Origin of the sequence: Amycolatopsis sp. WAC 01375, assembly GCF_003947325.1 — a bacterium.
Taxonomy (GTDB): Bacteria; Actinomycetota; Actinomycetes; order Mycobacteriales; family Pseudonocardiaceae; genus Amycolatopsis.
Window position 1 is genome coordinate 1 of sequence record NZ_QHHW01000046.1, and the last position, 56664, is coordinate 56664.

Annotated in this window: 54 protein-coding genes and 2 pseudogenes (1 of these 56 only partly in view); 18 read left to right on the plus strand and 38 right to left on the minus strand. The window is 68.8% G+C overall.

The features are described 5' to 3' along the window. Window positions 1–126, plus strand: a pseudogene (locus tag DL991_RS31305) (IS481 family transposase); the annotation flags it as partial. Between the two features lie 120 nt (window positions 127–246). On the opposite strand, the gene DL991_RS31310 reads toward DL991_RS31305, so the two are convergent. The 3 genes from DL991_RS31310 to DL991_RS31320 are packed head-to-tail and all read right to left on the minus strand — an operon-like array spanning window position 247 to window position 1750. Further along, window positions 247–876 (minus strand): anti-sigma factor, encoded by a 630-nt coding sequence (locus DL991_RS31310; RefSeq protein WP_125787968.1) that lies wholly within the window; start codon window positions 874–876, stop codon window positions 247–249. Beyond that, the gene (locus tag DL991_RS31315; RefSeq protein ID WP_016333085.1) at window positions 873–1385 is read right to left on the minus strand and encodes a sigma-70 family RNA polymerase sigma factor; all 513 of its coding nucleotides are present in this window, start codon (window positions 1383–1385) and stop codon (window positions 873–875) included. Before DL991_RS31315 ends, DL991_RS31310 begins: the two co-directional genes overlap by 4 nt. Then, window positions 1382–1750: a hypothetical protein gene (locus DL991_RS31320; protein ID WP_125787969.1), complete on the minus strand. Its 369-nt coding sequence runs from the start codon at window positions 1748–1750 to the stop codon at window positions 1382–1384. The genes DL991_RS31315 and DL991_RS31320 overlap by 4 nt, the downstream gene beginning before the upstream one ends. 131 nt (window positions 1751–1881) lie before the next feature. On the opposite strand from DL991_RS31320, the gene DL991_RS31325 reads away from it, so the two are divergent. Next, a complete protein-coding gene (locus tag DL991_RS31325; RefSeq protein WP_125787970.1) occupies window positions 1882–2322 on the plus strand; it encodes a ubiquinol-cytochrome c reductase iron-sulfur subunit in 441 nt (146 codons plus the stop codon). 65 nt (window positions 2323–2387) lie between these two features. Here DL991_RS31325 and DL991_RS31330 read toward each other — a convergent pair whose 3' ends face one another. Together DL991_RS31330 and DL991_RS31335 are read right to left on the minus strand one after the other, a co-directional pair. Next, a complete protein-coding gene (locus DL991_RS31330; protein WP_016333082.1) occupies window positions 2388–2843 on the minus strand; it encodes a PTS glucose transporter subunit IIA in 456 nt (151 codons plus the stop codon). Beyond that, window positions 2840–3085, minus strand: a pseudogene (locus DL991_RS31335) (glucose PTS transporter subunit EIIB); the annotation flags it as partial. The gene DL991_RS31330 and the pseudogene DL991_RS31335, both read right to left, overlap by 4 nt. Before the next feature lie 224 nt (window positions 3086–3309). On the opposite strand from DL991_RS31335, the gene DL991_RS31340 reads away from it, so the two are divergent. The 4 genes from DL991_RS31340 to DL991_RS31355 all read left to right on the plus strand — a co-directional run bounded on the left by DL991_RS31340 (window position 3310) and on the right by DL991_RS31355 (window position 6541). Next, window positions 3310–4098, plus strand: coding sequence for a GntR family transcriptional regulator (locus tag DL991_RS31340; RefSeq protein ID WP_034318372.1), 789 nt, complete (start codon window positions 3310–3312; stop codon window positions 4096–4098). Continuing rightward, window positions 4095–5354 carry a PTS transporter subunit EIIC gene (locus tag DL991_RS31345; protein WP_125787972.1) on the plus strand — a complete coding sequence of 420 codons (1260 nt, stop codon included), beginning with the start codon at window positions 4095–4097 and terminating at the stop codon, window positions 5352–5354. The genes DL991_RS31340 and DL991_RS31345 overlap by 4 nt, the downstream gene beginning before the upstream one ends. Before the next feature lie 40 nt (window positions 5355–5394). Then, on the plus strand, window positions 5395–5661 hold the full coding sequence (locus DL991_RS31350; RefSeq protein WP_125787973.1) for an HPr family phosphocarrier protein: 267 nt from the start codon (window positions 5395–5397) through the stop codon (window positions 5659–5661). Between the two features lie 61 nt (window positions 5662–5722). Then, window positions 5723–6541 carry a serine hydrolase gene (locus DL991_RS31355; protein ID WP_125787974.1) on the plus strand — a complete coding sequence of 273 codons (819 nt, stop codon included), beginning with the start codon at window positions 5723–5725 and terminating at the stop codon, window positions 6539–6541. Window positions 6542–6746: 205 nt separating this feature from the next. Here the strand turns inward: DL991_RS31355 and DL991_RS31360 are convergent, their stop codons facing one another. Beyond that, entirely contained in the window at window positions 6747–7688 is a 942-nt protein-coding gene (locus DL991_RS31360; RefSeq protein WP_125787975.1) for a D-2-hydroxyacid dehydrogenase family protein, read from the minus strand. Between the two features lie 92 nt (window positions 7689–7780). Here DL991_RS31360 and DL991_RS31365 point away from each other — a divergent pair, with 92 nt between their 5' ends. Further along, window positions 7781–8410, plus strand: coding sequence for a maleylpyruvate isomerase family mycothiol-dependent enzyme (locus DL991_RS31365; protein ID WP_125787976.1), 630 nt, complete (start codon window positions 7781–7783; stop codon window positions 8408–8410). A 3-nt stretch (window positions 8411–8413) separates the two neighbouring features. Here DL991_RS31365 and DL991_RS31370 read toward each other — a convergent pair whose 3' ends face one another. Further along, entirely contained in the window at window positions 8414–9613 is a 1200-nt protein-coding gene (locus DL991_RS31370) for an endonuclease/exonuclease/phosphatase family protein (RefSeq protein ID WP_125787977.1), read from the minus strand. A gap of 152 nt (window positions 9614–9765) precedes the next feature. Between DL991_RS31370 and DL991_RS31375 the strand changes: the two genes are divergently transcribed. Together DL991_RS31375 and DL991_RS31380 are read left to right on the plus strand one after the other, a co-directional pair. After that, window positions 9766–10185 (plus strand): hypothetical protein, encoded by a 420-nt coding sequence (locus tag DL991_RS31375; RefSeq protein WP_125787978.1) that lies wholly within the window; start codon window positions 9766–9768, stop codon window positions 10183–10185. Window positions 10186–10202: 17 nt separating this feature from the next. Beyond that, the gene (locus DL991_RS31380) at window positions 10203–10883 is read left to right on the plus strand and encodes a TetR/AcrR family transcriptional regulator (RefSeq protein WP_125787979.1); all 681 of its coding nucleotides are present in this window, start codon (window positions 10203–10205) and stop codon (window positions 10881–10883) included. 135 nt (window positions 10884–11018) lie between these two features. Here the strand turns inward: DL991_RS31380 and DL991_RS31385 are convergent, their stop codons facing one another. The 8 genes from DL991_RS31385 to DL991_RS43895 all read right to left on the minus strand — a co-directional run bounded on the left by DL991_RS31385 (window position 11019) and on the right by DL991_RS43895 (window position 19634). Continuing rightward, a complete protein-coding gene (locus tag DL991_RS31385; RefSeq protein WP_125787980.1) occupies window positions 11019–12311 on the minus strand; it encodes a GrpB family protein in 1293 nt (430 codons plus the stop codon). 58 nt (window positions 12312–12369) lie between these two features. Next, the gene (locus DL991_RS31390) at window positions 12370–13224 is read right to left on the minus strand and encodes a shikimate dehydrogenase (RefSeq protein ID WP_125787981.1); all 855 of its coding nucleotides are present in this window, start codon (window positions 13222–13224) and stop codon (window positions 12370–12372) included. Then, window positions 13214–14659, minus strand: a complete 1446-nt coding sequence (gene mltG / locus DL991_RS31395; RefSeq protein ID WP_125787982.1) for an endolytic transglycosylase MltG — start codon at window positions 14657–14659, stop codon at window positions 13214–13216. The genes DL991_RS31390 and mltG overlap by 11 nt, the downstream gene beginning before the upstream one ends. A 356-nt stretch (window positions 14660–15015) precedes the next feature. After that, on the minus strand, window positions 15016–15519 hold the full coding sequence (gene ruvX / locus DL991_RS31400; RefSeq protein WP_125787983.1) for a Holliday junction resolvase RuvX: 504 nt from the start codon (window positions 15517–15519) through the stop codon (window positions 15016–15018). Next, on the minus strand, window positions 15512–18175 hold the full coding sequence (gene alaS, locus DL991_RS31405; RefSeq protein ID WP_125787984.1) for an alanine--tRNA ligase: 2664 nt from the start codon (window positions 18173–18175) through the stop codon (window positions 15512–15514). Before alaS ends, ruvX begins: the two co-directional genes overlap by 8 nt. A gap of 100 nt (window positions 18176–18275) precedes the next feature. Continuing rightward, the gene (locus tag DL991_RS31410) at window positions 18276–18587 is read right to left on the minus strand and encodes a hypothetical protein (RefSeq protein ID WP_037305987.1); all 312 of its coding nucleotides are present in this window, start codon (window positions 18585–18587) and stop codon (window positions 18276–18278) included. Then, complete coding sequence (locus DL991_RS31415; protein ID WP_005157207.1) at window positions 18584–18982, minus strand: DUF948 domain-containing protein; 399 nt, start codon at window positions 18980–18982, stop codon at window positions 18584–18586. Before DL991_RS31415 ends, DL991_RS31410 begins: the two co-directional genes overlap by 4 nt. A gap of 130 nt (window positions 18983–19112) precedes the next feature. After that, the gene (locus tag DL991_RS43895; RefSeq protein WP_125787985.1) at window positions 19113–19634 is read right to left on the minus strand and encodes a hypothetical protein; all 522 of its coding nucleotides are present in this window, start codon (window positions 19632–19634) and stop codon (window positions 19113–19115) included. 94 nt (window positions 19635–19728) lie between these two features. Here DL991_RS43895 and DL991_RS31425 point away from each other — a divergent pair, with 94 nt between their 5' ends. Continuing rightward, window positions 19729–21807, plus strand: coding sequence for a phosphocholine-specific phospholipase C (locus tag DL991_RS31425; protein ID WP_125787986.1), 2079 nt, complete (start codon window positions 19729–19731; stop codon window positions 21805–21807). 336 nt (window positions 21808–22143) lie between these two features. Here the strand turns inward: DL991_RS31425 and DL991_RS31430 are convergent, their stop codons facing one another. Continuing rightward, complete coding sequence (locus DL991_RS31430; RefSeq protein WP_125787987.1) at window positions 22144–22737, minus strand: hypothetical protein; 594 nt, start codon at window positions 22735–22737, stop codon at window positions 22144–22146. A 153-nt stretch (window positions 22738–22890) separates the two neighbouring features. Here DL991_RS31430 and DL991_RS31435 point away from each other — a divergent pair, with 153 nt between their 5' ends. Then, window positions 22891–23586, plus strand: a complete 696-nt coding sequence (locus DL991_RS31435; protein ID WP_125787988.1) for a VOC family protein — start codon at window positions 22891–22893, stop codon at window positions 23584–23586. 178 nt (window positions 23587–23764) lie between these two features. Continuing rightward, complete coding sequence (locus tag DL991_RS31440; protein WP_125787989.1) at window positions 23765–26146, plus strand: glycosyl hydrolase family 18 protein; 2382 nt, start codon at window positions 23765–23767, stop codon at window positions 26144–26146. A 114-nt stretch (window positions 26147–26260) separates the two neighbouring features. On the opposite strand, the gene DL991_RS31445 is transcribed toward DL991_RS31440, so the two are convergent. The 12 genes from DL991_RS31445 to DL991_RS31495 form a co-directional block, all read right to left on the minus strand. Then, complete coding sequence (locus DL991_RS31445; protein WP_125787990.1) at window positions 26261–26839, minus strand: acireductone dioxygenase; 579 nt, start codon at window positions 26837–26839, stop codon at window positions 26261–26263. Further along, window positions 26836–27468, minus strand: coding sequence for a methylthioribulose 1-phosphate dehydratase (mtnB, locus tag DL991_RS31450; RefSeq protein ID WP_125787991.1), 633 nt, complete (start codon window positions 27466–27468; stop codon window positions 26836–26838). Before mtnB ends, DL991_RS31445 begins: the two co-directional genes overlap by 4 nt. Further along, window positions 27465–28181, minus strand: a complete 717-nt coding sequence (mtnC, locus tag DL991_RS31455) for an acireductone synthase (RefSeq protein WP_125787992.1) — start codon at window positions 28179–28181, stop codon at window positions 27465–27467. Before mtnC ends, mtnB begins: the two co-directional genes overlap by 4 nt. Next, complete coding sequence (locus tag DL991_RS31460) at window positions 28178–29188, minus strand: methylthioribose-1-phosphate isomerase (RefSeq protein ID WP_125788015.1); 1011 nt, start codon at window positions 29186–29188, stop codon at window positions 28178–28180. Before DL991_RS31460 ends, mtnC begins: the two co-directional genes overlap by 4 nt. After that, window positions 29188–30318 carry an acyl-CoA dehydrogenase family protein gene (locus tag DL991_RS31465; RefSeq protein ID WP_125787993.1) on the minus strand — a complete coding sequence of 377 codons (1131 nt, stop codon included), beginning with the start codon at window positions 30316–30318 and terminating at the stop codon, window positions 29188–29190. The genes DL991_RS31460 and DL991_RS31465 overlap by 1 nt, the downstream gene beginning before the upstream one ends. Beyond that, window positions 30315–31043, minus strand: coding sequence for a nucleoside phosphorylase (locus DL991_RS31470; protein WP_125787994.1), 729 nt, complete (start codon window positions 31041–31043; stop codon window positions 30315–30317). Before DL991_RS31470 ends, DL991_RS31465 begins: the two co-directional genes overlap by 4 nt. Next, window positions 31040–31897, minus strand: a complete 858-nt coding sequence (locus DL991_RS31475) for an ABC transporter permease (RefSeq protein WP_125787995.1) — start codon at window positions 31895–31897, stop codon at window positions 31040–31042. The genes DL991_RS31470 and DL991_RS31475 overlap by 4 nt, the downstream gene beginning before the upstream one ends. Further along, on the minus strand, window positions 31894–32898 hold the full coding sequence (locus DL991_RS31480) for an ABC transporter permease (RefSeq protein ID WP_125787996.1): 1005 nt from the start codon (window positions 32896–32898) through the stop codon (window positions 31894–31896). The genes DL991_RS31475 and DL991_RS31480 overlap by 4 nt, the downstream gene beginning before the upstream one ends. Beyond that, complete coding sequence (locus DL991_RS31485) at window positions 32895–34412, minus strand: ABC transporter ATP-binding protein (protein ID WP_233599083.1); 1518 nt, start codon at window positions 34410–34412, stop codon at window positions 32895–32897. Before DL991_RS31485 ends, DL991_RS31480 begins: the two co-directional genes overlap by 4 nt. Beyond that, the gene (locus DL991_RS31490; protein ID WP_233599085.1) at window positions 34393–35430 is read right to left on the minus strand and encodes a BMP family ABC transporter substrate-binding protein; all 1038 of its coding nucleotides are present in this window, start codon (window positions 35428–35430) and stop codon (window positions 34393–34395) included. The genes DL991_RS31485 and DL991_RS31490 overlap by 20 nt, the downstream gene beginning before the upstream one ends. A gap of 68 nt (window positions 35431–35498) precedes the next feature. Continuing rightward, window positions 35499–36041: a hypothetical protein gene (locus DL991_RS43520; RefSeq protein WP_233599086.1), complete on the minus strand. Its 543-nt coding sequence runs from the start codon at window positions 36039–36041 to the stop codon at window positions 35499–35501. Beyond that, the gene (locus tag DL991_RS31495; RefSeq protein WP_233599087.1) at window positions 35977–37077 is read right to left on the minus strand and encodes a metallophosphoesterase family protein; all 1101 of its coding nucleotides are present in this window, start codon (window positions 37075–37077) and stop codon (window positions 35977–35979) included. The genes DL991_RS43520 and DL991_RS31495 overlap by 65 nt, the downstream gene beginning before the upstream one ends. A 269-nt stretch (window positions 37078–37346) precedes the next feature. Between DL991_RS31495 and DL991_RS31500 the strand changes: the two genes are divergently transcribed. Next, window positions 37347–38600: an HNH endonuclease signature motif containing protein gene (locus tag DL991_RS31500; protein ID WP_125787997.1), complete on the plus strand. Its 1254-nt coding sequence runs from the start codon at window positions 37347–37349 to the stop codon at window positions 38598–38600. A 508-nt stretch (window positions 38601–39108) separates the two neighbouring features. Here DL991_RS31500 and DL991_RS31505 read toward each other — a convergent pair. From DL991_RS31505 to pip, 9 genes are all read right to left on the minus strand, one after another. Continuing rightward, window positions 39109–40476 (minus strand): replication-associated recombination protein A, encoded by a 1368-nt coding sequence (locus DL991_RS31505; protein WP_125787998.1) that lies wholly within the window; start codon window positions 40474–40476, stop codon window positions 39109–39111. 43 nt (window positions 40477–40519) lie between these two features. After that, the gene (locus DL991_RS31510) at window positions 40520–41368 is read right to left on the minus strand and encodes an SGNH/GDSL hydrolase family protein (protein ID WP_125787999.1); all 849 of its coding nucleotides are present in this window, start codon (window positions 41366–41368) and stop codon (window positions 40520–40522) included. A gap of 75 nt (window positions 41369–41443) precedes the next feature. Then, on the minus strand, window positions 41444–42631 hold the full coding sequence (locus DL991_RS31515) for a phosphotransferase (protein WP_125788000.1): 1188 nt from the start codon (window positions 42629–42631) through the stop codon (window positions 41444–41446). Window positions 42632–42710: 79 nt separating this feature from the next. Then, the gene (locus DL991_RS31520) at window positions 42711–43652 is read right to left on the minus strand and encodes a DUF389 domain-containing protein (RefSeq protein WP_125788001.1); all 942 of its coding nucleotides are present in this window, start codon (window positions 43650–43652) and stop codon (window positions 42711–42713) included. Next, window positions 43652–45424, minus strand: a complete 1773-nt coding sequence (gene aspS / locus DL991_RS31525) for an aspartate--tRNA ligase (protein ID WP_125788002.1) — start codon at window positions 45422–45424, stop codon at window positions 43652–43654. Before aspS ends, DL991_RS31520 begins: the two co-directional genes overlap by 1 nt. Window positions 45425–45711: 287 nt before the next feature. Then, the gene (gene merB / locus DL991_RS31530; protein WP_125788003.1) at window positions 45712–46287 is read right to left on the minus strand and encodes an organomercurial lyase; all 576 of its coding nucleotides are present in this window, start codon (window positions 46285–46287) and stop codon (window positions 45712–45714) included. A 454-nt stretch (window positions 46288–46741) separates the two neighbouring features. Next, window positions 46742–48127: a dihydrolipoyl dehydrogenase gene (gene lpdA / locus DL991_RS31535; RefSeq protein WP_125788004.1), complete on the minus strand. Its 1386-nt coding sequence runs from the start codon at window positions 48125–48127 to the stop codon at window positions 46742–46744. A gap of 47 nt (window positions 48128–48174) precedes the next feature. Further along, window positions 48175–48945, minus strand: a complete 771-nt coding sequence (locus DL991_RS31540) for a 1-acyl-sn-glycerol-3-phosphate acyltransferase (RefSeq protein WP_125788005.1) — start codon at window positions 48943–48945, stop codon at window positions 48175–48177. A 63-nt stretch (window positions 48946–49008) separates the two neighbouring features. Then, entirely contained in the window at window positions 49009–50421 is a 1413-nt protein-coding gene (pip, locus tag DL991_RS31545; RefSeq protein WP_125788006.1) for a prolyl aminopeptidase, read from the minus strand. Between the two features lie 38 nt (window positions 50422–50459). On the opposite strand from pip, the gene DL991_RS31550 reads away from it, so the two are divergent. The 5 genes from DL991_RS31550 (at window position 50460) to DL991_RS31570 (ending at window position 55855) form a co-directional block, all read left to right on the plus strand. Continuing rightward, entirely contained in the window at window positions 50460–51500 is a 1041-nt protein-coding gene (locus DL991_RS31550; RefSeq protein WP_125788007.1) for a LacI family DNA-binding transcriptional regulator, read from the plus strand. Window positions 51501–51577: 77 nt separating this feature from the next. Then, window positions 51578–52729 carry a dihydrodipicolinate synthase family protein gene (locus tag DL991_RS31555; RefSeq protein WP_199754145.1) on the plus strand — a complete coding sequence of 384 codons (1152 nt, stop codon included), beginning with the start codon at window positions 51578–51580 and terminating at the stop codon, window positions 52727–52729. Next, window positions 52729–53535, plus strand: coding sequence for a sugar phosphate isomerase/epimerase (locus tag DL991_RS31560; RefSeq protein WP_125788008.1), 807 nt, complete (start codon window positions 52729–52731; stop codon window positions 53533–53535). The genes DL991_RS31555 and DL991_RS31560 overlap by 1 nt, the downstream gene beginning before the upstream one ends. A gap of 69 nt (window positions 53536–53604) precedes the next feature. Next, complete coding sequence (locus DL991_RS31565) at window positions 53605–55077, plus strand: nitrilase-related carbon-nitrogen hydrolase (protein ID WP_125788009.1); 1473 nt, start codon at window positions 53605–53607, stop codon at window positions 55075–55077. A gap of 76 nt (window positions 55078–55153) precedes the next feature. Beyond that, complete coding sequence (locus DL991_RS31570) at window positions 55154–55855, plus strand: response regulator transcription factor (RefSeq protein ID WP_125788010.1); 702 nt, start codon at window positions 55154–55156, stop codon at window positions 55853–55855. A 160-nt stretch (window positions 55856–56015) separates the two neighbouring features. Here DL991_RS31570 and DL991_RS31575 read toward each other — a convergent pair whose 3' ends face one another. Continuing rightward, a protein-coding gene (locus tag DL991_RS31575) for an ABC transporter permease (RefSeq protein WP_233599091.1) crosses the window boundary here: on the minus strand, window positions 56016–56664 show its 3' portion. It continues 455 nt past the right edge of the window; only the last 649 of its 1104 coding nucleotides appear in the window; its start codon lies beyond the right edge, outside the window; the stop codon is at window positions 56016–56018.

Sequence of the window (56664 nt, forward strand, 5' to 3'; positions counted from 1 at the left end):
GAACGCGAACGACGAGACGCCTACCCACACTGGCTCCACACCTACAATCACCACCGCGGCCACACCGCACTCGCCGGCAAACCACCCACCAGCCGCGTCCCCAACCTCCCAGGTCACTACACCTAGGCGCAATGAAGGGGGCCTTCACGTACTTGGGGACAGAGGTGCCGACAGGTCCCGAAAGTTTTCGGAGCGAAGCGCAATCCGCATCGCCTCCGGCACCGAAGGCCTGTCATGACACCGGGATCAGGGGTTCATCCGCAGCAGCGGGAGACCCGAGGGCGTGCGGATCTCCAGTGCCTTGATGTCGCCGGTGCGCATCGCGGTGCCGACCACGATGTGCGCGGTGTCCTTGGGCATCGCGCGCCAGGACGCGAGTTCGCTGGTGCCGCCGTCGGCGCCGACGGCGACCAGGATGTAGTCGCCGGTGCGGTTGCCGCCGTAGCTGCACGTCATGTCGACCTTCGTGCCGGTGTCCGTGGCGGACATGGCGACCTCGGCGGTCACCGGGTAGTCGCCGAGCGGGGTCATCGGGTTCCCCGCCGTCGCGACCGGCCCGGTCAGGACGACCACGAGCGCGGCACTGGCGGCGACGGCCAGCCCGGCCGCGGTGGTGGTGACGGCCCGTTGGATCCGCCTTCCCCGGCGGACCCGTTTGAGCACGGTCGGCAGCAGTTCCGGCGAGGGTGCCGGTTCGTCTTCCAGCAGCGCGGGGGCGCCCGCCTGGGCGAGCAGGCCGGGGATTCCGGCCAGGTCGCGTACGGACGCGGCGCACCGGTCACAGACGCGAAGATGCTTCTCGTAGGCGAACCGGTCTTCCGGGGACAACGCCCCGAGCACGTAGGCCGCGTCGTAGGTGGCGAAGGGGTCGGTCATTGAGTCACCCCTCTTTCCTCCAATATCAGCCGCAGCGCCCGCAGCGCGTAATGCGTCCGCGACTTGATGGTCCCTTCGGCCACACCCAGCCGCTTCGCAGCGTCGGCGACGGAGTAGCCCTGGAAATAACACAGGACGAGGACGTCCCGGTGTCTCGGCGAGAGCTCGCCGAGGGCTTCGGCGACCAGCCAGCCCTGGACGGCCCGTTCGGTGCCGTCCGTGACCGCCGTTTCGGGCGGTTGACCGGTCACCACCTCCGGATGCGCCTCGGAAGCGCGCCAGTCGTCGATGGCGATCCGCCTCGCGACGGTGAACAGCCAGCCGCGCGCCGATCCCTCCGTCTGGTCGAGCACCTTGGCGTTGCGCCAGGCCCGCAGCAACGTCTCCTGGACGACGTCCTCCGCGCGGACCCGGTCGCCGCTGGTGAGGTGCAGTGCGTAGGACCAGAGCGCCGCCGCGTGCTCGTCGTGCAGAGCCCGCATGAGCCGGTCCTCCGCGAATTCCTTCACCGATCCGTGCTCTCGCGGTTGAGGAGCAGCGGGAGGGCGAAGACCACGCACACCACTTCGGTGATCAGGCCCCAGAGCTCGGCCTGGGTGGTGAAGCGCTCCGAGACGCCGAAGAACCCCGTGGTCAGGGAGAGTACGTACGCACCCAGCGTGGCCAGGCCGAAGCCGATCGCCGCGAGCGCCGGCAACCAGTGGTGCCACACCAGGACGGCGACCGCGATGACCACGCCCGCCACGACGTTCACCAGGAAGAGCGGGCCGACCACGTCCGTTTCCGACGCCCAGTCCTGCCATACGACGTAATGCACCCATGCCGAGCCGAGCAGGCCCGCCGCCACGACCGCCCGCAACAACCACCGGATCATGTCCGTATCCCTTTTCCGCGTGTTCGGTTCCCTATGCCTGTGAACACGGAAAATCGGGCCTCCCGGTTCAATTCCGCACCCGATGGGCGCCGAAATTGAACCGGATGGCCGCTTGGACCGTGTGTAGGGGCATGACTGCCGAACTCCACTCCCGCCGCACCGTCCTGACCACCGGGGCCGCCGTCGCAGGCGCGGCCGTCGGTGCCGTGGCCCTCACGGCCTGCGGAAGCGAAACCCCGCCGTCCGGTTCGGCCGCCGCACCGCCCGCCGCGGCACCGGGCGAGACCCTGACCGCGCTCTCCGACATCGAGGTCGGCAAGGCGAAGGCCGCCAAGACCGCCGACGGCAAGGAGGTCATCGTCACCAGGACCGCCGAAGGCACGGCGGCCGCGTTCAGCGCGATCTGCACGCATCAGGGCTGCGCGGTCGTCCCCGAGGGCGCCGACCTGAAATGTCCCTGCCACAACTCGATCTTCGACGCCGCGACCGGCGCGGTCAAAAAGGGACCGGCGGACCAGCCGCTGCCCTCGATCGCGGTCAAGGTCATGAACGGCCAGGTCGTCACGGCCTGACGAACACGAAAAGGGTCCCTTTAGGACGGAAATTCCGTCCTAAAGGGACCCTTTGATCCGATGCTTCAGCTGTCCCAGGTGAAAATCGGGTCGCCCGCCTCGACGTCGCCGCCGGTGAGCAGTCCGGAAAGGACTTCGGCCTTCGCGTCCAGCGCCACCACCGGCACGATCGGCGAGTAGCCCGCGGCCTTGACCGCGTCGGGGTCCCACCCGACCACCGGCTGCCCGGCGCGGACGGCCTCACCCTTGACGACGTGGAGGGTGAACCCCTCGCCCTTCTGCTTCACCGTGTCGATCCCCAGGTGGACCAGCACGCCGCGGCCGTCTTCGGTGGCCACCACGAACGCGTGCGGGTGCAGGGTCACGACCGTGCCGTCCACCGGGGCGACCGCATCCTGGCGTCCGCCCGAGGGCAGGACCGCGATGCCGGGGCCGACCATCGCCTGCGCGAAGACCGGATCGGGCACTTCGGTCATGGCGGTCGTCTTACCGCTCACCGGGCTGAGGATTTCGAGACTCACAGCAGATCCTCGATGTCGCTGGCGATGTTGTCGGCCTCGGGGCCCACGATCACCTGGACACCGGCCCCCATGCGCACGACGCCCATCGCACCAGCGGCCTTCAGCGCCGCTTCGTCGAGCAGACTCATGTCTTCGAGCTCACAGCGGAGCCGGGTGATGCACCCCTCGACCTCGATGATGTTCTCGGCACCGCCGAGCCCCGCGAGGATCTTTTCCGCCCTGTCATCCGCCATCGCGGTCTCCCTGTTCCCTGTCGGTTTCCCACATGCGAACCAGCTGTACTACGCCGTTCGCCGACTCGCACGTGATCCCTGGCCACGAACGCGTAACGGTGGTTGACACCCGCTCGTGCGACGGAGCATCCTGCCCCATCGGATCATTGGTCTAGACCGGAACGTACCAATCTTCCGGACCAGATGCGAGTACAGGTTCCCCGACCGACCGGCCCGAAAGGACGGTGACCGTCATGAGCGCTTCGGCGCAGCTGCCGCCGTCCGACCGTGTGATCAACGGACCGACGCCCAAGCACGCCCAGCTGCGGGAGATTCTGCGCCGCACGGTGGAGCGTGAGCTACCCCCCGGCTCACCGATCCCCTCGGAACGTGACCTCGCCGAGACCTACCAGGTGTCGAGGCTCACGGTCCGCTCGGCGATCGGCAAGCTGGTCGAAGAAGGGCTCTTGTCGCGGGTGCGCGGCAAGGGGACGTTCACCGCCGCGAGGCGGATGGAACTGCAGCTCTACCTGATGTCCTTCACCGAGGACATGCGCCGTCGCGGGATGACCCCGACCACGGAGGTCGTCAAGACCTCCACCGAGGTCCCGCCCGCCCCCTCGGCGCACGCGCTCGGCCTGGCCGCCGGAACTCCGGCACACCGCATCGTCCGGCTCCGCCGTGCCGACGGGGTGCCACTGGCGGTCGAACGCGGCTGGTATCACGCGGGCCGGATGCCCGGTCTGCTCGACCTCGATCTCACCCGATCGTTGTACGTCCAACTCGCCCAGTCGTACGACCTGCGCCCGGACCACGCGTGGCAGACGGTCTGGGCCGAATCCGCGGACCGCGAAACGGCACGCCTGCTCGGCATGCGCGCCGGCAGTCCGCTTCTTGTCTTCCGCCGGGTCTCCAGTGTCAACGGGGAACCGATCGAAGACATGACTTCCTGGTACCGGGGCGATCATTACCAGGTCACCATGCAGCTGGACCGGAACACCCCGGATTCCGGTCATCATCCTCACTACGGAGGTACCCGATGAGCTCCACCACCGCGGAGGGGGCGAAGGGCAAGGGCAAGGGACTGGCCGGGCTTCAACGCTTCGGCCGCAGCCTCATGCTCCCCATCGCCGCTCTGCCCGCCGCCGGTCTGCTCCTGCGGCTCGGCCAGGACGACCTGCTCGGCAAGGACGGTCTCGGTTGGGACAAGGTCGCGGCCGTACTCGGCGCGGCGGGCGGTTCCCTGTTCAACTGGTTGCCGCTGCTGTTCGCGGTGGGTATCGCCGTCGGCTTCGCTCGCAAGAGCGACGGCGCGACCGGGCTGGCCGCCGTGGTCGGCTTCTTCGTGTTCACAAGCGTCCTCCAGGTCTTCGCCCCTTTCAAGGAGCTTCCCGGTTGGGATCCCGAGGCGCCTGCAGGCTTGATGCTCAACCCGCTCAAGTGGCCCTACAGCGTGCTCGCCGGCGTGATCGTCGGTCTGGTCACCGCGCTGCTGTGGCAAAAGTTCTATCGTGTGAAGCTGCCGCCGTACCTGGCCTTCTTCGGCGGCCGCCGGTTCGTACCGATCATCACCGCCGTCGTGCTGATGATCCTGGCGGTGCCGCTGGGCCTGGTCTTCCACTGGGTCAACGATGCCATCCAGGCGGCAGGTGAGGCGGTCACCGCGGCACCCGTGGTCGGTGGCGGGATCTACGGTGTGCTCAACCGTCTTCTGATCCCGGTCGGTCTGCACCAGTTGCTGAACGTGCCGGTGTGGTTCATCTTCGACGGTGGCGACATCCCCAACTTCTTCAAGGTCCAGGACCCCAACGCGGGCGCCTTCATGACCGGGTTCTTCCCGATCTTCATGTTCGCCATCCCCGCCGCGGCGCTGGCGATCTGGCAGACCGCGAAGCCCAGCCAGAAGAAGATCGTCGGCGGTGTGATGATCGCCGGTGCGCTGACCTCATTCCTGACCGGTGTCACCGAGCCGATCGAGTTCTCGTTCATGTTCGTCGCATGGCCGCTGTACCTGATCCACGCGGTCCTGACCGGTACGTCGCTGGCATTGGTGAACGCGCTCGACATCCACCTCGGGTTCTCGTTCTCCGCTGGGGCGATCGACTTCGCGCTCAACAGCACGGCACCGGCGGCGAGCAGCAACGTCTGGCTGCTCATCCCGATCGGTCTCGCCTACGCGGTCATCTACTACGTGATCTTCCGCTTCGTGATCAAGAAGTGGAACCTGCGGACCCCGGGCCGCGAGGACGACTCGATCGAGGCCGACCTCGAGGCCACCGCGGCGAAGCCCGCAAAGTAGTTTCAGCTCAGTAGGACCAAAGGCACGAAAGGGAAAGAACATGCCGGAGAAACGCGTCACCGTGGCCAGCAAGGTGGGCCTGCACGCCAGGCCCGCGGCGACGGTCGCCAAGGCGGCCGCGGCGCAGCCCGTCGCGGTGTCCATCGCCAAGGCGGGTGGCGACCCGGTCGCGGCCGGCAGCGTGCTGAACCTGATGACGCTCGCCGCCGGTTTCGGCGACGAGGTCATCATCAGTGCCGAGGGTGAGGGGGCCGAGGCGGCCGTCGACGCCATCGCCGAGCTGGTGGCGACCGACCTCGACGCCTGATCCCGATCCTCTGCGAAGCCCGGGCCGCCCCGACCGGCCCGGGCTTCGTAGGGTGTTGGGCATGGACAGCGTGCGCGAGATCGAACAGTGGCCGGTGGACAACGCCGCCACGGCCGTGGTGACCGCCGCCGGTGACGTGCTGGGCACGCACGGCGATACGACGAAGGTGTACAAGCTGGCGTCGGTGACCAAGCCGCTCACCGCCTATGCCGCGCTGATCGCCATCGAAGAGGGCGTCGTCGAACTCGACACCCCCGCCGGACCGGAGGGCTCCACGATCCGGCATCTGCTCGCGCACACCTCGGGGCTGGCCTTCAACGAGCACAAGCAGATGGCCGCGCCGGGCAACCGGCGCCTGTACTCCAACGCCGGGTTCGAACAGCTCGCCGACGCGCTCACCGAGCACTCGGGCATCCCCTTCGCCGACTATCAGGCGGAGGCGCTTTTCCAGCCGCTGGGCATGAAGGCGACCAAGCTGAGCGGCTCCCCCGCTTCGGGCGCCGAGTCCACTGTGGACGATCTGATCGCGTTCGCCGCCGAACTGCAGGCACCGAAGCTCATCGCCGCCGAAACGGTGCGCGAGGCGACTTCCGTGGTCTTCCCGGGGCTTTCCGGTGTCCTGCCCGGCTTCGGCCACCAGAAGCCGAACGACTGGGGCCTCGGCTTCGAGATCCGCGACCACAAGAGTCCACATTGGACCGGGTCGTCGAGCTCGCCGCGGACCTTCGGCCACTTCGGGCAGTCCGGCACGTTCCTCTGGGTCGATCCCGACGCCGGCGCCGCCTGCGTCGCGCTCACCGACCGCGCCTTCGGCCCGTGGGCGGCCGAGGTGTGGCCGCCCTACACCGACGCTGTGCTGGCCGAGCTGGGTCGTGAGTGATTTGGGTCGTTCTGGCAAGGGTGCTTTAGATACCTGCCGGGGGTGAGCCGGGTAGCGGCCGGCTCTTCACACCTTCCCCAGTACATGAAGGCCCCCTTGCTTGCGCCAGGCGCAAGCAAGGGGGCCATCATGTACCTCACGGCCACGCGCGGGGTATCCAAGGGAGGGTTCGTTCCGACGACCCGAAACACTCACGCCCGCGACCTCACTCCATGACGCGAATCGGCGAACCCGCCTGGAAGGCCGCGATGTCCTCGACCGCGTCGCGGTAGAAGATCTCGTAGGCCTCCCGGGTGACGTAGCCGATGTGAGGGGTGAGCACGACGTTGTCCAGCGTCCGCAGCGGATGCTCCACCGGCAACGGCTCGACGTCGTAGACATCCAGCGCGGCGACCGCGATCTCCTTGCGGCGCAACGCGTCCACCAGCGCGACCTCGTCCACGATCGGGCCGCGCGAGGTGTTGACCAGCATCGCCGTCGGCTTCATCGCGGCGAGCTCGGACGCGCCGACCAGCCCGCGGCTGCGGTCGCTGAGCACCAGATGGACCGACAGGACGTCCGCACGGGCGAACAGTTCTTCCTTCGACACCGCCGTCACGCCGTGGAGATCGGCCTTCTCCTTGGTCAGGTTCTGGCTCCAGGCGATGGTCTCCATGCCGAACGCCTGGCCGATCTTGGCCGCCCCGGCGCCGAGCCTGCCGAGCCCGAGCAGCCCGAGGGTCTTGCCGGACAGGATCGTGCCGACGGTGGTCTGCCAGCCGCCCTCGCGCATGTTCGCGGACTCCGCCGGCACGTTCCGGGCGGCGGCGAGGATCAGCGCCCAGGTGTGCTCGGCCGCCGGAGCCGCGATGTACCCGGTGGAGGAGACGACCACGCCGTTGCGCCGGGCGGCGGCCACGTCGATCGCGGCGTTGCGGTGGCCGGTGCTCACCAGCAGCTTGAGCGCGGGCAGCCGGTCGAGGACCTCGGCGGGGAAGCGGGTGCGCTCGCGCATCGCGACCACGACGTCGAAGTCCCGGAGGCGGCCCACCACCTCGGCGGGGTCCGCGAACGGCTTCGTGAACACCTCGATCTCGGCGCCGAGGGAGCCCCAGTCGCCGAAGCCGAGCGCCACTTCCTGGTAGTCGTCGAGAATCGCGATCTTCATACCCTCAGGCTAGTTCAGCTCTTTCGAAGAACCCGAACGGCGAGGCCTGTGGTTCCATGGCGGCGAGGTGTATCTCCGAGCAGAGGAGCGGGATGGACGACGGCGAAGTCTTAGCCTGGACCGAGACCGAACGGCTGAGCTTCGCGGATCTGCTGGAGGGCCTCGCCGAGCAGGACTGGTCGGCGAAAACGCTGTGTACGGAGTGGACGGTTCACGCGATGGCGGGCCATCTCGCGCAGACCACCAGGAACCGGTTCAAGGACACCCTGGTCGGCCTCGTGAAGGCCAAGGGGAACTGGGACCGGATGAACGTCGACCAGGCCGTCGCCTATGCCACGCGGTTCACCCCGGCCGAACTCGTCGCCCAGATCCGCGAGGACGCCGGATCGGCGCGCCGCCCGCCCGGCGCCAAACCAGTCGACGAACTCGCCGACGTCCTCATCCACGGCCAGGACGTCGCCCGCCCGCTCGGCATCGACCGGCCCATGCCGGAGAAGCCGGCGATCGCGGCCCTGGAGCACCTGCTGGTCAGCCCGTTCTGGGGTGCCAAGAAGCGCTGCAAGGACCTCAACCTAATCGCCACCGACGCCGAATGGTCCGGCGGAGCGGGCACCGAAGAGGTCCGGGGCCCGCTCGTCGACCTGCTCCTGGCCGTGAGCGGCCGAAGCACCGGCCTCACCACGCTCACCGGCCCGGGCACCGACCGGCTCGGCGCCGGCTGAACGTCACCAGCGAGGGACGAACACGTCGACCCGGACCAGGTGGTGGTCCGAAGCGTCGTTGAGCCGGGCCAGGGGCGAGTCGGGCAGCGGCCAGAAGACCTCGGCACGCCAGGGGATCAGGCCCTTCGACGGCAGGACGTAGTCGATCCGCAGGTTCCCCGGCGCGTTGTCGTTGAAGTCGCCGGTGTCGAAGAAGGGGTCGCCCTTCTGACCGATATTGGCGCCTGCTTGATCTTGGGCGGCGCGCACGCCGCCTTCGCTGCCCGGCCGGGTCTCGATGACGCGCGGCGCGTTCAGCAGGCGCAAGATCGCGCCTGGGACGCTGTCGCCGTCGAGCGGGTCGGAGTTGTGATCACCGGCGATCACGAACTTCTCGTGCGCGGCGAGCCCGCCGCGGCGACCGTTGTCGTCGTGGATGTAGCGGCCCTTGCCCGGGGTCACGTAGTCCGCCCAGAAGCGGATCTCGTCGTTGTTGCGGGTGCCGTTGCGGTCTTCGGGGCCGTCGAAGGTGGGCGGCGTCGGGTGCGCGGTCAGGAAGTGGACGGTCGAGCGGCCGACGCGGACCGGAACGTCCCAGTGGGACTTCGACGACAGGCGCAGCACGTCGAGCGCCTGCGGCGAGTACCAATCGCCCGGCGCCGGGGTGGCCGGATCGTCCGGGAGCAGCGCACCCGGCATGTCCTTCCAGAGGAACTTCTGGAAGGTCCGCACGCTCTGGATGTCGATCGGGTACTTGGACAACACGAGCATGCCGTACTGGCCCTCGAAGAGGCCGAAGCCGTGCGCGTCGTTGCCGCCGCCGACCTGGCCGTTGCGGTCGAGGTCGAAGCCGGTCGAGACGCCGGTGTTCGACGGCGCGGTGAAGGCGTACGGGTAGTCGATCGGCGCGGCCCCGTTCTGACCGCGCTCGAGGTAGTTCTCGCGGAACAGATCGGCGGCGCGGTTACCGGGCACGTAGTCGAACTCGTTGATCAGCAGCACGTCGGGCCGGTTGCGCTGGATCACCTCGGCGACCTCGCCCGCCTGGGCGTTGCCCGGCTGCGACAGGTCGGTCACCAGCTGACCGGCGGCGCCACGATTGAGCGAAGCGTTGTACGTCGCGAAGCGGACGTTGTGCCCGGCGGTGGCTTCCGCCGGTGTGGCGGCCAGCAGCGTCCCGGCCAGCAAGGCGCCCGAGGTGAGCACGGCGGCGATGCGTTTCACGGTCTTGAACTCCCCGTTTTGAGGGCGACAGTCGGTGCGACCTTACGCACTCGACGCGGCCGCACGGGTGAGCTTCAGGTGAACAGCGCCTCTTGAACGCGTTCAAAATCTGGGCTACGGTACTTCTTGAACACGTTCAAAAGGAGGTCCCCATGCAACCCGTAGTCGTGGCCTACGCCCTCTACCTGGCCATCACCGTCCCGCTGACCGTCCTGGTCGCCCGCACGCTGAGCAGGCACGGCAAGACGTTCCTGGAAGACGTCTTCCAGGACAAACAAGCGCTGGCCCACTCGGTCAACCAACTGCTCGTCGTCGGGTTCTACCTGGTCAGCCTCGGTTTCGTGACCCTGTTCCTGACCAGCGACGACACCGTCCTCGACGCGCGCGACGTCTTCGAGATGCTGTCGGTCAAGGTCGGCACCGTGGCGCTCGTGCTCGGCGTGATGCACGTCGGGAACGTGCTGGTGTTCAACGGCATCCGGCGCAAGCACCTCAACCACACGGCCGCACGGCCCGTGCCGCCGCCGCCCTACCCCGGCTACCCGGCGCCCGCTCCGCACCCCGCGCCCTGACCGGATAACGTGCAGTCGTGGCGAAGAGTGAGGAAACCAGGTCACTGATCGTGGCGACCGCGTTACGGTTGTTCGCCGAGAACGGCTACGACCGCACGACCATGCGGGCCATCGCCGCCGAAGCGGGTGTGTCGGTCGGGAACGCCTACTACTACTTCGCCTCGAAAGACCAGCTGATCCAAGGCTTCTACGACGAGATCGCCAGGGTGCACCTGACGACGGCGCGGGAGGCGATCGAAGGTGAGCGGGACTTCAGCGCGCGACTCAAGACCGTCCTGCTCACCTGGCTCGACGTCGCCGAGCCGTACCACCGCTTCGGCACCCAGTTCTTCGTCAACGCGGCCGACCCGGACTCGCCGCTGAGCCCGTTCAGTGAGGAGTCTTCACCCGCGCGGGACGCCTCGATCGGCCTGATGCGCGACGTCATCGCCGACTCCGACGTGAAACTCGACCCGGACCTGCGCGACGACCTGCCGGACCTGCTATGGCTGTACCAGATGGGTGTGGTGCTGTTCTGGGTCCACGACCGCTCCCCCGGCCAGAAACGCAGCCGGGTGCTGGTGGAACGGACGGTCCCGTTGATCGCACGGCTGGTGGGGCTTTCGCGGCTGCGGGTGCTGCGGCCGGTCAGCCGCGAGATCGTTTCGCTGATCCGGGACCTTTCGAAGCGGGACGATCCCGCTCCCCCACGCGACTAGTCACCTACTTGCGGGGTTCGCCGGCCGGCACGATTCCGTGAAGGACTCCTTGAGGGACCCTGGGTCCCTCAAGGAGTCCTTCACAGACTTCTGGGAAGCCCACTGGCCGCAAGTAGGTGACTAATTGCGGGCGGGTCAGGACTCCCGGACGGTCCGGAAGTAGAGGAACCGCGGCTGGGTCCGCAGCTTCGCATACCACCGCGGGTCCGATTCGGCGATCGCCTCGTCCGGCATCGGCTCGACCAGCCGGTCGACCGCGAACCCGGCGTCCCGCACGGCACCGAAAGTCCAGCTCAGCGGCCTCCGGTAGAACCGGACCTTCTGGCCGGCCGGGAACTCGTCCTCCAGCAGTTCGAGCTGAAAGTAGTTCTGCTTCTCGAACCAGCGCCAGTCCTCGCCGGGATGGTGCACAGAGAACACCAGGAGCCCACCCGGTTTGAGCACCCGCCGGAACTCCGCCAGCGCCGGTGCCCACTCCTTCAGGTAGTGCAGCACCAAGGACGCCGTGATGACGTCGATCGAGCCGTCGTCCAGAAAGGACATCGGCCGCGAGACGTCGGCCGTCTCGAACTTCGCGACGTCCCCGAACTTCTCCCTGGCGACGGCGACCATGCCGGCGCTGGCGTCGACGCCGAGGACGTCCGCGCCCTTCGCGGCGAGCAGCGCGCTGAGGTGTCCCGCCGCGCTGCCGACGTCCAGCACCCGTTTGCCCGCCACGTCCCCGGCCAGCTCGACGATGGCGGGACGGTCGTAATGGGCGTTGGTGCTGCTGGTTTCGGCGTGCGCAGCGTAGAGCCGGGCGAACCCGTCGTACTGAGTCCTCGTGCTCTCGGCGGAAGAAGGTGCCTCGAGCCGGGCGGCGCGCGCCCGCTCGATGATCTCGTCGATCACCTCGGTCTTGGCGTCGGCGTAGTGCTGGATGTACTTCCAGGTGCGCGACGCCAGTTCGCGTTTCTTGACCTCGTAGAGCTTCCGCTCGTCCTCGTGTGCGATCAGGCGCTCGCGGAAGAGCCGGTACCGCTCGGTCTGGCCGTTGTCCGGCGAGTAGACGTGCAGGTTGATGTTGGTGTCCGGACCTTTGAAACTGCGGTGCTTCTCCCACTCGGGCTCGCGGATGACGAGCTTGTAGCCCGCCGCTTCCAACTGCGGCACGTAGGCGTCCTCGTCGTCCGAATCGGCGACGATCAGCATGATGTCGATGATCGGTTTCGCGCAGAGTCCCGGCACCGACGTGGAGCCGACGTGCTCCAGTACCAGCGCGCGTTCCCCCAGGATCCCCCTGATGCGCTGGGCTTCCCGGTCGAACAAGGCGGGCCACCCCGGGTCGTATTCGGCCAGCGTGACGGTGGAATTCAGTACCGGAGCCTGCTCGACCCAGGCGTTGTTGATGTCTTCTTCGGTGTAATCGTCTCGATCGGGTTTAGGCATCGACCCCTTGTTCCTCTCTCAAGGCAGTCGGCCAGATTATCGAACCTCGGCGAACTTGTCAGGAGACCGGCAACGAAAAGATCCCGCCGGTCGCTTCCCGAAGAGCGTCCCGCATCGCCGCACGCGGCGCCGGCTGCCCGGTGAAGTACTCGGACTGTCCGAAAGCCTGGTGCAGCAACATGTCCAGTCCGGTCGCGAGCCGCCCGCCCTGGTCGGCGACGGCTTCGGCGAGCGCGGTCGGCCAAGGGTGGTAGATGACGTCGAGGACGCAGCCGATCCGGGCCAGCTCCGCCAGATGCGGGCGGAGCGCGTCCGGGGGCACGGTGTTCACCAGTACCGCCGAGTCGGCCGCGAGCTTCCCGAAGTCGGCGTCGGCCCAGCGGAGCACTTCGGCGTCGAGCCCCGCCCGCCGCGCCGCCTCGACCGTTTCCGTGGCCCGTGCGGGATCCCGCACGACGAGCCGCACCGTCCGCACGCCGAGCGACGCGAGCCCGACGACCGCCGCCGCGGCGGTGCCGCCCGCGCCGAGGACGACGGCCGCGTCGTCCTCGCCAGGCGAGTACTCCCCCGCGATCCGCAGCGCCTCGGTGACCCCGTCGACATCGGTGCAGTCTGCCAGCCAGCCGGTTTCCCGGCGCACCAGCGTGTTCGCCGCGCCGACCGCCGCCGCCCGCGGCGTGACCTCGTCGGCGAACTCCAGTGCGGCCCGTTTCCCCGGCATGGTCACCGAAAACCCGGTCCACTCCGGGCCGAGACCGTCGACGAACGCGGGTAGCCCGGGCCCGTCCATCTCGACCCGCTCGTAGGTCCAGCCGTCCAGGCCCAGCGCGCGGAAGGCGGCGCCATGCAGCACGGGCGAAAGCGAGTGTTCGACCGGCTTTCCCAGGATCGCGGCCTTGCGACTAGATGACACCTCGCCTCACCGCGTCATCTCGGTTCTTCCTGTGGTCCTCGAACGTCACCGCGAAGCAGGAGAGCCCGTTCTTCTCGCACTTGACGAAGAAGATCCAGTCTCCCGCGACCGGCTTGAGCGCGGCCTGGATCGCTTCCGCGCTGGGCACCGCGATCGGTGTCGGGGTCAGGCCGACGGACTTGTAGGTGTTGTACGCGCCCGCTTTTTCCCGTTCCTCGGGTTTCGTGAGCAGAGTCGGCCGGTCCAGGACGTAGTTGACCGTCGAGTCCATTTCGAGCCGCATCTTCTCGTCGAGCCGGTTGTAGATGACCCGCGAGATCTTCCCGAAGTCGGCCTTCACCGCCTCGCGTTCGATGATCGACGCGATGATGAGCGTCTCGTACGGCGTCTTGCCCTCGCCCTTGGACTGATCGCTCAGTCCTGCGTCGAGGATGCGCTTCGCCGAGGTCTTCACGACGTCGGTGAGCAGTTCCTCGGCCGTCCAGCCGGGTTTGACGTTGAAGATGCCCGGGGCGATCAGCCCTTCGAGCCGCCGGTCCTTGTGCTCCGCCTTCGCGGCGGAGTCGATGGCCCAGGACGGGACACCCAGCTTCGCCAGATCCGCGGTCTCGATCGTCTTCCGCAGTTCCTCGACCGGGATGCAGGTGCTCTTGCCGTTCAGGTCGGCGCAGGAAGCCTTGGACAGCAACGAATACACACCCGGGGTCACCTTGCCGTCCGGCTGGGTGATGTCGTGGAACTGGGTGTACGGCCGGATTTCGACCTGGCCGACCTTCGACGCGGGGGCGATCATCTTCTCGACCGCGCTGGCACCGGACATCTTCGTCTTCATGACGTAGTAGCCCTGCTGGAGCCGCGAGACGGCGGTGTTGTCCTCGCCCGCCTTCACGAACGCCTTGCCGCTGGCGACCACCCCTGCCGCCTGCAACCGGTTGCCGATCGCAGAGGTCGAGTCGCCCTTCTCCACCTGGACGAGGACGTCGGTCTCGCCGGTGCCTTCGTAGTCGTCGTAACCGAAGATCTGCGTGAAGCCGTAGTAGGCGCCACCGGCGAGCAGGACGAGCACGGTCAGCGCGGCGATCCAGCCCACCGCGCGTTTCTTCTTCCGCTTCTTGGGCGGCGGTCCCTGACGTTCCGGGCGCTCGTCCTCGATGCGTTCCGGCTCGGCACGGTCGTCGTCTTCGAAGTCTTCGTAATCCTCGTAGTCGTCGTACTCGTCATAGTCGTCGTACGCGTCGTCGCCGAAGATCTCGTTGTATTCCTCTTCGCTGCCTTGAGGCGGCGAAGAGGGTGCAGCGCCGGGGCGCCGGGCAAGGGGCGCGTCCTGGATCGCGGGGAGGATGTCGGTCGGCCGCTCGTCCGGGAGCGGGCCGTCGTCCTCGCGGCGCCTGCGGCGGCCGGGGCGGGGCGGCTCGTCCTGGGCGTAGGCGGGCATGCCAAGACTCCGGTCACCCGGCTGGGGGGACCGCCGCGACGGTGCGGGAGGCGGCGGAGCCGCGGGTTCCGGGGCCCGCCTCGGCGGGGCCGGCCGTTGCGCCGAGGGCGGCGGTTCCTCGGCCGCACGCCGGACACGCTGCGGTGGCTCTTCGGGAGACCGGCGGGCACGCGGCGGTTCCTCCACCGGACGCCGCACGGGCGGCGCCTCGGGAGGTTCCTGCCGGATGTGCCGTCGTCCCGTCGGCTGGGGTTCGGGCCTTCGCCGGGGCGGGGCCGGCGGCTGGATGGCCTCCTCAGGCTCCCGCAATCGTCGCCTACCGCCCTGACGGCGCTCGGGCCGGCCGTGGGGCTCGGTCATGTATCGCCCTTCCGTGCGCGATGTGCCGCTACCGCGTCGATCCACGCCTGCAGGATCTCGACCGCGGCCGCCTGATCGACGACGGCACGTTGCTTACGTCCCTTCACCCCACGCTGCGACAGCATCCTGGATGCCGTCACCGTGGTCAACCGCTCGTCGGCCAGTCGCACCGGCACCGGGGCGATCCTGGCGGCGACCTTTTCGGCGTAGTCGAGCGCCGCTTCGGCCGCCGGGCCGTGACGGTCCTTGAGCGTCCTCGGCAGGCCCACGACGACTTCGACGACGTCGTGTTCCGTGACGAGTCCGACGAGCTGGTCGACGTCCTTGTCGCCCGCCGCGTCGCGAGTGAGGGTAACGAGCGGGCTCGCGAGGATGGGGTCGGGATCGCTGAGCGCGACCCCGACCCGGACGGATCCGACATCCACTCCGAGCCGCCTGCCGCGCCCCGGATCGGACTCCCCTGGCCGATCCGGGCGCCGCCCAACGGCGTCGTCAGCCAACTTGGGCGACCGCCGCGCGCAGTGAGGCGATGGCCTGTTCGGCCCCGGCCGGGTTGGTACCCCCGCCTTGCGCCATATCCGGCTTGCCGCCGCCGCGGCCGCCGATCGCCTCGGCGAACGACGGGACGAGCTTGCCCGCCGCGATCCCCTTCTCCTGCGCCGCCTTGGTGGTGGCGACGACGAAGGCGACCTTCTCGCCCTGCGGGGCGAACAGCGCGACGATGCCGGGACGGTTGCCGAGCCTGCCGCGGATGTCGGAGGCCAGCGCGCGCAGACCGTTCGAGTCGACGCCCTCGCCGAGCTTCTCCGCCACGACCGCGACGCCGCCGATGTCCTCGGCCTTGTCGGCGAGCGAGCCCGCCGAGCCGAGCACCTGCTGGGTGCGCAGCTGCTCGATCTCCTTCTCGGCGTTCTTGAGCCGTGTGAGCACGTCGTCGATCCGCGACGGCAGCTGCTCCGACGGCACCTTGAAGGTGCTCGCGAGCTGCGAGACGAGCAGCTGCTCCTTGCGGACGTACTTGAGCGCGTCCGTGCCGACCAGCGCCTCGACGCGGTGCACGCCGGAACCGATGGACGAGTCGCCGACAAGTTTCACCAGGCCGAGCTGGCCGATGCGGTCGACGTGGGTGCCACCGCAGAGTTCGCGGGAGTACTCGCCCATGTCGACGACGCGGACGTCGTTGCCGTACTTCTCGCCGAACAGCGCGACCGCGCCCAGTTCGAGTGCCTTGTCCTTCGTGGTGACGAAGGTGTTCACCTCGACGTTGGTCTGGAGGTAGTCGTTGACCTCCTCCTCGACCTCGGTCAGCACGTCGGCCGAGACGCCGCCGGAGGTGGTGAAGTCGAAGCGCATCCGGCCCGGCGAGTTCAGCGAACCGGCCTGCGCCGCGCGCTTGCCGTACGCACCGCGCACGGCCGCGTGGACCAGGTGTGTCGCGGAGTGCGACCGCTCGATCGACAGGCGGCGGTGCTGGTCGACCGAACCGGTCAGCGCGGTGCCGATGCCGACCTCGCCGTCGAGCACCTCGACACGGTGCACGAACAGGCCCGGCACGATCTTCTGCACGTCGTGGACCTTGAGCTCGACGCCGTCGCCGAGCAGCACGCCGGTGTCGGCGACCTGGCCACCGCTCTCGGCGTAGAACGGCGTGCGGTCCAGGACCAGCTCCGCCTTCTTGCCCGTACCGACGCTTCGCACCGGCACGCCGCCTTCGAGCAGTGCGACGACCTTCGCCTCGGCCTGCAGGTCGGTGTAGCCGAGGAATTGGGTCTCGCCGTGCTGTTCGAGCACCTTGCGGTACTCGGACAGGTCACCGTGGCCGGTCTTGCGCGACGCCGCGTCGGCCTTCGCGCGCTGCCGCTGCTCGTTCATGAGCGTGCGGAAGCCGTCTTCGTCGACGGTCAGGCCCTGCTCCGACGCCATCTCCAGGGTCAGGTCGATCGGGAAGCCGTAGGTGTCGTGCAGCTGGAACGCCTTGTCGCCGGCCAGCAGCGAGCCACCCTCGCGCTTGGTCTCCTCGGCCGCCATGTCGAAGATGCGCGAACCGCTGGTGAGCGTCGAGAGGAACGCCTCCTCCTCGACGCGCACGACGTCATCGATGCGGTCGAAACCGGAGACCAGCTCGGGGTACGTCGGGCCCATCGTGTCGCGGACGACCGCCGCGAAGGCGGGCAGCACCGGCTCGTGCACGCCGAGCAGGCGCGCGGAACGGATGATGCGGCGCAGCAGGCGGCGCAGCACGTAACCGCGGCCGTCGTTGCCGGGGGTGACGCCGTCGCCGATGAGCAGGACGCCGGTGCGGGCGTGGTCGGCGATGACGCGGAAACGGACGTCGTCGGTGTGGTCGGAGCCGTAGCGGCGGCCGGAGAACTCCTCGGCGCGGCCGATCACCGGGCGGACGAGGTCGGTCTCGTAGACGTTCTCGACCCCCTGCAGGATCGTCGCGACCCGCTCGACACCCATGCCGGTGTCGATGTTCTTCTTCGGCAGCTCACCGATCGGCTTGTGGCCGTGCTTCGGGCTCTTGTCGCCCCGCACGTCCTGCATGAAGACGAGGTTCCAGATCTCGATGTAGCGGTCCTCGTCGGCGACCGGGCCACCCTCGCGGCCGTAGTCCGGGCCGCGGTCGTAGTAGATCTCCGAGCAGGGGCCGCCGGGACCGGGCACGCCCATGTCCCAGTAGTTGTCCTTGCCGTCACGGGACTGGATGCGCTCGCCGGGAAGGCCGGTGAGCTTCTTCCACAGTCCCGCCGCCTCGGCGTCGTCCTCGTAGACCGTCGCCCAGATGCGCGCCGGGTCGAGGCCGTAGCCGCCTTCGCTCTGGGGCTTGGTGATCAGCTCCCAGGCCGCCTCGATGGCGCCTTCCTTGAAGTAGTCGCCGAAGGAGAAGTTCCCGGCCATCTGGAAGAACGTGTTGTGCCGCGTGGTCTTGCCGACCTCGTCGATGTCCGGCGTGCGGACGCATTTCTGGACGCTGGTCGCCCGCGGGTACGGCGGGGGGACCTCGCCGAGGAAGTACGGCTTGAACTGGACCATTCCGGCGTTGACGAACAGCAGGTTCGGGTCGTCGAGGATCAACGGCGCGCTCGGGACGCGCGTATGTCCCTTGTTCTCGAAATGGCTCAGAAAACGCTGGGTGATTTCGTGTGTTTCCACGGGATCGTCCTTGTATACGGGCTCGCGCGAAAGCGCTGGGAATGCGGACAGGCGGGAACGGCGGAGGGCTGGGTCTTTTCCGGTCGCGGACGCGACCCGATCAGCCCTCCGCCCGGCGAGCTCGCCGGGCCGGGCGCCGCGGCGACGCCGCGTGCCTGCCCGCAGGGCCGTCGGCGGCCGTGCTCAAACCGGTGCGTTCGGACACCATGTCGTGCAGCTCCTGTTCCCGTTCGCTCATCCCGGCGCGGACCTCCGCGCCGAACGAACCGACGGCGCCCGCGAGTTCCCGCACGGCGTCGCCCAGGTTCGAGGCTAACCCCGCCGGCGTGGCCTGGCGAGCGGTTTCGGTCGCTTTGCGTGACAGGGCGACGCCGGCGACCACGCCGACGCCGAGCCAGAACAGGCGCTTCATTTGCGGCCCCGCTTCTTCGCCGGGCGGGCCGCCTTCGCTTCCGCTTTCTTACGGCGGGCCTTGATGGCCTTGCTGAGGCCGTAGGACAAGGCGGCCGTCTTCACCAGCGGTCCGCCGAGCGTCGCGGTGAACACCGACGACAGCGCGGACACGTTGCCGCTGACGGCCTGCGCGTTCGCGGTGATGCCGTCGACCCGCTCCAGCTGCGTGTTGACGTGCGTGATCGTCTCGTTCGCGCCGATCAGCAACGGGTCGGTGTTCTCGTGCGCCTTGCGGATGGCGATCGTGGCCTCGTCCAGGGTCCGGCCGAGCTTGAACAGCACGATCGCCAGCAGCACGACGAGTACGACGAATGCTCCTGCGGCGATCAGCGCGGCGATCTGCCCTGCCGACACGGGCCCTCCTCAAGGGTCTGCGGTCTTTGGTGCCCGTGAGGTTACCGCCCCGCCAGCCGTTCGGCGGTGTCACCCCGCCGGACGGTCACTCAGCGCAGTGACCTCACGACGAACCGGGGAGAACCGGACGTCAGCGCCCGCTCTTGGGCGGCGTGGTCTTCGCGTGCCCGGGTGGGTCGGGCGCGCGGCTGTTGCGGCGCTCGCTGTCCGGCGGCGAAGAGGCGGAGGGGGCCCCTGTGTCAGGCGGGCCGGGCGCGGTCGTGGTCCGGACCGGAGCAGGCCTGGCGCTCGAGGGCGCGGTTTCGCGGGCCGGCTCGAGCGCTCCCCACGATTCCGGCGGCGAAGCCGTTCGAGGCCCGTCCGGCGTTGTCGTGGACGGCGGTGTCGTGGGGGGCACTGTCGTAGGCGGGGTCGTCGCGGGCGGCTGGGACGTCGCCTGTGGCCCGGGTACCGGCCTGGGGCCCAGCGCGGTGGGCAGGTCCGGTACGCCGGAGAGCGCGACCAGAAGGAGGACTCCGTAGCCGGCGGCGGCGCCGGCACCGATCGCGATCCGGCGGACGACGCGGCGACGGGCACCGGGCTCGGCGGACACCGGCTTCGCGGGTTCTCCCCCACCGCCGTTTTCGTCGTGATGCTCGGGAATCACGGCCATCCAGGGATCGTACGGGCGGACCACTCCGGCTGCCGACTCCGAGTCGACCGGTTCGGTTCTTGTGACGTTCATGTTACTGGGTCAAGGTTCCGGCATGCCTGAACTGTCTCGCCGTACGATGCTGGGCGCCACCGGCGCCGCGGCCGCCACCACCCTGCTCCCGCCGTCCGTGCACGCCGCCATGGCCGAACCCATGCGGCGCGGCGGACTCGACGCCATCGAGCACGTGATCGTGCTGATGCAGGAGAACCGGTCGTTCGACCACTACTACGGCAGCCTGCGCGGCGTCCGGGGCTTCTCCGACGCCCACCCGCTCGAACTGCCGTCGGGGAAATCGGTGTTCGAGCAGCCGAATCCCGCCGGTGGGACGGTGCTGCCGTTTTCGGTGCGCAAGGCGGCCGAACTCGCCGGGCGGAAAGCGGACGACATCCAGTACCTCGGCGACCTCGACCACAGCTGGAACGGCAGCGGCAAGGCGTGGGCGCGCGGCTGGAACAACGGCTGGATCGCGGCGAAGACGCCCGCCACCATGACCTACTACGAGCGCCGTGACATCGCGCTGCAGTACGAACTCGCGGACACGTTCACCATCTGCGACGCCTACCACTGCTCGATCTTCGGCTCGACCAACCCGAACCGGAACTTCCTCTGGACCGGGACCACGGGTTTCGAACCGGGCAGCACGACCAACCGCGCGGTGACGAACGCGGCGTACTCCTACGATCACAAGGGCTACGACTGGACGACGTACCCGGAGCGCCTCGAAGCCGCCGGGGTGGCGTGGCAGATCTACCAGGAGTGGGACAACTTCACCGACAACGCCGTCGAGTATTTCTTGCCGTTCAAAAAGGTCGGCACGAAGATCCTCGCTTCGGTCGAGGGGAAGTTCCGCACCACCGAGGAGTTCTACGACGCGCTGCCGAAGAAGACCCCCGAAGAGCGCGCGAAACTGCTGGCGCAGTTCGATGCCGGGGTCGCGAAGCTGACGCCGGCCGAGCGGAACCTGTTCCAGAAGGCCATGTACCGCAGCGAGCCGGAGACACTGGTGACCCGGCTGAAGGCGGACATCCAGGCGCGGCGCCTGCCCGCGGTCAGCTGGCTGGTGCCGTCCGCGAAGGACTCCGAGCACCCCGGCGCGTCCACCCCGGTCGGCAGCGCGAACCTGATCTACCGCGTGCTCGACGCGCTGGCGTCCGACCGCGAAACGTGGTCGAAAACGGTGCTGCTGATCAATTTCGACGAGAACGACGGCTACTTCGACCACGTCCCGCCGCCGATGCCGCCGGGGAACGCGGCCAACGACGCGGACCATTTCAACGGCCAGCCGCTCGGCTTCGGGCCGCGCGTGCCGATGACGGTCGTCTCGCCGTGGTCGATCGGCGGCAACGTCGACTCCACCGTGTACGACCACACCTCGGTGCTGCGGTTCCTCGAGCGCTGGACCGGGATCGGCGAGCCGAACATCAGCAAGTGGCGGCGGACCGTCGCGGGCGACCTCACCGGCGCCTTCGACTTCTCGCGCGCCGGACGTCAGCCGCGCGTGAACCGGCCAGGCCCGGTGCCCGCGCCGATCAGCCGGTGGCGGCCGTCCGCCCCGGTGGAGCAGAGCCTGCCCGTGGCCGAGCCCGGCAACCGGCCGTCCCGTCCGCTGCCGTACCAGGTGTCGGTGTCCGGTTCGGTGGACAAGTCGGGGAACCTGGCGCTTTCGCTGGCCAACAGCGGCTCCTCGTCGGCGCATTTCGCGCTGTACCCGTACAAGGGCGAATTCGCCGAGCCCGCGCACCGCGACGTCCGCGGCGAGGCGCCGGAATCCGTGCGCCTGGCCGGTGACGAGTACCGCGTCGTCGTCCAGGGACCGAACCGGTCGTGGTGGGAACTGCGAGGGAACCGTCGCGGGGCCGCCGCGGGTGTCGATGTCCGGACGCGATTCCTGACGTGGCGTTCGGGTGTCGAGTTCAAGCTGTCCAACTCGGGCACTTCGGCGCTGACGCTGCGGCTCTCGTCCTCGCGGCTCACGCGCGTCGTGCGGGTCGGTGCCGGGCGTTCGGTCACGGTGGACTGGCCGGTTTCGGGTGGTTGGTACGACGTGAAGGTCACCGCGGACGGGGATCCGTCGTTCCTGCGGACGCTGACCGCGCGGGTGGAGAACGGGCGCACCGGCGTCTCCTGCTGATCGTTCCGTGAAGGCCTCCTTCCGGTGGGGCTCCTGGTGATTCGAACCGGACATCGTCGACTGTTCGAAGGGACCGCCGGCAGGGTCGCGAGGATGAGTGGGCGGCTCCTTCAGCGTTTCCGATGGGCCCTTCACGACATCCCCACAGACCGCGAAACTCATGTGAGCGCCTGACTGGAGTCCTTCTCGTACTTGGGGAAGGCGTGAAGGCCTCCTTGAGGGACCCAGAGTCCCTCAAGGAGGCCTTCACGAACCGGGCCTGAGACCAGACCGCACCAGCGGATATGCGACCTTGCCGGGTCCTTGCGCATAGGTACAGGAAGGGCCTCCATGTACTTACTGCGGTCGGCGCCTCCGCCAGTACGCGAAGCAGACTGCCGCCAGCAGCGGTCCCCAGAGCAGGAGCGGGGCGTAGGTGAGTTCGAAGAAGGCGAGTTGCCAGCCGTGCAGTGACTCCGTGGGGAAGTCGTCCGGCAGGGGATCGCCTTGGAGGGTGAGCCCGGCCAGCGAGGTGGCGTAGGCGGTCGTCCACAGAGCGGTCAGGATCGTGGCGCCGAGCGCGGCGGGCACGACGGCGGCGAGAGGCGGTACCTTGCGGCCGCCCAGCAGCGGAATCCAGCGCGGGAGGACCTCCCCCCACTCGGCGATCAGCCCGACGGCGGTGAAGGCGATCAGCTCGGAGACAACGGACAACGCGATGACGTACACCGGACCCGGCAACCACGACGGGAGCTGGCCCGCACCGTGCGCGACGTCGTCGCCGATGTGGAAGACGACGGTCATGATCCGCCACAGGCCGGAGGGCAGCACGACGAAAGGGATGGCGTAGGCGGCGATCCGGGCCCACCGGGGCACCCCGGGCACCGGGGCGTGTGCTCTGGTCCACGCGGCGCGCAGTCGCCCGGTCGCGGTGGTTTGGTGGACGGTCATACGTGCTCCTCGGGGTCCGCTCGCTTGAACGGTTTCAACGATCACAGCCGCCCTTGTCCGCCGCGTCCCCCGCCGGATTGAAGCGGGTCCACTCCACGGGGGAGAGCACCTTATTCGCTTGCGTGCGGGTCGCCGTCGTTTCTAGCGTCGCTTATGACCGTCACCTTGCACACGCTCTGTTTCGCCGCGCACGCCCCGCGACGTCTGGCGCGCTTCTGGGCGGGCCTCCTCGGCTGGGAAAACGAAGGCGACACCCTGGTCCCGAACGACGGCACCGGCTTCCGGCTCGGTTTCGTGCCGACGAAAGAACCGAAGATCCGCCAGAACCAGATGCATTTCGACCTGACGAGCGAGTCCCTCGATGACCAGCGGCGGACGGTCGCGAAGGCGCTCGAACTCGGCGGCAGCCCTCTCGACATCGGCCAGCTTCCCGAGGAAGAACACGTGGTACTCGCCGACCCCGAGGGCAACGAGTTCTGCGTCATCGAGCCGGGCAACGATTTCCTCGCCGAATGCGGTTTCGTCGGCGCGGTGGCGAGCGACGGTTCGCAGGAAGTCGGCTATTTCTGGAGCAAGGCGCTCGGCTGGCCGCTGGTCTGGGATCAGGACGAGGAGACCGCGATCCGGTCGCCGCACGGCGGCCCGAAGATCACCTGGGGCCGCCCGCCGTTCACCCCGAAAACCGGGCCGAACCGGCTCCATTTCGTTGTGCGCGGGCCTGTTTCGGAAGTCGAACGGCTCGTCGCGCTCGGCGCGACCCGGCTCGGCACCGGTGAGCGCGGCCAGGTGGCGATGGCGGATCCCGACGGGAACGAGTTTTCCTTCGTGGTGCGGGAAACGGCGGCATAACACGCACCGGATGTGATCGAGGGTATGGCCACACCCGACAATCCCGGACCTGACGAACCGCAGGTACGCTCCGCCGTACGGCACAGGATGGAAATTGGTCTACACCTATTGACGCACGCCAGGTCAGCGGCTCAAGCTGCTGTGACCGAGGGCCATCTTCCACTGTCGGAGGTTCGGCGTGCCAAGGAGAACCAGGAAACTACTCCCCCTGCTGGCGGCGCTCATCACGCTGGCCGGACTCATGATCGTCGTCATCACCCCGTCCACGTCGAGCGCGGCAGGCCACGAGGACTGTCGTCCCGACGGGCTGTACCGGACACCCGGCGTCGACACCCCCTACTGCACCGTCTACGACACCGCGGGCCGCGAATCCCTGGGAGAAGGGCATTCCCGCCGCGTGATCGGCTACTTCACCAGCTGGCGCACCGGAAAGAACGGTGCACCGGCCTATCTGGTCAACAACATCCCGTGGTCGAAGGTCACCCACCTCAACTACGCGTTCGCCCACGTCGACGCGCAGAACAAGGTGTCGGTCGGCGCCCCGAGCGCGACCAACGAGTCCATCGGCATGGAATGGCCGGGAGTGCCGGGCGCCGAGATGGATCCGTCGTTGCCCTACAAGGGACATTTCAACCTGCTGACCAAGTACAAGAAGCAGAACCCCAACGTGAAGTCGCTGATCTCGATCGGCGGCTGGGCCGAGACCGGCGGCTTCCTCAATCCCGACGGCACCCGTAACGCCTCGGGCGGCTTCTACAAGATGACGCAGACTCAGGCTGGTATCGACGTCTTCGCGGATTCCGTCGTGGAGTTCCTGCGCGCCTACGGTTTCAACGGCGCGGACATCGACTACGAGTACGCCACGTCGGCGAGCTACGCCGGAAACCCGGACGACTACTGGATCGCGCAGTCCAACCGCGGCACCCTCTGGGCGGGCTACGAGAACCTGATGCGCACGCTGCGCGAGAAGCTCGACAGGGCGGGCGCCGCCGACGGCAGGCACTATCTGCTGACGGCCGCCGTGCCCGCGTCCGGCTGGTTGCTGCGCGGCCAGGAGGTCTACGGCGTCACGCGGTATCTCGACTACGCCAACATGATGAGCTACGACCTGCACGGCGCGTGGAACCAGTTCGTCGGGCCGAACGCGGCGCTCTACGACGCCGGCAACGACGCGGAACTCGCGCACTGGCAGGTGTACACGACACCGCAGTACGACGGGCAGGGTTATCTCAACACCGACTGGGCCTATCACTACTTCCGCGGCGCCATGCAAGCCGGCCGGATCAACATCGGCGTCGGCTTCTACACCCGCGGCTGGCAAGGTGTGTCCGGCGGAACGAACGGACTGTGGGGCAAGGCGCCACTACCGGACCAGAAACAGTGTCCACCGGGCACCGGATCCCAGGTCGGTTCGACGGTGCCGTGCGGTAACGGCGCGATCGGCATCGACAACCTCTGGCACGATCTGGGCCTGGCCGGCGGCGAGGTCCCCGCGGGCGCGAACCCCATGTGGCACGCGAAGAACCTCGAGAACGAGATCACCCCGGACTACCTGGAGGCGTACGGGCTGACCCCGAAGACCGACCCGACGGATCGGGTCTCCGGAAGCTACAACAGACACTACGACAACACGATGGTGACACCGTGGCTGTGGAACAACGACAAGAAGGTGTTCCTGTCCACTGAGGACGAAGCCTCGCTCGCCACGAAGGCCAAGTACGTGGCCGACAAGGGCATCGGCGGCATCATGATCTGGGAACTGGCTGGCGACTACGCCTTCGACGAGGCCAAGGGCCAGTACTTCATGGGCGACACGCTGATCACGAAGATCAACGACGGCCTGCGCGGCGCCGCCCCGTACGGCAACACCAAGTCGTCGCGCCCCGCGCCGTCGTCGGTGCTGAACGCGAACGTCAACCTGACCGGATTCGCGCTGGGCGACGCGAACTACCCGATCACCCCGCGGATGCGCGTCACCAACAATTCGACCACCACCATCCCCGGCGGAACGAAAATCGAGTTCGACTACGGCACCAGTGCGCCCGGCAGCATGTCCGACCAGTCCGGTTTCGGCCTGACGGTCACGAGCAAGGGCCACAGCGGGCCCAACGTCGGCGGGATGAAGGGAGACTTCCAGCACGTCGCGGTGACCGTGCCGACCTGGCAGAACATCGCGCCGGGCGCGACGGTCGAGATCCGGCTGAACTACTACATGCCGATCGCGTCGCCGTCGAACTTCACGTTCACCTTCGGCGGGACGACGTACGCGATCGCGTCGGACCACCCGCGTGGCGGCGGTGCCCCGCCGACATCCACCACACCCACCACGACAACCGGTACGACAACCACCACCACGACCAGTCCGACGACGACGCGGACGACCACGACCACCCCGACGACGACCACCACGGTGCCGTCCGACGCGTGGAAGCCGAACACCGACTACGCCACCGGTGCTCGCGTGACCCACAACGGCGCGGCCTACGTCTGCCGTCAGGGCCATCGGTCCCTGCCCGGCTGGGAGCCGCCGAACGTGCCTGCCCTCTGGACCCCCGCCTGACAGAGCCCGGCAGCGCGCTAGGAACGGTCCTTTCCTTGCGAATTTCGCAAGGAAAGGACCGTTCATGGCGTCCGGATGTCATGAACGGGTCGTTCGGGACACATCGGGAAGCGGTCAGTAACGCCCGGCGGTCAACGTGTCGAAGTCCGGGAAGTCCCCGGCCAGTGTCTCGCCGGTGAAGTTGCCGACCCAGCCGCCGTCGTCGTGAAAGAACCGGATGGACACGTAGTCGGGTCGTGTGCCCATGTCGAACCAGTGCGTGGTGTTCGCGGGCACGCTCAGCAGGTCTCCCGCCTCGCACAGCACCGCGTACACTTTGCCGCCGACGTGCAGATAGAACACGCCGGACCCGCGCGCGAAGAAGCGGTCTTCGTCATCGTCGTGCGTGTGCTCGGCGAGGAACTTCTGCCGGGCTTCGGCGGCTTCGGCCGCCCAGCCGGGCTCGTCGGACGGGGTCATGCGGACGGCGTCCACGAAGGTGTAGCCCTCGGCCGCCGAAACCTTGCCGATCGGCTCCTCGTAGGCGGCCAGCACCTGCTCGGGCGTCACGTCGCGCGGCAGGTCCGGGACGAGGTCCCAGCGTTGGAAACGGACACCGAGCCGCCCCAGTTCCCCGGTGATCACGGCCGGATCCTCGGTCCTGAGCGCGATCTCGTCGGGCCGGTCGTCCGGCCACACCGTCAGCAGGGTCATCGCACTCCCCTTTCTCGACCGACAAGTCTTGTCTCTACCCGGAACCGGAGCAACCACTCCAAACATTCCAGACGGTGGCGAGCGTGGCGCAGGTCATCGCCCCAGACGTAGATCCCGTGCCGCGCGACGATCACCGCCGGCGTGTCCGCCCGGAACCCCGCCTCGAACGCGTCACCGAGGACGCGCATGTCCTGGCCGTTGGCGATCACCGGGATCGTCACCAGGTCGTCGTGTGCGGCCCTGCCGAAGCCCTTGAGCATCTCCAGGTCCCGCAGTTCGACGCCGTCCGGCCAGTGTTCGGCGGCCACCACCGGCGCGAGCGCGTGCACGTGGATCACCGCGCCCGCGCCCGACACCGCCGCGATCCGGGCATGCAGTCCCGCCTCGGCCGAGGGCACCTTCTCCGGATGCGGCTGGTCGGCGACGGCCAGCCCGTCCTCGCCGACCACCACGACGTCGTCGCTGGTCAGCTCGCCTTTGTCCCGGCCGCTGACGGTGACGGCGACCCGCAGCGGAGCACGGCCGAGCACCACCGAGAGGTTGCCCGACGTGCCGCGCATCCAGCCCAGCCCGGCGAACCGGGCGGACTCCTCGGCCAGCGCGCGCCCGGCGAGTTCCAGGACACTCATCGACGGACGACCTTCACCTCGTCGAACGTCCGGATCGTCCGGTGCGTCCCGAAATCCGCGTCGCCGAACGGCTCGCCGTCGCGGGCGAGGCCGACGGTCTGCCAGCCGTCGGCGGCGGCCCCGTCGAGTTCGGCCGGGACGTCGGAGAAGAACACGATGTCACCCGGCTCGGCCTCCAGTGCGGAGGCGATCGCGCGATACGACGGCGCCTCGCGCTTCGGCCCGGCGTTGACGGTGTCGAAATGCTTGTCGAACAGGCCGGTGACGTCGCCGTCGGTGGTCCGCGAGAACGACGCGATCTGCCCCGCGACCGAACCGGACGAGAACACCGCGAGCCGCAGCCCGGACTCGTGCCACGACCGCAGCGCCGGGGCGACGTCGCCGAAGAACTCCGTCGTGAGATCGCCCTCGGCGTACCCCTGCTGCCAGATGAGGCCCTGCAACGTCTTCAGCGGCGCGATCTTCTGGTCCGCGTCCATCCAGCCGTGCAGCACCCGCACGACGTCCACTGTGGACGCGTCCGCCGGGAGCCCGCCGAGTTCCTTGATCCGGGCGACGGCACCGGCGACCTCGGGGTCGTCCGGGTGCTCGTCGATCCACGGGCCCAGCCGCGGGCGCGCGTAGTCGTAGAGGGTCACGTGCACGTAGCTGGTGGCGGTCAGCGTGCCCTCGATGTCGAGGACCACCCATCGGGCGGTCAGCGTTGCGGTCACTGGTTCGCTTCCCCTTCTGCGTAGTACTCGCGGAGCCGCCGGGGTTCGAAGGCCCCGCGGTCGGTCACCACCGAGGTCACGAACCGCGGTGGTGTCACGTCGAAGGCCGGATAGTGGCCCCGTACGCGTTCGCTCGCGACTCGGTGGCCGAGCGCGCTTAGCACCTCGTCGCCGTCGCGGTATTCGATCGGCACGTCGGCGCCGGTCGGCGCGGCCTGGTCGGGCGCCTGGACCATCGCGTGGAACGGCACGCCGAACGCCTCCGCCGCCACCGCGAGCCCCAGCGTGCCGATCTTGTTGACGACGTGGCCGTCCATGGTGACCCGGTCGGCCGCGGTCACCAGCGCGCCGACCTCCCCCGAGGACAGCACCGCGGCGCCCATCCCGTCCGTGATCAAGCGGGTGTCGGCACCCATCTCGGCGAGCGTCTCGGCGGTCAGCCGCGCGCCCTGCAGGTACGGCCGGGTTTCCGTGCAGAGGAAGGAGAACTCCTTGCCGTGGCGTCGCGCGGCCAGCACGAATTCGACCAGGTACAGATCCGCCCAGCAATGCGTCAGCACGGTCGCCCCGTCCGGCACCAACGCGGCCGCGTGCTCACCCAGCGCGCGGCTGCGCGACCGATACAATTCGTCACCTGCTCGCGCACCGGCCGTAGCGGCTTCGACGAGGTCGCCTGCCGATTCGTCTACTTCGGACAGTACGACCGCGACGGCCTTGCGCAGATGGTTGTTGGTCTTGCGGGTCGCGACGATCCGCTCCCCCGCCCGCTCCAGGTACGCACGCGCGTCGGCGAGACCGGACGCCTCGCGGGCGGCGAGCACCATCGCGCCCAACGCGGCGAAGTACGGCCCGGAAGACTGCGTGACCATCTCTTCGATGGCCACCGCCACCTCTTCCGAAGTCCGGCACAGCACCCATTCCCGTTCGAACGGGAACACCCGGCGGTCGAGGATGTGCACGCCTTCGTCGTCGAGGCGGACGCTTTCGGCGAGGATCGGCAGCGTCATCAGCTGTACCCCGAAAGGCACGGCGGGATCCCGTTGAGGAAGTGGTCGCCGACCTCGCGCGCCTTGTAGGTCACGGGGTCGTGCAGGGTCAGCGTGCGGGCGTTGCGCCAGAAGCGATCGAAGCCGTACTTCGTCGCGGTGGCCCGCGCGCCGGTGAACTCGAAGACCTTGCTCGTGGTCTCGACGGCGGCCCGGCTCGCGACGATCTTCGCCGACGAGATCGCGATCGCCGCTTCGGCACGCTCGGCCGGGGTCAGCTCGAATCCGCACTCGTCGGCATCGCCGAGCGCGGAAGCCGCGGCGTCGACGGCGAAACCGGCCGCCCGCGCGGTCGCGACCAGCTCGCCGTATCCGGCCAGGATGTACGGATCCTGGGTCGCTTTGTCCACATCGGACAATGTCCAGGGCCGCGCGGTCTCGCGGGTGTACACCGCGGCCGCATCCAGCGCGCCGAACGCGAGGCCGACGTACACCTGCGCGAGCATGAGCTGAAAGCCGATCGCCGCCAGGGAGATCCGGGGCACCTTCGGATCGGACTGGTCCTCCGGCTGGGTGCCGAGCACGTCGTCGGCGGCGATCCGGACGGCCTCGAACCGCACCGCGCCACTCGCGGTGAGCCGCTGGCCGATGTTGTCCCATTCACCGGGGAAGGTGATCCCGTCGGCCCGCGCATCGACGACGAACGTCAGCTTGTCGCCGTTGTCCGTCCTCGTCGCGCTGACCACCAGACGGTCGGCGACGGCCGCGCCGGTGGCGAAGGTCTTCGTGCCCTCGACGGTGAACCCGCCATCGGCCGGGGTCAGGAGCAGGGCGGCGTCGAGCGGGTTGCTCACGCCCGCCCAGAACCAGCCCGGCTCGCTCGCCGCGCGCGGCCCGAACAGGCCGGTGCGCCACAGCTGCAGGTAGTGGTAACCGAGGAGGTGCCCGACGGAGGCGTCGGCGGCGGAGACGATCCGGGTGGCCTCGTTCGCGGCCGCCCAACCGGCGGTGTCGAGCAACGGCAGCAGCCCGGACTCGCGTAGCAGGCCGACTTCGTGCACCGGGAGATCTCCGGCGAGGTCCCGCTCGGCCGCGTCCGCCGCCAGGGTGCTCGCCAGCTCGAGCGCCGCTTTTCGCCACACTTCGGTCATTCCGCCCCTTCCACGTCGATGAGAGCGTCGAGCGCCACGCGGGTCGCCCTCGCCACCCCGGCGGCAACGACGTCGCGGTGCGGGTCGTAGGCCGACGGGTCGGGGTGCTCGGGCCGCGCGTCGCCGTCGATCACGAGCACACCACCGGCCCGCAGGCCGCGCAATGCCGCGAACACCAGCAGCGTGGAGAGTTCCATCTCAATGGCGATCACCCGCGCGGCCAGGTACTCGGCCATCGGGAGGGTGAGCACCAGCGGGCTGAACGCGGCCCGCGTCCACACCACGCCCCGGTGCGCGTCCGGTGCCTCGCGGCTCAGCGCCACGACGATCTCCGGGGTGGCGAACGCCGGGTACTCGGGGTGGATCAGCTGCTGGGTGACGCCGTCGTCGCGGACGGCGGCCTCGGCGATGACGAGGTCGCCGTCGGTGATCCCCTCGGCCAGCGAACCGGCGGTGCCGAGCCGGAGGAAGGTGCGGACGCCCGCCTCGGCCAGCTCGCCGAACTGGCACAACGCGCCGGGCCCGCCGACTCCGTGCGACGACACGACGACCGGGACGCCCTTCCAGGTGCCAGTATAGGTCCGGTACTCGCGGTTCTGTCCGACGAGAGCGGAGTCCACCAGCGATTCGGCCACCGCCGTCGCGCGGTCCGGATCGCCCACGACGAGGGCGCGCGGCGGCAGTCCGTGCCGGGGGATCTTGGTGATGGGCAGGACGTCGCTCACGCGGGCTGTCCTTTCTTGCGCTTGAAATTGGACAGGAACAGCGCCACTAGCGTGACGACGTACGGGGCGGCATCGGTGGCCTGTTGCGGCAACCCGATCCCCTGGAGCCGGAAGCCGAACGCCTCGGCGAGGCCGAACAGCAGCGCCGCGAGCAGCACCCCGAGCGGATGCGCGCGGCCCAGCATGACCGCCACGACGGCGATCCAGCCGCGGCCCGCGGTCATGTTCTCGGCGAAGAGCGTCACCGAGCCCAGCGCCAGTTGCGCACCGCCGAGACCGCACAGCGCTCCCCCGGCGAGGATCACCCCGTAGCGGTACTTGATCACGTTGACGCCGAGGCTGGAGGCGGCCTCCGGGCGCTCGCCGACGCCGCGCAGCCGCAGGCCCCACGGATGCCGGTACAGCAGGACCGCGAGCGCGGGTACGGCCAGCCAGGACAGGTAGACCAGCAACGACTGCCCGGGAATCGGCCCGAACTGGCCCAGCCCCCGCAACGAGGGGTCGCTGAACGAGCCTTCGGTGCCGAACACGGTGCGGATGAGGAAGCTCGTCAGGCCGACCGCGAGCAGGTTGCTCGCGACGCCCAGCACGATCGGATCACCGTCGAAGGTGATCGAACCGATCGCGAGGATCAGCGAGTACGCCGTCGCCGCGATCACCGCCACGACGACGCCGATCCAGGCGCTGCCGGTGTACCAGCTCCCGGCGACGGCGCCGAAGCAACCGACCAGGAGTGAGCCCTCTAGCGAGATGTTGAAGACCCCGGCCCGCTGGCACAGCGCGCCCGCGAGCGCGGCGAACAGGATCGGTGTCAGCGCGGTGAGCGCCGAGGAGAACAGGCTCGCGTCGATCATGCCCGCTTCCCCTTCCGCTTGAAGACCCCCGAGGCGGCCGCGAGGAAGATGATCAGCACCGCCTGCAGGACCGCGGTCAGCTCGCGCGGGACCTGGGTGGCCCGTTCCATCGCGAATCCGCCGCTGGTCAGCGCCGCGAAGAACACCGCCGCGAGCAGGGTCCCGAGCGGGCTGGCCCCGGCGAGCAGTGCCGCGAGCAGGCCGATCCAGGTGTATTGCGGCGTGATCAGCGCGCCGTCGATGAACCGGTACGGGAAGCCGAGGACGGCGATCGCGCCGACCAGTCCGGCCGTCCCGCCCGAGGCGGCCAGCAGCCGCAGGGTGACTTTCGGCCGGTCGATCCCGGCGTAGGCGGCGAACCGCGGCGCCCAGCCGGTCACCTTCGTCTCGAAGCCGGCGGGGGTGCGGGCGTCGATCACCGTGTAGACCGCGATCACCGCCACCACCAGGAAGATCCCGGTCGTCACGCCGTCGATTTCGGGCAGGCGCGCGCCGTCGGGCAGTTGCGGGCTCTGCGGCAGGCTGGACCCGGCGTCCTTCAACGGGAACCGCACCAGATACCCGGCGAGCGACATCGCCGGATAGCTCAGCAGCAGCGTGCTGATCAGCAACGGGACGCCGAGCCGGTTTTCGCAGACCGCGGCCAGCGCGGCGTACGCGGCTCCCGCGAGGATGCCCGCGAGCAGCGCCAGGATCACCTTGACCGGCCCGGGACCGGGCACGTACAGGCCGACGGCGAGCGCGCTGACCGCGCCGAGCACCAGCTGTCCCTCACCGCCGAGGTTCACCATGCCGGCGCGCAGCGGGATCGCGAGCGCGGTCGCCATTCCCGCGACGGGGACGGCGTAGGCCAGGGTGTCGCCGATGCCGTCGGGGCCGAACGCGCCGGAGACGATCGCGCCGTACGCGGCCAGCGGATCGGTTCCGGTGGCCAGCAGCAGGATCGCGCCGAGGACGAGCGCCGCGGCGACCGGGACGGCGACGAGACGGACGCGGGTCATCCGGCACCTCCGGCCATCGCGAGGCCGATCGTGTGCTGATCCGCCTCGTCCTTGGTGAACTCCGCGACGATCCGGCCCTCGAACAGCACCAGCACCCGATCCGACAACGCGAGGATCTCGCTGAGCTCGGCGGAGATCAGCAGGACGGCGTGTCCGGCGTCGCGATGGGCGACGAGCCGGGCGTGGATGTTCTCGATCGCGCCGACGTCGACGCCTCGGGTGGGCTGTTCGACCAGCAGGAAGGGCGCGTCGTGGGTGAGTTCGCGGCCGAAGATCGCCTTCTGCTGGTTACCGCCCGACAGCGTGCCCATCGCGGCGGCGGGGCCGGACGCGCGGACGTCGTAGTCCTCGATGATCGCCGACGCGTGCTCGTCGATCGCCTTGCGACGCAGGAATCCCTTGCGCACCAACGGGCGTTTGCGGTGAAAACCGACGGCGAGGTTCTCCCTGAGGCCCGCCGTGGGCGCCGAGCCGACCTCGGCGCGATCTTCCGGGACATGGGCGAGCCCGGCATCCCTTCGCGCACGGACCGACAGACCGTCGAGACTCTGTCCATTGAGGACGATGGTGCCGCCGGTCTTCCGGAGACCGGTGATGGCGTCGGAGAGCTCGGCCTGCCCGTTGCCCGCGACCCCGGCGACGCCGACGATCTCCCCCGCGCGCACGGCCAGGGAAACGTTGTCCAGCAACGGTTTTCCTTCCGCTCCAGGAACGGTCAGAGAGCGTGCTTCGAGGACCGTGTCCCCTGGTTTCCCGGCCGGATGCACGCGGTCGAGGTCGACCACGCGCCCGGTCATCGCCGCGGCCAGCCCGGCGGCCGTCTGGTCCGAGGTGCGCCCGCGCGCGCTGACTCGGCCGTCCCGCAGCACCGTGACGTGGTCGCTGACGGCGAGGACCTCCTGGAGTTTGTGCGACACCAACAGGATCGTGCGATCCTCGGCGGCGAGGGCACGCAGCACACCGAATAGCCGCTCGGTCTCGGGCGGGGTCAGCACGGCGGTCGGTTCGTCGAGGATCAGCACGCCGGCCTCGCGGTACAGCAGTTTGAGGATCTCGACGCGCTGCCGCAGGCCGACCGGAAGGTCGCGGACCCGGTCACCCGGTCGCAGCCGCAGTCCGTGTCGTTCGATCAGCTCGCTGACACGGGCCGTCGCCGCCTTGCGGTCCAGCAGGCCGCGGCGCGTCGGCTCGCTGCCGAACACGACGTTCTCGGTGACGGTGAGTTCACCGAACAACGCGAACCCCTGCTGCACCATGCCGACACCGGCGTCGATGGCCTGTGCGGGCGAACCGAAGGAGACTTCCTTGCCGTGCAAGGAGATCGTGCCCTCGTCGGGCCGGTGCAGACCGTAGAGCACGGACATGAGCGTCGATTTGCCCGCGCCGTTCTCGCCCATCAGGGCGTGGATCTCGCCGCTGCCGACGTCGAGGTCCACGTGGTCGTTCGCGAGCACTCCGGGGAACCGCTTGACGATCCCCCGGAGTGAGACGGCGTCAGGACTTGGCGGGGTCATCGACGACGATCGCGCCCGAGATGATCTGGTCCCGCAGCTCGCCGACCTTCGCCAGCACGTCGGGGTGGCTCGCGACGACGCACTGTGACGTCGCCGCGTCCGGCTCCAGCCCGGTCAGGGAGATGCCCTTCTCCTTGACGCCGTAGGACTTCGTCTCGCCGGTCTTGCCGCCGAGGATCGCCTCGACCCCGTCGCCGACAACGACGTTGGTGCGCTTGATGACGTTGTCCACGACCTGCCCCGGACTGGCCGGGCACTGGTTGGCGTCGACGCCGAACGCGAAGAACTTGCCCTGTTTCGCGGCCTCGAACACGCCGAGGTTGCCCGCCGCGGAGGCCGCGCCCATGACGTGGTCGACGCCCTGACCCGCCAGCGTGGTGGCCAGCGCCTTCGCGCGGGCCGGATCGTTGAACGGGTTCGCTCCGCCGATGAACAACGGGGCCAGCGTGGTGCCGGGTTTGGCCTTCTCCGCGCCCTGCCCGAACGGGATCGAGTACCGCCGGAACTGGGGCGTGTCGAGTACGACGACCGCGCCGACCTTGCCGGATTTGCTCAGCAGCCCGGCTTCGGCACCGGCGAGGTAGCTGCCCTCGTGCTCACGGAACACCGCGCATGTGACGTTCGGGAAGGGTTTGGTGGTGCAGGAATCCACGAACAGGAACTTCTGCTCCGGGTTGCGTTCGGCCTCGGCCGCGATCGCGTCGGCGAAGTTGAAGCCGACGGCGACGATCACGGCGGGCTTCTCGCGCACCGCGGCCGCGAGATTCTGCTGGATCGAGGCCGGATCGGTGCTCTGGTACACCTTCTGCGTCCCGTTGTGCTTCTTGGCCGAGTCCTCGATGCCCTGGACGGCGAGCTTGAGGAAGTCGTTGACACCGACCGGGCTCGGCGTGATCAGGACCAGCGCCGGCCCGGCGGCGTTTTGCGCGGCCGGGTCCTTGGCCGAGGCGTTGCACGCGGCGAGGAGCGTGACGGCGGAAACGGCCATGACGGCCCGCAGGAGGGTTCTCGGCGACATGTCCCGGACTGTATGTCTCCGGTCCACGATATGACACCGATTCCCACCATGCGGAACCGTGTAGGTCGTTATACGTCGCCCGGATCCGCCCCGAGCACAGTCCCGTGCCGCGAACGGTGGAGGCCGGCGGTGCGGCGCAGGGTGAACCGGTCGATCTCGGCGCCGTCGTTGCGCAAGGTCCGCACGGTCAGCGTCGTCCGGCGGCCGGGCCAAGCGGGCTCGACGTCGATGGCGAGAAACGAGTATCCGGTGTAGCGCACCCGCGACCAGGACACGGTCTCGGTCGCCTTCTCGCCGCCCTTGACCCAGTGGTACGACTCGAACTCCCCCGCGAACGTGTCGGGCACCGGGAAGCTGTAGAGGCTCTTCCCGCCGCCACCGCAGGTCGCGTACACGGTGCCGTCGCGATCCGGCTCGACGGTGTCGCCGATCTCGACCTCACGGGTCACCTTGCCCCCACGCAGGGCGTCGGTCCGCTCGTAGATGTGGTTGTGCCCGTTGATCACGAGGTCGACCCGGAACTCGTCGAACAGCGGGACCCACTGCTCACGGACGCCGCCCTCGGACGCGTGCTGGTTCGTCGTCGAGTAGGCGCAGTGATGGAAGAACACCACGACGAAGTCGACGTCCGGCTGCGATCGCAGGTACCGCAGGCGCCGCTTGAGCCACGCCGTCTGGGAGCCGTGCGAGTAACCGAGGTTGGCGGGAATCTCGTAGGAGACGTCGTTGGCGTCGAGCGAGATCACCCCGACGTTGCCCGTAGATGAACGAGTACACGCTGGGACAGTCGTGCGGACCGCCGCCGGGGAAATCCCAGCGCTTGAGCTGGCCGCCGTAGCCGTCCGGGGAGTAAAGGGCCTCCATGTCGTGGTTGCCGGTGGTGACCATCCACGGCACCGACGCCGCGACGCCCTCGATCTGGCGGTAGTAAGCATCCCAGACCTTGGGGTCGAAGAGATCGTGGTCCGCGTCGGGCTTGGACCCGGGCGGCTTGCCCGCACCACTCGGATCGGCGTACGCGATATCGCCGGCCAGCAGGTGAAAGCGCGGATTCTGTCCCGCGACGGCGCCGTCCTGCGCGAGCGCCGTCGTCGAAACGCCCTGGTCGCCGAACGCGGTGAACGTGAACTTGCCCGCCGGAACACCCCGCGCGGGCGCGGTGGTGAACGTCGAGATCGCGGCAGGCCCGCCGTCACCCGACGCCGGGTCGAAACCGTCGTGCCCGACGGCGTACCGATAGGTGTGGCCGGGCCAGAGGTGATCGGCCTCGGCGTGCAGGTAGTACTGGTCGTACGGCGCGATGACCCCGGCGACCTCGGAATGCAGCGCGCGGACCTCGGCCGGAATCCGGTGACTCCAGCCGCCATGACCGTCGGCTATCCGCAGGAACGGCTTCCGCACCGGCGCCGGCACCTGCCACGCGACCCGCATCGACGTCCGCGGATTCCGGCCGAACGCCAGATGCCGCCCCGCCGGGACGACCTTGTCGCCGTCGGCGTACGCGGTGCCCTGCAAGAGAGGCGGCCCGGCGGCGAGGAGGGCACCGGTTCCCTTGAGCATCGAGCGGCGGCTCAGGTACTCGTGTTGTTCGGCCATCGTGAGGTGCGAGGCCAGCGCGTCGGGCACGCCGACCCTGGGGATTTCCATGCGCGGGATACTCGCCGACGCAGATGTTCGGCTCGCGACGGCGAAACGAACGGGAGTGGTCGAGCTGCCCAGGACCGGCTCAAGGAATTCTCAAGCGGGCTTTACCCTTTCAGGCTTTCGCGAGGCCGCATTTAGTCGACTAATTGCGGCACGCTCGCTTTCCGCAACCTCCATGCGAGGCATAATCACCCTTCAGTGTTGTTCACACATTTCGCTTGTCGCTTAAAATTACGAACGCCTGTTCGATTGTTTTGCGGTATTCTTGAGAGGTGTCCGAGACCTTCCTTCCTGAGTTTCCGCAGGAGTTGTGGCGCGCCGGCAAGCTGGAGCTTGCCCATGGCGTGCAGCAGTCCTTGCAGGTGATTCGGATGGCTACCGCCGGGTTGGGGCAATACCTGGCGGAGATCGAGTCTCGGGGCATCAAAGACTTGTTCGGCTACGGTCGTACGGATAAGTGGTTCGCCGATATCGCGGGCTTGTCGGTCGGCGAAGCACGTGCGGTGGTAAACCGGGCCATCGCGTTGAACCCGACCCGGGCTCTGGATGGTACCGAGGTTCCCGCCATTGCTCCCGCGACCGCCGCGGTGGCCGCGGAGGGGTTGGTCGGGGACGAGCGGATCGATCAGATCCTGGAGATCCTGAAGAAGCTCCCCGCCGACACCTCCGCCGAGGACCGGGCGAGTGCGGAGAAGATCCTGGCCGACCTGGCCCCGAACGCCGGGCCACGACAGTTGGTGGACGCCGAAGCGAAACTGCTGGGCTGGCTGGACCCCGACGGCAACGAGCCCAAAGAGCCCGAGCCCAAGGAACCGCGCCGCGAGATCACCTTGGAGCGCCGGAAAGACGGCTTCTGGAAACTGACCGGTCTCCTCGACGACGAGACCGGAGCCCGCACCGCCGCCGCCCTGGAGGCCTACGCTCAGCCGCGCCCGGTGGACGAGTTCGGACAAGCGGATCTGCGGATGAAGTGCGAGCGCCTGGGTGATGCGTGGGTCGACATCCTGGACTTGGCGATCGCGTGCCCGGACCAGCCCGGCACCAGCGGCTACCGGACGTTGGTGAACGTCACCATCGGCCTTGAGGAACTCAAGTCGGGCCTCGGGACTGCGTGCCTGGACTTCGTCGGGACGATGACCGCCCGGGAAGCCCGGCTGGCCGCCTGCGACTGCCTAATGCTCCCGGTCGTGATGAGCGCCGCCGGCGAACCCCTCGACGTCGGACGACTACGGCGCTTCGTCACCCCAGGCCAGCGCCGGGCGTTGAACATCCGCGACGGGGGCTGCGCGTTCCCCGGCTGCCATCGCAAGCCGAAGAACTGCCACGCCCACCACATCGAGCACTGGGCAGACGGCGGACCGACAGATCTCCGGAATCTGGTGCTGCTCTGCGGATTCCATCATCGGTTGATTCATCACGGGGACTGGGAAGTACGAATGGCCGCCGATGGGTTACCGGAGTTCATCCCGCCCCAATACCGAGATCCGCTCCGACAACCCCGACGCAACACCCTCCACCACCGCTGAACCCCGAGGAGCCCGCCAGCCACACCGGCGACGGGCCCCTCGCCATGCCCGATGCTCCGTGAAGGCCTCCTTGCCTACCCTGAGGGTAGCGAAGGAGGCCTTCACTACCTGCCGGACAACACTGGGATCTCGACTGAAGTACATGAAGGCCCCCTTCCTTGAGGCTGACGCAAGGAAGGGGGCCTTCATGTACTCGGGAAGGTGCGAAGGTCGAGTTTCCTTGGCTAGGCCGAGGGAAGGGGTCCTTCACGCGCACCGTTGTGACTGGCAATGCCGCTGAGACCCGTGAGAGTGGCTCGTTCTGTGAAGGGCCCCTTGAGGGACCCAGAGTCCCTCAAGGGGCCCTTCACGGACCCGGCCGCCTCAAACCCCCGAATCAGCACCCGATACTTGCGTGACAGGACCGATGACGCCCGACCGGGTCATCCAACGCCCCGAAATCCACCCGATGATCCCCCAGCCACAGCGCATCTGGCCCCATGATCATCGAATCCGTCCGAATGCGAACCTAACGTTCGCCCCGGACGGTGCGCCGCAGCTTCGGCACCCGCTCGTACAACGTCCGCTCCGCTCCGTGCTGCGTCGGTTCGTAGTAATCCCGGCCGACCAGTTCGTCCGGTGGATACTGCTGTGCCAGCACGCCTTCCGGCACTTTCTGCGGATGCCGGTAGCCCTTCGCGTTGCCGAGTTTCTCCGCCCCCGCGTAATGCCCGTCCCGCAGATGCGGCGGCACCGTGCCGATTCGCCCGGACCGGACGTCGCTGAGCGCGGCGTCGATGCCGGTGATGACGGCGTTCGACTTCGGCGCCGTCGCCAGGTGCACGGTCGCCTGTGCCAGCGCGAGACGACCTTCCGGCATCCCGATGAACTGCACCGCGTGCGCCGCCGCGATGGCCGACTGCAGTGCCGTCGGATCGGCCATGCCGATGTCCTCGCTCGCGTGCACCACCAGGCGGCGGGCCAGGAATCGCGGGTCCTCCCCCGCTTCGATCATCCGCGCCAGATAATGCAGCGCGGCGTCCACATCGGACCCGCGGATGGATTTGATGAACGCGCTGATGACGTCGTAGTGCTGATCGCCATCGCGGTCATAGCGCACTGCCGCTTTGTCCACTGTGGACTCGACGATGGCGAGGTCGATCGTCTTGGCCTCGGTCGCGCTCGCCGCGTCGGCGGCCGCTTCCAGTGCGGTGAGCGCGCGCCGCGCGTCGCCGGAGGCCAGCCGCACCAGATGTGCCCGCGCGTCTTCGGTCAGGGTGAGTTCGCCGCCGAGACCGCGTTCGTCGGCCAGCGCCCGGTCGATCAACGCGACGATGTCGGCGTCGGTCAAGGGCCGCAACTGGAGCACCAGCGACCGCGAGAGCAGCGGCGAGACGACGGAGAACGACGGGTTCTCCGTGGTGGCGGCCACCAACAGCACCGTCCGGTCTTCGACGGCGCCGAGCAGGGCGTCCTGTTGTGTCTTGGAGAACCGGTGGACCTCGTCGATGAACAGCACCGTGTTCTCGGCGTTGTAGTTCCGGCGACGGCGGGCCTCTTCGATGACGCCGCGCACTTCCTTCACCCCGGCCGACAGCGCCGACATCGCCACGAACCGGCGGCCGGTCGCGGCCGAAACGAGGTTCGCCAGCGTGGTCTTGCCCGTCCCCGGCGGACCGTAGAGCAGCACGGAAGCGGGAGCCGCGCCTTCGACGAGCCGCCGCAGCGGCGCGCCCTCGCGCAGCAGATGCTGCTGGCCGACGACCTCGTCGAGCGACCGCGGCCGCATCCGCACCGCCAGCGGTGAGCCCGCCGGAACGGCGGTGTCCCTCGGCTCGGCCTGCTCCGGAGGCGGCCCGAGGTCGGGGTTCACGGTGAAGAGTTCGTCCTGTGCCACGGTGTCGACGGTAGCCGTAGCCACCGACGGTTCCGGCCACAGGTCAGCGCAGCCGCTCCCGGAACGAGTGCCACATGATCACGGCCGCGTACGGCACGAACTCGCGGCCCCGCCGCCACACCCACGGGACGCCCTTGAGCACCAGCCAGCCGACGTGCCCGGCGGTGCTCGGTTCGACCCCTCCCGAGCAGGTCAGGCTGACCGGCCGCGGCACCGCGAACCCGGCTTCGGCGAGCCGTTCGGTGAACCCGGTGGCCAGCATCCGATGCCCGAGTTCCGACGGGTGCAGCCGGTCGACGCTCCACGAGGTGAGGTCGTAGGCACCGGGCAGCAGTTCGAGGTCGAGGCACGGCACGCCCTCGCGCTCGACGACACCGGCGATGGCGGCGTTCAGTTCGGCCACCCGCTCGCTCAGCGCGCGCCGCAGCGACCCTGGGAGGCGGAACACCTTGCCGTGGTCGTGATAGCGCACGGGGACCACGGTGGTGCCGACGGCGGCCAGTGAACGGATCACCTCGGTGAGGTCCGCGGCGATCTTCTCGGCGCTGAAATCGGGGCGCAGGGTGTCGTTCATCCCCGCCACCACCAGCGCGACGTCCGGCCGGTGCGCCACGGCCGCGGGGAGCTGCTCCGTCAGCACGCATCCCATGCGCGCTCCGGTGAACGACGGGTTCAGGTAGCCGTCCGGCTCGACGCCCAGCGCTTCGGCGACGAGCGGGCCGACCCCGCGCCAGCCGCCTCGGTTCGGCAGCGGGTCGCCGAGGCCCACGGCCGTGGAATCGCCGAGCACGACCAGTCTGCGAGCGGACCGCGGTACGGCCGGGGCAGGAGAAAGGAGAGGTTCGGGACTCGGAGTGACTTCGACACTGATCACGGTCACGGTAGCCACCATCGGCCACGCAGACTCACCAGCGGTGATGCCTGGGTAACGCGACGAGGACGGTCGAGCGAAAAGTCCGTGCGGCGGCTACCGGAACGCCGGGTAGAAGGCGAGGTCCGCGTGCGGCCCCAGCCTGGCCCCGAGCGCCGCGGCGACCCTGGTGGCGTGCTCGGAGATGTCCGTGAGGCGGGCACGCAGCGATTGCTTGGCCAGTTCCCGCCACCAGGTGACCAGCGCGGCCTCCTGGCTGATCGGCGTGGCGTGCCGCTCCAGATCCAGCTCCGGGAGGATCTCCCAGGTGATCACCCACAGCAGGAGCAGCTGACCGTCCATCAGGTGCTCGGCCAGCGCGTCTTCGTCCGCGAGCCCCGGCCAGACCGAGACGACCTCGGACCGCCAGGCCGCGATCATCGCCTCGCTCATTCCCGGCGGCAGCGCCAGCGCGTCCGCGCTCGACGCGAACGGGAGCCGCAGGTACGCCACGTCCATCAGGGTGCTGCGCACCCGGCCGCGTTCGAAGTCGAGGAATCGCACCCCGTCGCTGGTCACGAGGTTGTTGTCCGGGCTGAGATCGACCGGGCTGAACGCGCGGTAAGACGGTGAGCCCGCCCGCTCGGCGACCTCCATGACCCGCCGTTGCACCGGCTCCGGGGTCTCGACGTCGAGCAGTTCCTCAAGCAGCCCCGGCAGTTGCGCGCAGACCGCGGGCAGCGGCGCGTCCTCGTTCTTGACCGGGCCGCCGAGACGGCGCAGCAACGCGTTGAAATCGGGTTCGCGGCTCGCCGTGCTCGCGTGCAGCCTGCCGAGCGACCGAGCCCAGGACAGCAGCGCGCGCTCGGCGCCGCGAGCGTCACGGGCGTGGAGCTTGTCGTGCAGCGTCGGGACGCCGCCGAGGTCCTCGATCACCAGGACGCGGTACCGGCCGTCGTGCGCCAGCAGCTCCGGGCAGATCCGGTCCTCCGGCGCGAGCGCGGTGAACAGCTGGTAGCTGACCGCCTCCTGCGCGAACGGATCCGGTCGTCCCGGTTCGGGTGGATCGGGGTAGTGCTTGATGACCAACGTGCGCGGCAGCGCGAACGGTGACGTCGCCACTCGCGCCCGCACGACCGTCGCCGGACCACTGCCGTCCAGGTCTTCTGGGGCTACGAGAGTGATCGCGCTGCCGAAGCGGCGCGAAAGGACCGACTCGCCGGCAGCGACCGCCGCTGCGACGGCGAGAGTTTCGGCTCCAGCTCCGACGGTCGAATCGTCGGCAGAGGAGGTATCGACTGTCATTGCCACCGACCCTACTCGTGACTGAGCAACCATGACCACTGAGATCCGGGCAATCGCGCGCACTGGCGCGATCTGGGACTCATCCGCGTGAAAGCGGACGTTCCGTCACCCTCGATCGTTGCCCACGACGGCGCAATGTCAGCACAATGGCCGCAGCTGCAACGATTCCGATGAGATTGACCAGCAGCTGACCGGCCGAATAAAGGCACCGTTCCCACTGACCGGCAACCGCCGCGACCACCGCGTAACCCGCCGCGGGAACCGTCGTCACCGAGATGAACACACCCACGAGCGCGGCGGATTTGGCCGAAGTCATGGAAAGCATCCCGGCCGCACCGGCGAGCAGTGCGACGATGAGCGACGCGATTCCCACCTGGTAAACGAAATCCACCTCGTGGTTGTCCAAGAGCTTGCTGACTTCGAGCACGCCGGTGGCGTTGCCCACCAGAACCACACCGAGGGTGATCACCATCGCGATCGGGAAGCCGCCGAGCAGCGCGACGGCGCCCTGCTTCACGAGATCTCCCCGCCGGAGCACCAACCCGACGGCGATGGCCGCGAGCGGGCCGAATTCCGGCCCCACGACCATGGCGCCGACGATCGTGACCGACGAGTTGGTGAGCACCCCGACCGACGCCAGCAGGCAAGCGATGGTCAGGAACGCCTGAAACGTCCAGGTGAGCCGGGACTCCTCGCCGGAGCGGCCGACGAGTTCCTGCCACACGACGGCGTCCGCGCCTTCGCCCGGCGCGGCTTCCTCAGCCTTGTCCGCGGCGTCGGACACCGCGGTGTCCAGCGCTTCCAGCGTAATGCCGCCGGTGTGGTCGAGATCGAGTCCGCACAGCGACTCGATGATCTCGTCGGTCGCCTCCCGGGCGATGTCCGCTTCGATCAGGTCGCCCTCGGGCGCGACCGCCACCCCGTGATGCACGACGAGGTGCGCGGTCCCGGAGTGTGCCCGCAGGATCCGGATCGCTTCCTCGGTCCGGTCCGGCGGGCACACGGCCCTGAGGTGGAGCATCAGTTCTTGACGGGCGGCGCGGGCTTGGCGTCGATGCCCGCTTCCTTGCGCTGCTCCGCCGTGATCGGCGCGGGAGCGGCGGTCAGCGGGTCGAACCCGCCGCCGGTCTTCGGGAACGCGATCACGTCACGCAGCGACTCGGCCTTGGCCAGCAGCATGACGATCCGGTCCCAGCCGAACGCGATCCCGCCGTGCGGCGGCGGGCCGAAGGCGAAGGCGTCGAGCAGGAAGCCGAACTTCTCCTGCGCCTCCTCCTCGCCGAGGCCCATCAGCTCGAAGACCTGCTTCTGCAGTTCCTGCTGGTGGATACGGATCGAGCCGCCGCCGATCTCGTTGCCGTTGCAGACGATGTCGTAGGCGTAGGCAAGCGCGTTGCCGGGGTCGTCGGCGAGTTTGCCGATCCACTCCGGGGTCGGCGAGGTGAAGGCGTGGTGCAGCGCCTTCCACTTGCCGCCGCCGACGGCGACGTCGTCGGACTCCTCGGCCGAGATGAACATCGGGAAGTCGACGACCCAGACGAACGACCAGGCGTTCTCGTCGATCAGGCCGAGACGGCTGCCGATCTCCAGGCGGGTGGCGCCCAGCAGGGCCCGCGCGTCGGCGGCCTTGCCCGCGGCGAAGAAGACGCAGTCGCCGGGCTTGGCGCCGACGGCTTCGGCGACCGTCTCGCGCTCCTTCTCCGACAGGTTCTTCGCGACCGGGCCGCCGAGCGTGCCGTCCTCGTTCACCAGGATGTACGCGAGCCCGCGGTGCCCACGCTGCTTGGCGAAGTCCTGCCAGGCGTCGAGGGTGCGGCGCGGCTGGTCGGCCCCGCCCGCCATCACGACGGCGCCGACGTACGGCGCCTGGAACACACGGAACGGGGTGTCGGCGAAGAACGCCGTCATGTCGGTGAGCTCGAGGTCGAAGCGCAGGTCCGGCTTGTCCGAACCGTACTTTTCCATCGCCTCGGCGTAGGAGATGCGCCGGAACGGCCGGGGGATCTCGGCCCCGATCAGCTTCCACAGCGCCGTCACGATGTCCTCGCCGAGGGCGATGACGTCGTCCTGCTCGACGAAGCTCATCTCGATGTCGAGCTGGGTGAACTCCGGCTGCCGGTCGGCGCGGAAGTCCTCGTCCCGGTAGCAGCGCGCGATCTGGTAGTACCGCTCGAGCCCGCCGACCATGAGCAGCTGCTTGAACAGCTGTGGTGACTGCGGGAGCGCGTACCAGGAACCGGGCTTGAGCCGGGCCGGGACCACGAAGTCGCGAGCGCCCTCGGGGGTGGAACGGGTCATCGTCGGGGTCTCGACCTCGACGAACTCCTGCGCGTGCAGCACCTCGCGGGCGGCGCGGTTGACCTCGCTGCGCAGGCGCATCGCGGCCGCGGGGCCGCTGCGGCGCAGGTCGAGGTAGCGGTGCTTGAGGCGCACCTCCTCACCGACGTCGACCCGGTCGTCGATCGGGAACGGCAGCACGGCGGCCTCGGACAGCACCTCGAGCTCGGTGACCAGCACCTCGATCTCACCGGTGGGGATCTCGGCGTTGGCGTTGCCCTCGGGGCGCTTCGAGACCTCGCCGACGACGCGGACGCAGTATTCGGAGCGCAGCTGGTGGGCGCGCTCGGCCATTTCGCCTTCGCGGAAGACGATCTGGCTCACGCCGCCGGCATCGCGCAGATCGATGAAGATGACGCCGCCGTGATCGCGCCGCCGAGCCACCCATCCGGTGAGGGTGACCGTCTGACCGGCGTGCTCGGCACGCAAGGTGCCGGCTTTGTGGGTGCGAAGCACTGCGGGTGCTCTCCTTCGGCATCACGATTCTGCGATTCGACGGCTTTTCGCCGACGTCAAAGGCTAACGAATCGCCCCGGATGCCTCGCGACCAGGTACAAGCCCGGTGTCTTCAGGGGCTGTGGGCGGAGCCGAGGTCTTGCCCGGAACGTGACCATAGGCGTGAACCCGCCCGGCCGAAGGCCCCGCTATCGCGGTGGCAGGGCGCCTTCACCACCTTCACGACGTGAAAGACCAGATTGCGCCCTGCCGACGTCGATCGCGGACGCGGGTTCACCTGCCGACGCTCAGAGCGTCGGCCAGGACTCCAGCGCCGCGACCATCCGCCGGGTGTGCGCCAGATAGTCGCGTACGGACAGGACCCGGCCGTCGATGTTCTCCAGCAGCCAGCCCGAGGCCGCCTCCTTCGACGCGAAGAACTGCGTGCAGACCAGCGCCTCGACGTAGTCCTGGCCGAGCGCGAGGTCGATCCCGGACAGCCGCGACGCGGCGACGACGGCGTGCGGCGGATCGACGCTCAAGACCCTCTCGCGGGTGAAGTGGACGCGGACGCGTGCTCCGGTCGCCGGGCAGACCGAATCCGCGTGCACCGGTTCACCGGTGGCGACGGCCAGCAGGAACAGGTCGACCCGGTACCGGTCGGAGCCCGCGCGCTCGGCCGGGCGCGAGCCGCGGTCCATCACGACCAGGCCGTCGCGGATGACGAAACCCATCAGATCCATCAGGCGGTGGGCTTCGTCCGGGGCCATGCCGACGGTGGCGGCGAGTCTGCCGATGGCGATGGGGTGTCTGCCCGCTCTGGTCAGCTTGGTCGCGGCCCAGGCGATGCGGACAGCGGCGGTGCGATCCGTACGGGTGGTCAACAGGCACCTCCTCGCCTTCGTCCCTTTGAGATTAAGCACGAAACGGATTTCCGCCAAGTCACTGCGCCGAACGGCCGAATCCGTTGCGCGGTAAGAAAATCCACAGCGCACACCGCGCAACGGGAAGACCTTCCGGTGCGACGCGGGAAGAGCGGACTTTCGGCCACTTGAGGCGAAAGTGACGCGTGAGGTGTGGTCGGGTGGGTCGTGGGTGTTTTGGGTCGTTAGAGCCAAGGGTGTCTTAGGTACCTATGTGGTTCCGGCTGCGGTTGATGCCAGGCCGGTCCGTGAAGGACTCCGGCCAGAGGCGCTCACGTGAGCTTTCGCGGTCGTGGGGATGTCGTGAAGGGCCCCTATGAGACGTCGAAGGTCTCAAAGGGGCCCTTCACGACACACCGGCCCGCCTCAGCCTGGGCCGAGGCTCGCCAGAACGACACTTACCACTCACGAGGACCTACATGTTGATCATATGTCCCGCAAGACCGTGCACGGCTTCCTTGACCGCTTCCCCCAAAGTCGGGTGAGCGTGCACGTTCCGCGAAATCTCGTGCACCGTCAGGTCCCACTGCTGCGCCAAGGTGAGCTCCGGCAGCAGTTCGGTCACCTCGGGGCCGATCAGGTGCGCGCCCAGCAGCTCGCCGTGGGTGGCGTCGCTCAGGATCTTCACGAAGCCGACGGCTTCGCCGAGGCCGTGTGCCTTTCCGTTGGCGGTGAAGGGGAACTTCGCCACCTGGACGTCGAAGCCCTTTTCGCGGGCCTGTTCTTCGGTCCAGCCGAAGCTGGCGATCTGCGGCTGGCAGTAGGTCGCGCGCGGGATCATCACGAAGTCGAGTTCCATGGTCTCGGCGCCGGCGATGGTTTCGGCGGCGACGACGCCCATGGACTCCGACGCGTGCGCGAGCATCAGTTTCGCGGTGACGTCGCCGATAGCAAAGATGTGCGGGACGTTGGTGCGACCGCGCGAGTCGATGGCGATGGCGCCGCGGTCGGTCAGTTCCACGCCGGTCTTGTCCAGGCCGTATCCCTCGACCCGCGGCTGGAAACCGATGGCCTGCAACACCTTGTCCGCTTCCAGGACGCGCTGTTCGCCGTTCTTCGACACGGTCACCAAGACCTGCTCGCCGGTGTCGTCGATCGTCTCGACCTTCGTGGAGGTCAGTACCTCGATGCCGAGCTTCCGGTAGCGACGCGCGAGCTCGGCGGAGACCTCGGCGTCCTCGAGCGGGACCATGCGGTCGAGGTATTCGACGATGGTCACCTTCACGCCGTAGTTGTGCAGCACGTAGGCGAATTCGACGCCGATCGCGCCCGCGCCGGCGATGATGATGCTTTCCGGCAGTTCGTTTTCCATGATCTGCTGTTCGTAGGTGACCACGCGGTCGCTGCGCGTGGTTCCCGGCAGCAGGCGCGCGGTGGCGCCGGTGGCGATCACGCAGTTGTCGAAGGTGACCCGCTCGCCGTTGACCTCGATGGTGTTGGCGTCGACGAAGGTGCCGTGCCCGTCGTATTCGGTGATCTTGTTCTTCTTCATCAGGAAGTGCACGCCCTTGACGCGACCGTCCGCGACCTTGCGGCTGCGGTCGAAGGCGGCCTGGTAGTCGAAGCTGACCTTGCCTTCGACCTGGATCCCGAATGATTTCGCCTCTTTGGTCACGATGTGCGCGAGTTCGGCGTTGCGCAGCAGTGCCTTCGACGGGATGCACCCGACGTTGAGGCAGACCCCGCCCCAGTATTTCTCCTCCACGACCGCCGCGCTCAGCCCCAGTTGCGACGCCCGGATGGCGGCCACGTAACCGCCGACCCCGGCGCCCAGGACAACGACGTCATAATGTGCGCTCATACTTCGAAACCTACCCCTGACCGGGACGATCCGAAGGGTGAGACTGCCTACTCAGGGCGGGAGCCGCGGATCCCGATCAGCAGGTCGGTCACCGCGGTCATGATCCGTTCGGTCGCCTCCTCCAGCACCTCACGCGACGGTGTGTGCGTCACGAGGTCCGAGAGATCCACCGGCGGACCGGCGACCAGGTTCACGGTCTTGCGTGGGAAGGCGCGCGGGAGCACGGCGTCGGACGGCAGCAGGTGGTGCGTGCCCCAGTTCGCCAGCGGGATCACCGGGACCCCTGTCTCCAGCGCGATCCGCGCGATTCCGGTCTTGCCGCGCATGGGCCACCCGTCCGGGTGATCCGTGAAGGTGGCTTCCGGGAAGATGGCGACGCATTCACCCTCACGGACGGCTTTGACGGCGTCGCGGTACGCGTCCGACGCGGTGGCCGCCCCGCGGTAGACGGGGATGTGCTTGCCGGAGCGCATGACCGAGCCGATGACGGGCGCGTCCCACAGGCTCGCCTTCGCCAGGTAGCGCGGCACGCGGCCGTGCGCGAGGCAGTACGCCGTCACGGTCGTCGGGTCGGCGAAGGACAGATGGTTCGACGCGACCAGGAAGCCACCCGACGCGGGCAGGTGCTCGCCGCCGCGCACCCGGAACCGGGTGAACAGCACCAGGAACGGCCAGACGACGTTGATCGCGAGGCTGTACCAGGCGCCCCGGCCGGCGCGGGCGAAGCGCCGGCCGAAGGCGATCATCTGGCGGAACGTCAGCAGGTCACCCGAAACGGGGCTCAGCGCGGTCCAGCGTTCACGGGGTCTCAGCACCATGGACGTAATTCGTAGCCGAACCAGGCCCGGTTCGGCTGAAACCACGCGCGAACGCGGCGCGGATCACACGCGCTCGAGGACCACCACGGGGATCTCACGGTCGGTCTTCTTCGCGTACTCGTTGTAGTCCGGCCAGACGGCGGCGAGCTTCTCCCACAGCTTCGCGCGCTCCTCACCCTCCAGGGTCCGGGCCCGCGCAGTGAACCTGTCCGCCTTGACCTGGGCCTTGACCTCGGGGTTGGCCTGCAGGTTCTTGTACCAGCCCGGGTCCTCCGGCGCGCCGCCCTTGGACGCCACGATCACCGGGTTGCCGTCGTCGTCGAACTGGTAGATCAGCGCGAACTTGCGGTCCTCGCCGGTCTTGCGGCCCTTGGTGGTGAGGACGAGGCAGGGCGCGCCCTTCTCCCAGTCGTGGCCCACCTCGCCGTCGGTCTCTTCGTAGCGACGGACGTGCTCGTCACCGAAAAGCATGTCTGCGTTCCTCTCCTCGTCCTGGCGTGTACCGGCGCCCTGCCAGTCTGACGCGAATCGGTCGGTCGCGCTGATCAACTCGTGCAGGGTGCCGGGCTCGTCGAACGCGTGACCCGAGTCGCCGACCATCTTCAGTTCCGCGGTCGGCAGCACCTGGCTGAGCTCCCACGCGGTGATGGCCGGGGTGACCACGTCGTAGCGTCCCTGGACCAGAACGCACGGGATGTCCCGGAGCTTCCCGGCGTCGCGCAGCAGCTGGTCCTCGGCCAGCCAGCCGCCGTGGCGGAAGTAGTGGTTCTCGATCCTCGCGATCGCGAGGGCGAACGAGGGATCGGTGAACCCGTCGATCACCTCGTCCCGCGGGCGCAGTTTGACCGTTTCCCCCTCCCAGCGGCTCCACGCGATCGCGGCGGGCCCGTGCACGGCGGGATCCGGATGGCTCAGCAGTTCGTGGTACACCTCGATGAGGTTCTCCTGACGGCGCGAGAACGGCACCGGCGCCAGGAACCGCGACCACGCCTCGGGAAAGAGGTACGCCGCTCCCCCGCCGTAGAGCCATTGCAGTTCCTTCACCCGCAAGGTGGCCACGCCGCGGAGGACGAGTTCCGTGACCCGCCCGGGGTGGGTTTCGGCGTAGGTCAGCCCGAGCACACTCCCCCACGAGCCGCCGAACACCATCCAGTGTTCGATGTCGAGATGCTCGCGCAACCGCTCGATGTCGGCGACCAGATGCCACGTCGTGTTGACGATGAGATCCGCTTCCGGCGTGGCGCAGTTCGGCGTGCTGCGCCCGCAGCCGCGCTGGTCGAAAAGCACGATCCGGTACCGCGCGGGATCGAACAGTCTGCGATGTCTGGCGCTCGAACCGCTTCCGGGGCCGCCGTGCAGGAAGATCACCGGCTTGCCATCGGGGTCGCCGCATTCCTCCCAATAGATCTCGTTGCCGTCACCGACAGGCAACATCCCTTGGACGTAAGGTTCGATTTCCGGATAAAGGCCGAGCATGTCCGCCACTATGCCCCAAACGCCAGCTTGGAGGATCGATGAAGGCCCGCCCCCACGTGACGCTGGAAGATGTGGCCCGCACCGCGGACGTCTCGCTCGCGACCGCGTCCCGCGTACTCAACGGCACCGCCACCGTCCGAGGGGATCTCCGCGAACGAGTGATCGCCGCGGCCTCCGAGCTGTCCTATACCCCCAATGCTCACGCTCAGGCATTGGCCGGTGGCTCACAGCCCACCGTAGGCGTGATCTGTCACGACGTCGGCGATCCGTATTTCGCCGCGATCGCCGGCGGGGTCATGCGGGTGGCGAGTGAAAACGATCTTCTGGTGATGCTCGCGAGCACGTTCCGCGATCCGGCCAAGGAGGTCGCCTACGTTTCGACGCTGCGTGCCCAGCGCGCGTCGGCCATTCTGCTGATCGGTTCCGCGTTCGAAGACAAGGCGTGGGAAAAGGCGATGGCCGCCGAACTCGAACCGTACCGGCGCGGCGGCGGGCATGTCGCCGCGGTCAGCAGGCACCGCGGGCTCAAAGTGGACACCGTCCAGCCCGACAACCGGGGCGGCGGCACCGAACTGGCGAAGGCACTGCTGGGCATGGGGCACCGCCGGTTCGCCGCGCTCGCCGGGCCGAGGAGCCTGACCACCGTCGTAGACCGTCTCGACGGTTTCGCCGCGGAACTGCTGGCGCAGGGCGTCGAGCTGGCCGAGGACGACATCGCCGAGGCGGCGTTCACCCGCGACGGCGGCTACGAGGCGATGGAGAAGATCCTCGCCCGGCCGCGGAAACAGTGGCCGACCTGCGTGTTCGCGGTGACCGACGTGATGGCCATCGGCGCGATGTCGGCGCTGCGCGACGCCGGCGTCTCCATCCCCGGCGAGATGTCGATCGCCGGTTTCGACGACATCCCGGTAGTGCGCGATCTCACGCCGGCGCTGAGCACGGTCGCGCTGCCACTGGAGAAGCTGGGCGAGCGGGCCATGGACCTGGCACTCAAGGCCGCCCCCGGCACCCGGCCGCGGATGGTGCGGATGTCCGGCGAGGTCGTCCTGCGTCGCAGCACCGCCGCTCCCGCTCGCTGAAACCCTTGTGTGCGGCCCACGAGGTGACTTAACGTGGCACGAGAAAGCGCTTTCTCACCCCGTGCCACGGAGACCCGATGACCTTGATCGCCCTGCCCACCGCCGACGGCGGCCTGGTGGAGTGGACGCCGCGAGGGGCGGAAACGCCCGCGAAACCGGCCTCGCCGCCGACCTCCCGGATCGCTTACGCGGCAGCACACGTCGTCGCCGACCCGCTCGCCCCCGCCGATCCCGAAGAAGGCGCCGTGCTGGACTGGGACACCACGCTCGCCTTCCGCGAGCACCTGTGGTCCTGCGGTCTCGGCGTGGCCGAAGCGATGGACACCGCACAGCGCGGGATGGGCCTGGACTGGGACACCACCAAGGAGCTCATCCGGCGCACCGGGGCGCTCGCCGCCGGACGGCCGTGGGTGGCGGGCGTCGGCACCGATCAGCTTCCCGGCGGGGAGACCACCGCCGAGTCCATTGTGGACGCCTGGCGCGAACAGCTCGACCTGGTCGGCGAGGCCGGGGCGATCCCGGTCGTGATGGCCAGCCGCGCGCTGGCCGCGTCGGCGTCCGGCCCCGCGGATTACCATGCCGCGTACGGGAAACTGCTCTCCGGCGCCGACCGTCCGGTCCTGCTGCACTGGCTGGGCGAGCAGTTCGACCCGGCACTGGCGGGGTACTGGGGCCACGGTGACGTCCGTGAGGCCGCCAAGGAACTGGGCAGGCTCTGTGCCGAGCACGCCGACGTGATCGCCGGGGTCAAGGTCTCGGTGCTCGACGCGTCGATCGAGACCGAGTTCCGCCGGGCGCTACCCGAAGGCGTCAAGTGCTACACCGGCGACGACTTCAACTACCCGGAACTGATCGCCGGGGACGATCAGGGCCACAGCGAAGCACTTCTGGGCATTTTCGACGCCGTCGCGCAGGTCGCCGGCGCCGCGCTCGCCCGGCTCGACAAAGGCGACAAAGCGGGTTTCCACGGCCTGCTGGACCCGACGGTGGCGCTGAGCCGCGCCATCTTCCGTGCACCCACCAGGAACTACAAGACCGGTGTCGTGTTCCTCGCTTACCTCAACGGGCACCAGGAGCACTTCCGGATGGTCGCCGGCCGCGAGTCGGCCCGGTCCATCACGCATCTGGCCGAACTGCTGCGCCTGGCCGACGCCGCCGGGGCGTTCGCCGACCCGGATCTCGCCGTCGCGCGGATGCGTCCGCTGCTCGCCGCGGCGGGGGTGGCCTGATGGACCGGTTGAGCCTGAACCAGATCACCACCAAGGCGTGGTCGCTGCCGGAAGCCGTCGCGGGCTGCGCCGAGGCGGGTGTCCGCTGGATCGGCCTGTGGCGGGACAAGGTCGCCGAGACCGGCGTCGAAGAGACCGCGCGGCTGCTCAAGGAGTACGACGTCGGCGTGTCGTCGTTGTGCCGTGGCGGTTTCTTCACCGGGATCACCCCGGAAGGGTCTCCTGTGGACGGTGTCGCGCAGACCAGGGAGGCGATCGACGAAGCCGCCGCGCTGGGCGCCGACGTCCTCGTCCTGGTCGTGGGCGGGGTGAACGGCGACCTGGCGTCGTCGCGGCAGCGGGTCGCGGACGCGGTCGGCGAACTGGCGCCGTACGCCGGTGAGCGCGGGGTCCGCCTCGGTCTGGAACCGCTGCACCCCATGCAGTGCGCCGAACGTTCCGTCCTGTCCACTGTGGAGCAGGCGCTGGCGATCGCGCTGGAACATCCGGCCGAGCAGGTCGGCGTGATCGTCGACGAGTTCCACGTGTGGTGGGATCCGCGGATCGAGGAGTCGATCGCCGCGGCGGCCGGGCGGATCGCCGGCTTCCACGTCTGCGACCAGAAGGTACCGCTGACCGACACCCTGCTCGGCCGGGCGCTGCCCGGTGACGGCCCGATCGACCACCGGCACCTGAAGGCCTGCGTCGAGGCAGCCGGGTACACCGGGCCGATCGAGGTCGAGGTGTTCGACGCCGATCTCTGGCGCCGTCCCGGTGGCGAAGTGCTCGCGGAGACCATCACGGCCTACCGGGACCACGTTTCCTGACGAAAGTAAGGGGCACTCGCTGCCCAAGGTCCGCTGTCGGGGCGGCCGTGGTTTCCTACCGTTCGCGGCATGAAACCACGGCTGCTCTGGTGGCTGGGCACAGCGCTGCTCCTGCTCGCCGTCCACACCGACTGGAACGTCCCGCTCGCAACGTGGGTGTTCCCCGTCTTCCTGCTCCGCTACGCCCGTCAGGTGCCCGTGCGGCGCGCGATCCTGATGGTGGGCTTGTCCCTGCTGATCGGGCAACTCTTCTGGCTCGGTGTCACCGGCCTGCTGTTCGTGCTCTCCGCGCTGCTCACGTTCACCCTGCTCGCGGTTTTGCAGACGACGGCGTTCCTGGCCGATCGCCTGCTCGCCGACCGTGCCGGGGTGTTGAGGACATTGGTGTTCCCGGTGACGCTCGTCGCGGGCGAGTACCTCTTCACGGTGATCACCGGCTTCGGGGATTTCGGCGCGCTCGGCAGCACCCAGTCCGGGAATCTGCCGCTGCTCCAGACGGCGTCTGTGACCGGCGTATACGGCCTCACCTTCGTCCTCGCGTGGTTCGCCTCGGTCGCGAACACGGTTTGGGCGGAGGGGTGGCCGCGGGCCAAGCGCACGGTCCTCGTCCACGTTTGCCTGCTCGGCCTGGTGTTCGCCGCCGGTGGCGCGCGGTTGCTGTTCGACGCTCCCACGACGAAGACGGTGCGGATCGCGGGGATCAGTCCCTCGGCCGAGGCCGACCGGTCGAGTTCCGACGCACTGGAGCGGATCGGGGTGAAATATTGGCGAGCACAGGAGGTCGGCGCGGCGGATCCGGCCGCGGTCGGCGCCGCCTTCGCCCCGGTCACCGAGGATCTCGTGGCCAGGACCCGGCAGCAGGCGTCCGCGGGGGCGAAGATCGTGCTCTGGCCGGAAACGCACGCCAGGGTGCTGGAACGCGATCAGGCGGCACTGCTCAGCCGGGTCGGCGCCGAAGCGAAACAAGCGGGCATCCACGTCGGCCTCGCGTACGCGCTCTACACCGCGCAGGCGCCTTACATCCGCAACCTGGCCGTGCTCGTCGGGCCGACCGGCGAGGTGTCGTGGACCTACGACAAGACGCATCCCACGCCGATGGAACCGATGACTCCCGGTCCGGGCATCGTCGCAGGCGCGGATTCGCCGTACGGACGGCTCGCGACGGTCATCTGTTACGACGCGGACTTCCCGGGCCTGATGCGCCAGGCCGCGGACAAGGGAACCTCGCTCATGCTCGTCCCCGCCAACGACTGGCCGGGATTCGGCTCGCTGCACGCGGAAAAGGCCACCTTCCGCGCGGTGGAGAACGGTTACGCGCTCTTCCGGCACTCCACCCACGGGAATTCCACAGCCGTGGACAGCCAAGGGCGTGTGCTCGGGCATGCCGACTACTACCGCACGGATCAGCAGACGCTCGTCGCGGATCTTCCGGTCCAGTCGCGAACACAGACCGTGTACGGCCATGTCGGTGACGTGTTCGCCTGGTTGTGTCTCGCGGCGGCCGCGCTCTGTCCTTTATGGACATATCGAAGGAACCGTTAGCGCTCTGTTACGGAAGAGGTGGTGTTCGTAACGTCTCAGCCGAAAAGAACAGTGTTCAACGGTTAAGCTGCCCCGCATGCCGAAACTGCTGGTGGTCGAAGACGACGACGCGATCGGCGGTGTCCTCGAATCGACGCTCCGTCTGCACGGCTACGAGGTTTCCTGGCAGCGCGACGGCCGCACCGCACTCGCGGCCGCGGCGGAGGGCGACATCGACTTCGTCCTGCTCGACCTCGGCCTGCCGGATCTGGACGGGGTCGAGGTCTGCCGTCGGCTGCGGGCGGAGCTGCCCGGCGCCGTCCTGGTCATCCTGACCGCCCGGCAGGAGGAGATGGACGTCGTCGTGGGCCTGGAGGCAGGCGCCGACGACTACCTCACCAAACCCATCCGCCTCGGTGAACTGCTCGCCAGGGTGCGGGCGCATCTGCGGCGCGGGACGGCTCCGCCCGAAAGCAAGCCCTCGATCGCCGTCGGCCATCTGCGAGTGGACACCGCCGGACGGCGGGTCAGTGTCGGTGGACGGGAGATCCCGTTGCGGGCCAAGGAGTTCGACCTGCTCGCCCGGCTGGCCGAGCAGCCGGGTGTCGCGGTCAGCCGGGACACCCTGATGTCGGAGGTGTGGGACGCGCACTGGTACGGCTCCACGAAGACCCTGGACGTGCACATCGCCGCGCTGCGCCGGAAACTGACCGAGTCGGCGCCCACGCCTGAGCAGGCGCCGCGGATTTCGACCTTGCGCGGCCACGGGTACCGCCTCGAACAGCCCTTTGAAGGTTAGGTCGTGTCCGGTAAGTCTGTTCGATGGGCTTCGTGATCCAGGTGGTTCCTGACGGTGCGGGCGGATCGGCCTCGTACCGGGTCGTACTCGGCCGCATCCGCCCGTGCCGTCAGGAACCACCTGGGCGCGAAGACCGCGAACATGACTTACAGGACACGGCCTAGTAATCGCGCAGGTCGGAGACCTCGTCGCGGGCGGCGAGCTGCGCGATCCGCGCCGACGCCGCCACGCACGAAACGATCACCACCGCCGCCAGCAGTCCGAAGTACCCGTGCGGCGGAGGCACTCGTTCCAGGCGCGCGAGGACGACGAACAGGATGCCGAGCAGGTGCCCTCCGAGCAGGCCCCCGCCGGCGACCACCAGCGCGTCACCCGCGATGAACGCCGCCACCTGCCGCCGTTTCCCGCCGAGCGTGCTCACGATCAGCAGGTCGCGGCGGCGTTCGTTGAGCGCCGCCCCGAACGACGGCCCGGCCGCGGCGGCGGCGAGGATCAGCGACACGATCAGGTCGACCTTGGCCTCGCCGCAGCCGTCCTTGGTCAAGACGGTCGAGATGGCGAACGCCACGGCCAGCGCGACCAGCACCACCGACCGCGCCAGCAGCGCGCTCCGCCACGAAATGGACAGCGCGAGCACGCCCGCCAGCCCCGAGACGAGCGGCCGGAGTATTCCGCCGATCGCCCGCTTTCCCTTCCGCAGCCCCAGCTCCACCAACCGCCACAACAGCATCGTGCCGCCTGCCCAGCCGAACAGCGGCCAGACGAAGGCGAGCGCGAGCAGGAGGAAGTCGAGGCCGTAGGGCGACCAC

What these genes read in the sequence shown, in the direction of transcription:
- DL991_RS31310 (WP_125787968.1), bottom strand. Translation starts at nt 876, where the DNA reads ATGACCGACCCCTTCGCCACCTACGACGCGGCCTACGTGCTCGGGGCG.
- DL991_RS31320 (WP_125787969.1), bottom strand. Translation starts at nt 1,750, where the DNA reads ATGATCCGGTGGTTGTTGCGGGCGGTCGTGGCGGCGGGCCTGCTCGGC.
- DL991_RS31325 (WP_125787970.1), top strand. Translation starts at nt 1,882, where the DNA reads ATGACTGCCGAACTCCACTCCCGCCGCACCGTCCTGACCACCGGGGCC.
- DL991_RS31340 (WP_034318372.1), top strand. Translation starts at nt 3,310, where the DNA reads ATGAGCGCTTCGGCGCAGCTGCCGCCGTCCGACCGTGTGATCAACGGA.
- DL991_RS31345 (WP_125787972.1), top strand. Translation starts at nt 4,095, where the DNA reads ATGAGCTCCACCACCGCGGAGGGGGCGAAGGGCAAGGGCAAGGGACTG.
- DL991_RS31350 (WP_125787973.1), top strand. Translation starts at nt 5,395, where the DNA reads ATGCCGGAGAAACGCGTCACCGTGGCCAGCAAGGTGGGCCTGCACGCC.
- DL991_RS31355 (WP_125787974.1), top strand. Translation starts at nt 5,723, where the DNA reads ATGGACAGCGTGCGCGAGATCGAACAGTGGCCGGTGGACAACGCCGCC.
- DL991_RS31360 (WP_125787975.1), bottom strand. Translation starts at nt 7,688, where the DNA reads ATGAAGATCGCGATTCTCGACGACTACCAGGAAGTGGCGCTCGGCTTC.
- DL991_RS31365 (WP_125787976.1), top strand. Translation starts at nt 7,781, where the DNA reads ATGGACGACGGCGAAGTCTTAGCCTGGACCGAGACCGAACGGCTGAGC.
- DL991_RS31375 (WP_125787978.1), top strand. Translation starts at nt 9,766, where the DNA reads ATGCAACCCGTAGTCGTGGCCTACGCCCTCTACCTGGCCATCACCGTC.
- DL991_RS31385 (WP_125787980.1), bottom strand. Translation starts at nt 12,311, where the DNA reads ATGCCTAAACCCGATCGAGACGATTACACCGAAGAAGACATCAACAAC.
- mltG (WP_125787982.1), bottom strand. Translation starts at nt 14,659, where the DNA reads ATGCCCGCCTACGCCCAGGACGAGCCGCCCCGCCCCGGCCGCCGCAGG.
- DL991_RS31410 (WP_037305987.1), bottom strand. Translation starts at nt 18,587, where the DNA reads ATGAAGCGCCTGTTCTGGCTCGGCGTCGGCGTGGTCGCCGGCGTCGCC.
- DL991_RS43895 (WP_125787985.1), bottom strand. Translation starts at nt 19,634, where the DNA reads ATGGCCGTGATTCCCGAGCATCACGACGAAAACGGCGGTGGGGGAGAA.
- DL991_RS31425 (WP_125787986.1), top strand. Translation starts at nt 19,729, where the DNA reads ATGCCTGAACTGTCTCGCCGTACGATGCTGGGCGCCACCGGCGCCGCG.
- DL991_RS31430 (WP_125787987.1), bottom strand. Translation starts at nt 22,737, where the DNA reads ATGACCGTCCACCAAACCACCGCGACCGGGCGACTGCGCGCCGCGTGG.
- DL991_RS31435 (WP_125787988.1), top strand. Translation starts at nt 22,891, where the DNA reads ATGACCGTCACCTTGCACACGCTCTGTTTCGCCGCGCACGCCCCGCGA.
- DL991_RS31445 (WP_125787990.1), bottom strand. Translation starts at nt 26,839, where the DNA reads ATGACCCTGCTGACGGTGTGGCCGGACGACCGGCCCGACGAGATCGCG.
- mtnB (WP_125787991.1), bottom strand. Translation starts at nt 27,468, where the DNA reads ATGAGTGTCCTGGAACTCGCCGGGCGCGCGCTGGCCGAGGAGTCCGCC.
- DL991_RS31460 (WP_125788015.1), bottom strand. Translation starts at nt 29,188, where the DNA reads ATGACGCTGCCGATCCTCGCCGAAAGCGTCCGCCTCGACGACGAAGGC.
- DL991_RS31465 (WP_125787993.1), bottom strand. Translation starts at nt 30,318, where the DNA reads ATGACCGAAGTGTGGCGAAAAGCGGCGCTCGAGCTGGCGAGCACCCTG.
- DL991_RS31475 (WP_125787995.1), bottom strand. Translation starts at nt 31,897, where the DNA reads ATGATCGACGCGAGCCTGTTCTCCTCGGCGCTCACCGCGCTGACACCG.
- DL991_RS31480 (WP_125787996.1), bottom strand. Translation starts at nt 32,898, where the DNA reads ATGACCCGCGTCCGTCTCGTCGCCGTCCCGGTCGCCGCGGCGCTCGTC.
- DL991_RS31485 (WP_233599083.1), bottom strand. Translation starts at nt 34,412, where the DNA reads ATGACCCCGCCAAGTCCTGACGCCGTCTCACTCCGGGGGATCGTCAAG.
- DL991_RS31490 (WP_233599085.1), bottom strand. Translation starts at nt 35,430, where the DNA reads ATGTCGCCGAGAACCCTCCTGCGGGCCGTCATGGCCGTTTCCGCCGTC.
- DL991_RS31495 (WP_233599087.1), bottom strand. Translation starts at nt 37,077, where the DNA reads ATGGAAATCCCCAGGGTCGGCGTGCCCGACGCGCTGGCCTCGCACCTC.
- DL991_RS31510 (WP_125787999.1), bottom strand. Translation starts at nt 41,368, where the DNA reads ATGGTGGCTACCGTGACCGTGATCAGTGTCGAAGTCACTCCGAGTCCC.
- DL991_RS31515 (WP_125788000.1), bottom strand. Translation starts at nt 42,631, where the DNA reads ATGACAGTCGATACCTCCTCTGCCGACGATTCGACCGTCGGAGCTGGA.
- DL991_RS31520 (WP_125788001.1), bottom strand. Translation starts at nt 43,652, where the DNA reads ATGCTCCACCTCAGGGCCGTGTGCCCGCCGGACCGGACCGAGGAAGCG.
- lpdA (WP_125788004.1), bottom strand. Translation starts at nt 48,127, where the DNA reads ATGAGCGCACATTATGACGTCGTTGTCCTGGGCGCCGGGGTCGGCGGT.
- DL991_RS31540 (WP_125788005.1), bottom strand. Translation starts at nt 48,945, where the DNA reads ATGGTGCTGAGACCCCGTGAACGCTGGACCGCGCTGAGCCCCGTTTCG.
- pip (WP_125788006.1), bottom strand. Translation starts at nt 50,421, where the DNA reads ATGCTCGGCCTTTATCCGGAAATCGAACCTTACGTCCAAGGGATGTTG.
- DL991_RS31550 (WP_125788007.1), top strand. Translation starts at nt 50,460, where the DNA reads ATGAAGGCCCGCCCCCACGTGACGCTGGAAGATGTGGCCCGCACCGCG.
- DL991_RS31555 (WP_199754145.1), top strand. Translation starts at nt 51,578, where the DNA reads ATGACCTTGATCGCCCTGCCCACCGCCGACGGCGGCCTGGTGGAGTGG.
- DL991_RS31560 (WP_125788008.1), top strand. Translation starts at nt 52,729, where the DNA reads ATGGACCGGTTGAGCCTGAACCAGATCACCACCAAGGCGTGGTCGCTG.
- DL991_RS31565 (WP_125788009.1), top strand. Translation starts at nt 53,605, where the DNA reads ATGAAACCACGGCTGCTCTGGTGGCTGGGCACAGCGCTGCTCCTGCTC.
- DL991_RS31570 (WP_125788010.1), top strand. Translation starts at nt 55,154, where the DNA reads ATGCCGAAACTGCTGGTGGTCGAAGACGACGACGCGATCGGCGGTGTC.